54 protein-coding genes and 2 pseudogenes (2 of these 56 running past the window's edge) are annotated in these 55,068 nt (G+C 70.9%); 25 read left to right on the top strand and 31 right to left on the bottom strand.

The genetic code is table 11. The annotated features are described in order from the left end of the window. Nucleotides 1–344, top strand: partial view of a DUF4360 domain-containing protein gene (locus tag AB0K80_RS00985; protein WP_365664493.1) — the 3' portion only. The gene continues 310 nt to the left of window position 1, outside the view; 344 of the gene's 654 nt are visible here — the last part of the coding sequence; the start codon falls outside the window, past its left edge; its stop codon occupies nucleotides 342–344. Nucleotides 345–379: 35 nt separating this feature from the next. On the opposite strand, the gene AB0K80_RS00980 is transcribed toward AB0K80_RS00985, so the two are convergent. The 3 genes from AB0K80_RS00980 to AB0K80_RS00970 are packed head-to-tail and all read right to left on the bottom strand — an operon-like array spanning nucleotide 380 to nucleotide 3,513. Beyond that, the gene (locus AB0K80_RS00980; RefSeq protein WP_365664491.1) at nucleotides 380–1,288 is read right to left on the bottom strand and encodes a serine/arginine repetitive matrix protein 2; all 909 of its coding nucleotides are present in this window, start codon (nucleotides 1,286–1,288) and stop codon (nucleotides 380–382) included. Between the two features lie 7 nt (nucleotides 1,289–1,295). Next, nucleotides 1,296–1,694, bottom strand: coding sequence for a hypothetical protein (locus AB0K80_RS00975; protein WP_365664489.1), 399 nt, complete (start codon nucleotides 1,692–1,694; stop codon nucleotides 1,296–1,298). Then, nucleotides 1,681–3,513: a hypothetical protein gene (locus AB0K80_RS00970; RefSeq protein WP_365664488.1), complete on the bottom strand. Its 1,833-nt coding sequence runs from the start codon at nucleotides 3,511–3,513 to the stop codon at nucleotides 1,681–1,683. The genes AB0K80_RS00975 and AB0K80_RS00970 overlap by 14 nt, the downstream gene beginning before the upstream one ends. A gap of 96 nt (nucleotides 3,514–3,609) precedes the next feature. Here AB0K80_RS00970 and AB0K80_RS00965 point away from each other — a divergent pair, with 96 nt between their 5' ends. Together AB0K80_RS00965 and AB0K80_RS00960 are read left to right on the top strand one after the other, a co-directional pair. Next, entirely contained in the window at nucleotides 3,610–3,963 is a 354-nt protein-coding gene (locus tag AB0K80_RS00965) for a hypothetical protein (protein ID WP_365664486.1), read from the top strand. Nucleotides 3,964–4,176: 213 nt separating this feature from the next. Next, nucleotides 4,177–5,598, top strand: coding sequence for a non-reducing end alpha-L-arabinofuranosidase family hydrolase (locus tag AB0K80_RS00960; protein ID WP_365664484.1), 1,422 nt, complete (start codon nucleotides 4,177–4,179; stop codon nucleotides 5,596–5,598). 52 nt (nucleotides 5,599–5,650) lie between these two features. On the opposite strand, the gene AB0K80_RS00955 is transcribed toward AB0K80_RS00960, so the two are convergent. Beyond that, entirely contained in the window at nucleotides 5,651–5,839 is a 189-nt protein-coding gene (locus AB0K80_RS00955) for a DUF397 domain-containing protein (protein WP_365664482.1), read from the bottom strand. Continuing rightward, nucleotides 5,836–6,660, bottom strand: a complete 825-nt coding sequence (locus AB0K80_RS00950) for a Scr1 family TA system antitoxin-like transcriptional regulator (RefSeq protein ID WP_365664480.1) — start codon at nucleotides 6,658–6,660, stop codon at nucleotides 5,836–5,838. Before AB0K80_RS00950 ends, AB0K80_RS00955 begins: the two co-directional genes overlap by 4 nt. A 148-nt stretch (nucleotides 6,661–6,808) precedes the next feature. Between AB0K80_RS00950 and AB0K80_RS00945 the strand changes: the two genes are divergently transcribed. The 3 genes from AB0K80_RS00945 (at nucleotide 6,809) to AB0K80_RS00935 (ending at nucleotide 9,795) form a co-directional block, all read left to right on the top strand. Continuing rightward, entirely contained in the window at nucleotides 6,809–7,273 is a 465-nt protein-coding gene (locus tag AB0K80_RS00945; protein WP_365664478.1) for an ATP-binding protein, read from the top strand. A gap of 117 nt (nucleotides 7,274–7,390) precedes the next feature. Further along, nucleotides 7,391–8,377, top strand: a complete 987-nt coding sequence (locus tag AB0K80_RS00940) for an arabinan endo-1,5-alpha-L-arabinosidase (RefSeq protein WP_365664476.1) — start codon at nucleotides 7,391–7,393, stop codon at nucleotides 8,375–8,377. After that, nucleotides 8,359–9,795 (top strand): family 43 glycosylhydrolase, encoded by a 1,437-nt coding sequence (locus AB0K80_RS00935; protein ID WP_365664474.1) that lies wholly within the window; start codon nucleotides 8,359–8,361, stop codon nucleotides 9,793–9,795. Before AB0K80_RS00940 ends, AB0K80_RS00935 begins: the two co-directional genes overlap by 19 nt. Before the next feature lie 13 nt (nucleotides 9,796–9,808). Here the strand turns inward: AB0K80_RS00935 and AB0K80_RS00930 are convergent, their stop codons facing one another. The 8 genes from AB0K80_RS00930 to AB0K80_RS00895 form a co-directional block, all read right to left on the bottom strand. Next, the gene (locus AB0K80_RS00930) at nucleotides 9,809–11,578 is read right to left on the bottom strand and encodes a histidinol-phosphate transaminase (RefSeq protein WP_365664472.1); all 1,770 of its coding nucleotides are present in this window, start codon (nucleotides 11,576–11,578) and stop codon (nucleotides 9,809–9,811) included. 141 nt (nucleotides 11,579–11,719) lie between these two features. Continuing rightward, a complete protein-coding gene (locus tag AB0K80_RS00925; protein WP_365664471.1) occupies nucleotides 11,720–12,868 on the bottom strand; it encodes an aldose epimerase family protein in 1,149 nt (382 codons plus the stop codon). Between the two features lie 72 nt (nucleotides 12,869–12,940). Then, nucleotides 12,941–14,185 carry a multiple monosaccharide ABC transporter permease gene (gene mmsB / locus AB0K80_RS00920; RefSeq protein WP_365664469.1) on the bottom strand — a complete coding sequence of 415 codons (1,245 nt, stop codon included), beginning with the start codon at nucleotides 14,183–14,185 and terminating at the stop codon, nucleotides 12,941–12,943. After that, on the bottom strand, nucleotides 14,182–15,732 hold the full coding sequence (mmsA, locus tag AB0K80_RS00915) for a multiple monosaccharide ABC transporter ATP-binding protein (protein WP_365664467.1): 1,551 nt from the start codon (nucleotides 15,730–15,732) through the stop codon (nucleotides 14,182–14,184). Before mmsA ends, mmsB begins: the two co-directional genes overlap by 4 nt. A 47-nt stretch (nucleotides 15,733–15,779) precedes the next feature. Further along, nucleotides 15,780–16,892, bottom strand: a complete 1,113-nt coding sequence (gene chvE, locus AB0K80_RS00910) for a multiple monosaccharide ABC transporter substrate-binding protein (protein WP_365664465.1) — start codon at nucleotides 16,890–16,892, stop codon at nucleotides 15,780–15,782. 141 nt (nucleotides 16,893–17,033) lie between these two features. After that, entirely contained in the window at nucleotides 17,034–18,002 is a 969-nt protein-coding gene (locus AB0K80_RS00905; protein WP_365664463.1) for a hypothetical protein, read from the bottom strand. Nucleotides 18,003–18,142: 140 nt separating this feature from the next. Further along, nucleotides 18,143–19,147 carry an alcohol dehydrogenase catalytic domain-containing protein gene (locus AB0K80_RS00900; RefSeq protein WP_365664461.1) on the bottom strand — a complete coding sequence of 335 codons (1,005 nt, stop codon included), beginning with the start codon at nucleotides 19,145–19,147 and terminating at the stop codon, nucleotides 18,143–18,145. Next, nucleotides 19,144–20,307, bottom strand: a complete 1,164-nt coding sequence (locus AB0K80_RS00895) for a mandelate racemase/muconate lactonizing enzyme family protein (RefSeq protein WP_365664459.1) — start codon at nucleotides 20,305–20,307, stop codon at nucleotides 19,144–19,146. The genes AB0K80_RS00900 and AB0K80_RS00895 overlap by 4 nt, the downstream gene beginning before the upstream one ends. A gap of 648 nt (nucleotides 20,308–20,955) precedes the next feature. On the opposite strand from AB0K80_RS00895, the gene AB0K80_RS00890 reads away from it, so the two are divergent. Continuing rightward, nucleotides 20,956–21,588: a hypothetical protein gene (locus AB0K80_RS00890; protein WP_365664457.1), complete on the top strand. Its 633-nt coding sequence runs from the start codon at nucleotides 20,956–20,958 to the stop codon at nucleotides 21,586–21,588. Between the two features lie 147 nt (nucleotides 21,589–21,735). Next, on the top strand, nucleotides 21,736–22,881 hold the full coding sequence (locus AB0K80_RS00885) for a serine hydrolase domain-containing protein (RefSeq protein ID WP_365664455.1): 1,146 nt from the start codon (nucleotides 21,736–21,738) through the stop codon (nucleotides 22,879–22,881). A gap of 89 nt (nucleotides 22,882–22,970) precedes the next feature. On the opposite strand, the gene AB0K80_RS00880 is transcribed toward AB0K80_RS00885, so the two are convergent. Beyond that, nucleotides 22,971–23,993, bottom strand: coding sequence for an NADP-dependent oxidoreductase (locus tag AB0K80_RS00880; protein WP_365664453.1), 1,023 nt, complete (start codon nucleotides 23,991–23,993; stop codon nucleotides 22,971–22,973). 106 nt (nucleotides 23,994–24,099) lie between these two features. Here AB0K80_RS00880 and AB0K80_RS00875 point away from each other — a divergent pair, with 106 nt between their 5' ends. Genes AB0K80_RS00875 through AB0K80_RS00865 form a run of 3 tightly spaced genes read left to right on the top strand, consistent with a single transcriptional unit; the run spans nucleotide 24,100 to nucleotide 25,992 of the window. Then, the gene (locus AB0K80_RS00875; protein ID WP_365664451.1) at nucleotides 24,100–24,537 is read left to right on the top strand and encodes a MarR family transcriptional regulator; all 438 of its coding nucleotides are present in this window, start codon (nucleotides 24,100–24,102) and stop codon (nucleotides 24,535–24,537) included. A 46-nt stretch (nucleotides 24,538–24,583) separates the two neighbouring features. Further along, nucleotides 24,584–25,381, top strand: a complete 798-nt coding sequence (locus AB0K80_RS00870) for an EI24 domain-containing protein (RefSeq protein ID WP_365664449.1) — start codon at nucleotides 24,584–24,586, stop codon at nucleotides 25,379–25,381. Then, on the top strand, nucleotides 25,378–25,992 hold the full coding sequence (locus AB0K80_RS00865; RefSeq protein WP_365664447.1) for a LysE family transporter: 615 nt from the start codon (nucleotides 25,378–25,380) through the stop codon (nucleotides 25,990–25,992). The genes AB0K80_RS00870 and AB0K80_RS00865 overlap by 4 nt, the downstream gene beginning before the upstream one ends. Here the strand turns inward: AB0K80_RS00865 and AB0K80_RS00860 are convergent. Continuing rightward, nucleotides 25,964–27,209: pseudogene (locus tag AB0K80_RS00860) on the bottom strand (pyroglutamyl peptidase). The gene AB0K80_RS00865 and the pseudogene AB0K80_RS00860 sit on opposite strands and share 29 nt — an antisense overlap. An 82-nt stretch (nucleotides 27,210–27,291) precedes the next feature. Further along, on the bottom strand, nucleotides 27,292–28,242 hold the full coding sequence (locus tag AB0K80_RS00855; protein ID WP_365664445.1) for a LysR family transcriptional regulator: 951 nt from the start codon (nucleotides 28,240–28,242) through the stop codon (nucleotides 27,292–27,294). On the opposite strand from AB0K80_RS00855, the pseudogene AB0K80_RS00850 reads away from it, so the two are divergent. Both AB0K80_RS00850 and AB0K80_RS00845 read left to right on the top strand, forming a co-directional pair. After that, a pseudogene (locus tag AB0K80_RS00850) lies at nucleotides 28,241–28,729 on the top strand (NAD(P)-binding domain-containing protein); the annotation flags it as partial. The gene AB0K80_RS00855 and the pseudogene AB0K80_RS00850 overlap by 2 nt on opposite strands. Nucleotides 28,730–29,128: 399 nt before the next feature. Further along, nucleotides 29,129–29,515, top strand: coding sequence for a RidA family protein (locus AB0K80_RS00845; protein WP_365664936.1), 387 nt, complete (start codon nucleotides 29,129–29,131; stop codon nucleotides 29,513–29,515). A 55-nt stretch (nucleotides 29,516–29,570) separates the two neighbouring features. Here AB0K80_RS00845 and AB0K80_RS00840 read toward each other — a convergent pair whose 3' ends face one another. Beyond that, entirely contained in the window at nucleotides 29,571–30,434 is an 864-nt protein-coding gene (locus tag AB0K80_RS00840) for an alpha/beta hydrolase (protein ID WP_365664443.1), read from the bottom strand. Nucleotides 30,435–30,527: 93 nt separating this feature from the next. Between AB0K80_RS00840 and AB0K80_RS00835 the strand changes: the two genes are divergently transcribed. Continuing rightward, the gene (locus AB0K80_RS00835) at nucleotides 30,528–31,136 is read left to right on the top strand and encodes a TetR family transcriptional regulator (protein WP_365664442.1); all 609 of its coding nucleotides are present in this window, start codon (nucleotides 30,528–30,530) and stop codon (nucleotides 31,134–31,136) included. A 24-nt stretch (nucleotides 31,137–31,160) separates the two neighbouring features. On the opposite strand, the gene AB0K80_RS00830 is transcribed toward AB0K80_RS00835, so the two are convergent. From AB0K80_RS00830 to AB0K80_RS00820, 3 genes are all read right to left on the bottom strand, one after another. Continuing rightward, nucleotides 31,161–31,724: a dihydrofolate reductase family protein gene (locus AB0K80_RS00830; protein WP_365664440.1), complete on the bottom strand. Its 564-nt coding sequence runs from the start codon at nucleotides 31,722–31,724 to the stop codon at nucleotides 31,161–31,163. A gap of 285 nt (nucleotides 31,725–32,009) precedes the next feature. After that, complete coding sequence (locus AB0K80_RS00825) at nucleotides 32,010–32,981, bottom strand: aldose epimerase family protein (protein ID WP_365664438.1); 972 nt, start codon at nucleotides 32,979–32,981, stop codon at nucleotides 32,010–32,012. Nucleotides 32,982–32,996: 15 nt separating this feature from the next. Next, nucleotides 32,997–33,890 (bottom strand): SGNH/GDSL hydrolase family protein, encoded by an 894-nt coding sequence (locus AB0K80_RS00820; protein ID WP_365664436.1) that lies wholly within the window; start codon nucleotides 33,888–33,890, stop codon nucleotides 32,997–32,999. Nucleotides 33,891–34,147: 257 nt separating this feature from the next. Here AB0K80_RS00820 and AB0K80_RS00815 point away from each other — a divergent pair, with 257 nt between their 5' ends. Continuing rightward, nucleotides 34,148–34,642 (top strand): DUF3145 domain-containing protein, encoded by a 495-nt coding sequence (locus AB0K80_RS00815; RefSeq protein ID WP_365664434.1) that lies wholly within the window; start codon nucleotides 34,148–34,150, stop codon nucleotides 34,640–34,642. Nucleotides 34,643–34,711: 69 nt separating this feature from the next. Here AB0K80_RS00815 and fabF read toward each other — a convergent pair whose 3' ends face one another. The 5 genes from fabF to fasR form a co-directional block, all read right to left on the bottom strand. Continuing rightward, nucleotides 34,712–35,983, bottom strand: coding sequence for a beta-ketoacyl-ACP synthase II (fabF, locus tag AB0K80_RS00810; protein ID WP_365664432.1), 1,272 nt, complete (start codon nucleotides 35,981–35,983; stop codon nucleotides 34,712–34,714). A gap of 83 nt (nucleotides 35,984–36,066) precedes the next feature. Beyond that, nucleotides 36,067–36,315, bottom strand: coding sequence for an acyl carrier protein (locus tag AB0K80_RS00805; RefSeq protein WP_030341284.1), 249 nt, complete (start codon nucleotides 36,313–36,315; stop codon nucleotides 36,067–36,069). A gap of 103 nt (nucleotides 36,316–36,418) precedes the next feature. After that, on the bottom strand, nucleotides 36,419–37,420 hold the full coding sequence (locus AB0K80_RS00800) for a ketoacyl-ACP synthase III (protein ID WP_365664430.1): 1,002 nt from the start codon (nucleotides 37,418–37,420) through the stop codon (nucleotides 36,419–36,421). An 8-nt stretch (nucleotides 37,421–37,428) separates the two neighbouring features. Next, entirely contained in the window at nucleotides 37,429–38,355 is a 927-nt protein-coding gene (locus tag AB0K80_RS00795; protein WP_365664428.1) for an ACP S-malonyltransferase, read from the bottom strand. A gap of 89 nt (nucleotides 38,356–38,444) precedes the next feature. Continuing rightward, a complete protein-coding gene (gene fasR / locus AB0K80_RS00790) occupies nucleotides 38,445–39,650 on the bottom strand; it encodes a fatty acid biosynthesis transcriptional regulator FasR (protein ID WP_365664426.1) in 1,206 nt (401 codons plus the stop codon). Between the two features lie 61 nt (nucleotides 39,651–39,711). Between fasR and AB0K80_RS00785 the strand changes: the two genes are divergently transcribed. After that, on the top strand, nucleotides 39,712–40,362 hold the full coding sequence (locus AB0K80_RS00785) for a pirin family protein (protein WP_365664934.1): 651 nt from the start codon (nucleotides 39,712–39,714) through the stop codon (nucleotides 40,360–40,362). Here the strand turns inward: AB0K80_RS00785 and AB0K80_RS00780 are convergent. Then, nucleotides 40,359–41,174 carry a serine hydrolase domain-containing protein gene (locus AB0K80_RS00780; protein ID WP_365664424.1) on the bottom strand — a complete coding sequence of 272 codons (816 nt, stop codon included), beginning with the start codon at nucleotides 41,172–41,174 and terminating at the stop codon, nucleotides 40,359–40,361. The two genes, AB0K80_RS00785 and AB0K80_RS00780, sit on opposite strands and share 4 nt — an antisense overlap. Before the next feature lie 128 nt (nucleotides 41,175–41,302). Here AB0K80_RS00780 and AB0K80_RS00775 point away from each other — a divergent pair, with 128 nt between their 5' ends. Together AB0K80_RS00775 and AB0K80_RS00770 are read left to right on the top strand one after the other, a co-directional pair. Then, complete coding sequence (locus tag AB0K80_RS00775) at nucleotides 41,303–41,779, top strand: MerR family transcriptional regulator (RefSeq protein WP_365664422.1); 477 nt, start codon at nucleotides 41,303–41,305, stop codon at nucleotides 41,777–41,779. Beyond that, nucleotides 41,776–42,792 carry an aldo/keto reductase gene (locus AB0K80_RS00770; RefSeq protein ID WP_365664420.1) on the top strand — a complete coding sequence of 339 codons (1,017 nt, stop codon included), beginning with the start codon at nucleotides 41,776–41,778 and terminating at the stop codon, nucleotides 42,790–42,792. The genes AB0K80_RS00775 and AB0K80_RS00770 overlap by 4 nt, the downstream gene beginning before the upstream one ends. 1 nt (nucleotide 42,793) lies before the next feature. Here the strand turns inward: AB0K80_RS00770 and AB0K80_RS00765 are convergent, their stop codons facing one another. The 3 genes from AB0K80_RS00765 to AB0K80_RS00755 all read right to left on the bottom strand — a co-directional run bounded on the left by AB0K80_RS00765 (nucleotide 42,794) and on the right by AB0K80_RS00755 (nucleotide 45,668). Further along, nucleotides 42,794–43,654 carry a DUF4429 domain-containing protein gene (locus AB0K80_RS00765; RefSeq protein WP_365664932.1) on the bottom strand — a complete coding sequence of 287 codons (861 nt, stop codon included), beginning with the start codon at nucleotides 43,652–43,654 and terminating at the stop codon, nucleotides 42,794–42,796. A 58-nt stretch (nucleotides 43,655–43,712) separates the two neighbouring features. After that, nucleotides 43,713–44,933 (bottom strand): alpha/beta hydrolase, encoded by a 1,221-nt coding sequence (locus AB0K80_RS00760; RefSeq protein WP_365664418.1) that lies wholly within the window; start codon nucleotides 44,931–44,933, stop codon nucleotides 43,713–43,715. An 81-nt stretch (nucleotides 44,934–45,014) separates the two neighbouring features. Beyond that, nucleotides 45,015–45,668: a TetR family transcriptional regulator gene (locus AB0K80_RS00755; RefSeq protein WP_365664416.1), complete on the bottom strand. Its 654-nt coding sequence runs from the start codon at nucleotides 45,666–45,668 to the stop codon at nucleotides 45,015–45,017. Nucleotides 45,669–45,784: 116 nt separating this feature from the next. Here AB0K80_RS00755 and AB0K80_RS00750 point away from each other — a divergent pair, with 116 nt between their 5' ends. After that, complete coding sequence (locus AB0K80_RS00750; RefSeq protein ID WP_365664414.1) at nucleotides 45,785–47,404, top strand: MFS transporter; 1,620 nt, start codon at nucleotides 45,785–45,787, stop codon at nucleotides 47,402–47,404. A gap of 260 nt (nucleotides 47,405–47,664) precedes the next feature. After that, nucleotides 47,665–47,976: a small hydrophobic protein gene (locus tag AB0K80_RS00745; RefSeq protein ID WP_365664412.1), complete on the top strand. Its 312-nt coding sequence runs from the start codon at nucleotides 47,665–47,667 to the stop codon at nucleotides 47,974–47,976. Nucleotides 47,977–48,061: 85 nt separating this feature from the next. Here AB0K80_RS00745 and AB0K80_RS00740 read toward each other — a convergent pair whose 3' ends face one another. Next, a complete protein-coding gene (locus tag AB0K80_RS00740) occupies nucleotides 48,062–48,796 on the bottom strand; it encodes a potassium channel family protein (RefSeq protein WP_365664410.1) in 735 nt (244 codons plus the stop codon). Between the two features lie 80 nt (nucleotides 48,797–48,876). Then, nucleotides 48,877–51,624, bottom strand: a complete 2,748-nt coding sequence (aceE, locus tag AB0K80_RS00735; protein ID WP_365664408.1) for a pyruvate dehydrogenase (acetyl-transferring), homodimeric type — start codon at nucleotides 51,622–51,624, stop codon at nucleotides 48,877–48,879. Nucleotides 51,625–51,966: 342 nt separating this feature from the next. On the opposite strand from aceE, the gene AB0K80_RS00730 reads away from it, so the two are divergent. The 5 genes from AB0K80_RS00730 to AB0K80_RS00710 form a co-directional block, all read left to right on the top strand. Continuing rightward, nucleotides 51,967–52,404: a DUF3052 domain-containing protein gene (locus AB0K80_RS00730; protein WP_365664406.1), complete on the top strand. Its 438-nt coding sequence runs from the start codon at nucleotides 51,967–51,969 to the stop codon at nucleotides 52,402–52,404. A gap of 156 nt (nucleotides 52,405–52,560) precedes the next feature. Then, nucleotides 52,561–53,040 carry a peroxiredoxin gene (locus AB0K80_RS00725; RefSeq protein ID WP_365664404.1) on the top strand — a complete coding sequence of 160 codons (480 nt, stop codon included), beginning with the start codon at nucleotides 52,561–52,563 and terminating at the stop codon, nucleotides 53,038–53,040. A gap of 172 nt (nucleotides 53,041–53,212) precedes the next feature. After that, complete coding sequence (locus AB0K80_RS00720; RefSeq protein ID WP_365664402.1) at nucleotides 53,213–53,788, top strand: TerD family protein; 576 nt, start codon at nucleotides 53,213–53,215, stop codon at nucleotides 53,786–53,788. A gap of 103 nt (nucleotides 53,789–53,891) precedes the next feature. Further along, on the top strand, nucleotides 53,892–54,467 hold the full coding sequence (locus AB0K80_RS00715) for a TerD family protein (protein WP_365664400.1): 576 nt from the start codon (nucleotides 53,892–53,894) through the stop codon (nucleotides 54,465–54,467). Between the two features lie 49 nt (nucleotides 54,468–54,516). After that, on the top strand, nucleotides 54,517–55,068 hold the 5' portion of the coding sequence (locus AB0K80_RS00710; protein ID WP_365664398.1) for a DUF475 domain-containing protein. It continues 591 nt past the right edge of the window; only the first 552 of its 1,143 coding nucleotides appear in the window; it begins with the start codon at nucleotides 54,517–54,519; its stop codon lies off the right edge, out of view.

Here is a 55,068-nt window from a genome sequence, read left to right as displayed (position 1 = left end):
TCGCCAGCGCCGACTACCGCGGCTTCGCCGCCCTCCAGCCCGGCGCGAGCGCCACGCAGCGGGCCTCGTACTACTTCCAGGGCTCCTCGAACACGGCCTCCCGGAGCCACCCCTTCACCGGCCCCTACAACGACAACTGGCAGGCCACCGACACCACCGACTGGGCCCAACTGGTGTGGGCGCCCTGTGGAGTCCAGCGCAACTTCAACATCAACACGGAACTGCGGGTGAACGCCGGCACCCAGTCCGCCGACAAGGTCAGCTTCATGACGATGGACTCGACGGACGGGGACATCAGCACCGTCTACCACCTGGCGTGGAAGGAGTGCCCGAAGAAGTCCTGAGACCGCGGGAAGACCGAGACCGGCCTCCCCGTGACTCACTGCGCGAAATGAGCGAGGGCCACCTCAAGGATCTCCCGCTGCCGTGGCCAGTCCTCCTCCGGTCCTGCCGCCAGCACCGCGTACTGCGTGCCGTCCTCGGCCGTGAAGGCGCGGTCGACCGCCTGGCGGCGGGTGCCGTCGGGGCGGTCGTAGGCGTATACCAGTTCCGCCGCCTCGCCCGACTCCCGGGGCAGGTTCTGGAGGCTGATCTCCGTGTAGTTCTCGGTGGACTCGGCCAGGCTCCGGGAGGTCTCGCTCAGCGCCTGGTACGGCGCGAGGTCGCCTTCCGTGACGGTGAAGATCTGGATCAGGCTGCGGCCGTCGGGGGAGTTGTAGAAGACCCCGCCCTTCTTCTTCTCCTCCCGCTCCCAGCCGTCCGGGACGGCGATGGTGAAGCCCGCCGTGTCCCGCGCGATCCGGAATCCCGGTGGCGGTGCGGTGGGTGACGGTGTGCCGGCGGGATCCGGGCTGGACGGGCCGGGGGTCCGGGCCGCGCTGCCGACGCTGTCCGTCGGCGTCGCCCCCCGGTCGTCGTACCAGGTCGCGGTGCCCGACGGGCTGACCGCGGACGCCGCTTGGGGTCCGGGCTCGTTCCGGCCGTCGTCGCCCCGGGTCGCCAGCACCCCGCCGGCGATCCCGCCCGCGACCGCGGCGGCCGCAGCGGCGGCGACCAGTACCGTCGTACGCCGTGACCGGGGGGTGGGGGCAGGGGGAGGCGTCACCGGCCGGGTGATGTCGTACGGCCCGTAGGCCTCGTCCGGGTGCGCCGGACCCGTCGGCACCTGGGACGGCATCGGCGGTGGTGGTGCCGTCGGCCGGACCGGCGCCGCCGCGTCCCCCGCCGTCTCCCAGCGCTGTGTCTCGTCGTTCCAGCGAACCCCGCCGTCCCCCGATGTACCGTTCATGCCGGCGTCAGCCTCCCAGCAGTGCCGCGACGGCCTGTCCCACCGCCGCGCCGGAGGCGAGCAGACCGACGGCCGTGGCCGCGTCCTGCAGGGCGGTACGCAGTCGCGTCAGGCGTCCCTCGTCCGCACGGCCCGTGCTCTGGATGTCGTCCGCCGTCGCGTCGAGCTGGGCGGCCAGCTCCTCGGTCTGCGGTGTGGTGACCAGCCGGCCCAGGTCCTGCCGGAGCTCCTGCACCGCCTTCAGCAGGTGCTCCTGTGCGGGGTCGCGGGGCGGCTGCGCGCCCGGCTGGCTGATCACCGTGTTGTGGTTGCCGATGGAGATGGCCCCCTGTGCCGTACCGATGTGGACGCCTCCGTGGATGCCGCCCGGCCCGTCACCGGCCGGCGGCTGCTCACCCGTTGCCACTGTGCGTACCTCCCGAACTCCCCGGCTCCTGGTGGGTGACGACGTTGTGGTCCCCGATGGAGACCGCACCGCTCGCCGACTCGATCAGGACGCCACCGTTGCTGACGTTGATGATCTTCTGCTCGAACTCCTCGGTCCGCCAGCCCGCCTCGCGCAGGGCCCGGCGCACCCCGTTGGCCACCCGGTCCTGGATGGTCTTCAGGTAACGCTGGTGGTCCATCTCCTGGAACAGCGACGCCTCGTCGTCGGAACCCAGCTCCCGTACCGACACGGCCGGACCGTCCGGCAGCGCCTTGCCGTAGCCGCCGGCCACCAGGCGTCCCAGCAGCTTGAGGGTCCGCCACACGGTGATCACGGACTGGCCGGCCGAGTGGGGTACCCGGGACAGTGCCCACAGCGCCTTGCCGAGCGGGTTGCCGTGCAGGTAGTCGTGCGCCAGCCGGTCGGCGTCGCGGAACAGGGGGCGGACCGGGCGCAGGACGTGCGGCGCGATCTCCAGCATCAGCATGCCGCCCTGGGTGTGCACCCGGACGAAGACGGTGGTGACCAGCTCCTCCTCCCAGCCGCCGACCTGGACGCGCAGGAAGTGGCGCCGCAGCTCGCCGCCCGCCTCGACGGCACCCGCCCGCTCCGGCTCGAAGAGCCCGGGGCCGTAGGGGGCGTGCTGCCTGCTGGGCAGACCGTTCACCGGAAGGAAGACGCACTCGTCGATCTGCAGCTCCCGCAACCGGTCCCGCACGGCGGCCGCAGCCTGCGGGGTACGGGCGGTGGAGGGGACGCGCAGGGCTTCCAGGAGGGGCTTGATCGCGTCGATGATGGCCTGGTTGTCCAGCGGCCGCGGCTTGGTGAGGCCGTCCTCGCGGGGCCGCAGCTCGACCGAGAGGGACCAGGTGTCGTAGGGGACACCCGCGCCGCAGAACGGCCGGTCCGCCCGGTACATCACCAGCGGGGCGTGCTGCTCCACCCGGATGCGGTCCCGCAGGTGCTGGAAGCGGCTGCCCTCGGTGGTCCGCTCGGCCGGGTCGCCGGCGGCGTCCGGGAACCTGGCCCGGGACAGTTCACCGGCCAGCGCGCGGGAGACCTGGTGGCGTTCGGCGCCGACGGCCAGGGCCACCAGGAGCGGGAGGGCCAGCGTGATCCACGCCTGGAGGCGGGTGGTGTCGTACAGGCCGTCGCCGAAGACGAACCGGGGAATCACCAGCCAGTCCCAGAACGCCTGGGCGTCCTGCAGCAACTCCTGGTCATCGGTGCCGATCGCGTACAGGGTCAGCAGGGCCCAGAGCACGGACAGCCGCGCGTAGAAGCGCATGACCCATGCCGCGGCGCGGCGGTACCAGACGGGGGCCGGTTCCCGGCCGCGCACCCGGGCGGCCAGCGTCGTCAGCACCACCGGCATGAGGAACATCAGGCTCAGCCGGTGGGTGAGCGGCAGGCTGATGATCCACAGCAGCAGCACCGCGGCGGCCCAGCCCACGCCCAGGCGCTGGGCGCGCAGGGCGTGGGCCAGCACCCGGGCCGCGTCGCAGCCGTACGAGGGGGCGACGATGCGCTCCTCGTGGACGTAGAGCTCCTCGATGACCGTGTGGCGGTACGACTCGTCGAGGTAGGTACCGGCGCACAGCAGCCGCGTCGCCTCGCTGGCATGCGGCGGAGTGCGTCGGGTGGTGGCCGGTGACGCGGGCCGTCCGTCCGGCGGCTCCGGTTGCTGCGGCACCAGGATCTGCTGCGTCACTGTCTCGTCCCCCGAGGTGTTCTGCCGGGCCCGCTCCGCGAGTTGACGGACCGGCAGTTCAGCATAGGGGAGTGACGGGGTGGTCACCGAGTGAAAAGACATGGTCCCGCTGACCGAGCTGTCGATACGGTCGGGGTCCCGGCCGGCCGTATCGGCGGCTGCCCCGTCCGGAGAGCTCCTGCAATGACCAGCCCGCGAGCAACGACCACCCTGTGGCGCCCTGTCGGCCCCAAGGAACTGGAGCTGGTGCGCGAGCTGGACTGGCGCGCCTGGCCGCCCCGGCTGCCCGAGCAGCCGATCTTCTACCCGGTCCTCAACGAGGACTACGCCGTGAAGATCGCGCGGGACTGGAACGTCAAGCACGACGGCGCCGGCTTCGTCACCCGCTTCGAGGTCGAGTCCGCCTTCCTGCGCAGGTACCCGGTCCGGCAGGCGGGCGGACGGACGATCCTGGAGCTGTGGGTACCGGCCGGGGAGCTGGACGAGTTCAACGCGCACCTCGTCGGCCGGATCGAGCTGGTCCACGCGTTCCGCTGAGCCACAGCACGTGATGGGGCGGAACTTGAAACCGCGTCAGCCTGCGCAGGGTGGGGCTCGCGAGTTCTGTGAGAGGTATTGACGCCGTTCACCGGACCCCTCACCATCCAACTGCTCGACATCTCGACCCTTGTTCGGCATAGCGAACGTGTCGCCACAGCCTCTCCCCGGGGCCGGCCGGAAACCCGCTCACTCAAGGAAGACGAGGTCCCCATGCCCACACGTAGTTCCCGCCGCAGACATCCGTCTGCGGTGCTCGCCGCCGCGGTGACGGTCCTGGTCTCGTTGGCGGCGATGCTCGTCGCGACGCCGGCCCAGGCGGCCACCACCGGCGCCTTGCGCGGTGTCGGTTCCGGCCGCTGTCTCGATGTGCCGGGTGCCAGCCGGACCGACGGCACGTCCCTGCAGATCTGGGACTGCACAGGCGGGACCAACCAGCAGTGGACGCTGACGGACAGCAACCAGCTCACCGTGTACGGCAACAAGTGCCTGGATGTTCCGGGCCACGCCACCACGGCCGGTACCCGGGTGCAGATCTGGTCCTGTTCCGGCGGCGCGAACCAGCAGTGGCGGGTCAACTCCGACGGCACGATCGTCGGCGTGGAGTCCGGGCTGTGCCTGGACGTCAGCGGCGGCGCCACGGCCAACGGCACAGCGGTGCAGCTGTGGAACTGCAACGGCGGCAGCAACCAGAAGTGGACCGGCCTGTCCGCGCCGGGCGGCACGTGTGCTCTTCCGTCGACGTACCGGTGGAGCTCGACCGGCCCCCTGGCGCAGCCGGCGAACGGCTGGGTGGCGCTGAAGGACTTCACCACCGTGACGTACAACGGCCAGCACCTGGTCTACGCGACCGTCTCCGACGGATCGTCGTGGGGCGCGATGACGTTCCGGCCCTTCACGAACTGGTCGGACATGGCCTCGGCCGGCCAGACCAGGATCAGCGGGTCCGCGGTGGCACCCAAACTCTTCTACTTCGCGCCCAAGAAGATCTGGGTGCTGGTCTCGAACGGGTGGGGTACGGCCTGGCCCTTCACCTACCGCACGTCGAGCGACCCCACCAACCCCAACGGCTGGTCCGCGCCGCAGGAGCTGTTCACCGGCAGCCTCCCCACCGGCGGCCCGATCGACCCGACCGTGATCGCCGACGACCAGAACATGTACCTGTTCTTCGCCAATGACAAGGGCGGCATCTTCAAGTCGACCATGCCGATCGGGAACTTCCCGGGCAGCTTCGGCTCGTCGTACACGACGGTCATGACCGACACGGAGAAGAACCTGTTCGAGGCCCCGGAGGTCTACAAGGTCCAGGGCCAGAACCAGTACCTCATGATCGTCGAGGCGCGGGGCGCGACCGAGCAGCGCTTCTTCCGCTCGTTCACCGCCTCCAGCCTGAACGGCCCGTGGACCCCGCAGGCCGCCACCGAGAGCAACCCCTTCGCGGGCAAGGCCAACAGCGGTGCCACCTGGACCAACGACATCAGCCACGGTGACCTGGTCCGCACCAACCCCGACCAGACCATGACCATCGACCCCTGCAACCTGCAGTTCCTCTACCAGGGCAGGGACCCCAGCTCGAACGGCACCGACTACCTGAAGCTGCCGTACCGGCCGGGCCTGCTCACTCTGCAGCGCTGACCCGTTCCGGCCCACGGTGACCCGAGTGACCCCAGCCGCGCGTCGGCTGGGGTCACCGGCCGTTGGCGGCGTACCCCAGGAAGTCCGCCCAGGCCGTGGGGGAGAGGGTGAGCTGGGGGCCCGTCCGGTCCTTCGAGTCGCGGACGTGGACGGTGTCGGGGCGGGTGGCTATCTCGACGCAGTCCCCGTCCCCGCCGCTGCTGTAGCTGGACTTACGCCAGGCCAGGTCAGACGTGCTCATAGCTCTCCTCGCATCTGCTGCAACAGGCTCACGGAGTCTTCGAGGGTGAGAGCCTGTGACCGCATCCTGGCATAGCGCCGCTGGAGAACGCTGATCTCTTTCCGGTCGGGGATGAACAGGCCGCCTCGCTGCCCCTCGCAGTAGGCGAACCACTGGTTCTCCGGCGTCTCCAGCAGCTGCATCGGCCCGTCGAGCCCCGCATGTGTCTGCTGGACGGTCGGCATGATCTGGATCTCGACGTTCCGCAGCTTCGCGATCTCCAGCACGTGATCGATGAGCTCCCGCGTGACCTCCACCCCGCCTGTGCGCCGCCGGAACACGTGTTCCTCCAGGAGGAAGCTGAACGCCGTGTTCGGCCGCTCCCTCAGCAACCGTTGCCGTTCCGCCCGCGCCACCCACTGGGCCTCGATCTGCGCGTCGGTGAGAGGTGGCAGCTGGTTCGTGAACAGCGTCCGCGCGTACGCCTCCGTCTGCAACAGCCCCGGAACCAGGCGGCACTCGTACGTGTACAAGGTGATCGCCAGCGCCTCCAGACGAGCCCACCGCCGGAACCAGGCAGCCAGCCCGGACTGCCGCTCCAGCCGCCCTGCCGCCTTCTGGAGCACCCCGGTCATCCCCAGCGCCTCCTCCGCCCGCTCCACGAACACCGCATCCGGCATCCGCCGCCCCAACTCCACCGACGCAACCGTGTGTTTGGAGAAACGGACCTGCTCCGCGAACTCCTCCCTGCTCAGCCCGGCATGCTCCCGCAAGCCCTGGACCACCGCCCCGAACGTCCGCAGACTGTCGGACGACTCCGGTTCGCCGCCCGATCCCGCCATGACCCCGCCATCGACCACTGTCGGTCACCTCCCCCCGGCATGGTCACGCGTCGTCACCGGTACTGTCCAGTCCGTGACCGCGTACGCTGCCGCAGCGTACGCGCCGTGGACCTGGAGAAGCGGCCTGCCCACCGGTCACATTGGGCGCATGACAGCACCGACCGACCGCCGAAGCCCGGTTACCGTACGTGTGTTCACCCAGCGGCTCAGTTCCACCCCGCGCGGGGCCCGGCTCGCCCGGCGCCTCGCTGTCGCCCAGCTGCACGCTTGGGGGGTGCCGTACGGAACCGAGGTCGTCCACCGGGTCGAGGCGGTCGTGGCCGAGCTCGCCGCCAACGCCGTCACCCACGGGCGCGTGCCCGGGCGGGACTTCGAGCTGCGGCTCTCCCTCGTCGTCGGCAGCGTCCGTGTCGAGGTGACCGACACCCGGGCCGAATGCCGGCCACCGGACCCCCGTGACGTACGACCCTCGACCCCGCTTGACGTGCACGGCCGCGGCCTCGTCCTCGTGGACGCCCTCGCCGACCGCTGGGAGGTGCTGGACCGGGAGCCGCCCGGCAAGACCGTCCGTGCCGAAGTCGACGTGCCGCGGTGGCTGTCCCTCATCCGGTGACGAACTCGTGCGCGAACCATTGACGCGCAAGTGGTTCGATTCTACGGTCCGTTCGAACTTGCGAGCGTCGTTCGAGATTCCGGACGGCGCACACCCCCCACCGCAAGGAGAACCCGCATGAGCCGCATGCCCCGCACCCCACGCGTCAGGACCGCCCTTCTCGCCCTCCCCACCGCCGCCGTCCTCGCCCTGATCCCCACCACGGCGTCGGCCTACCCCAACCCCGGCCGCGTCACCGGCGACATCGTCACCCACGACCCGACGATGATCCGCACCTCCTCCGGGCAGTACCTGCTGTACGCCACCGGCGGCGGTATCGCCAACAAGACGTCCGGCGACCGCACGGCCTTCCGCAACGGCGCCGACGCGTTCTCCAGCCGGCCCGGCTGGTGGCGGACCTACTCCTCCGTCCCGGAGGCCTGGGCGCCGGACATCTCGTACCACGGCGGCAAGTACCTGATGTACTACTCGGTCTCCAAGTTCGGGTCGAACACCTCCGCCATCGGGCTGGCGACCTCCTCCACCGGGCTGCCGGGCTCCTGGACCGACCAGGGGACCGTCTACACCTCCGGCTCCTCCAGCGACTACAACGCCATCGACCCGAACCTCTTCGTCGACGACGACGGCACGTGGTGGCTGTCCTTCGGGAGCTGGTGGACCGGGATCAAGATGATCCAGATCAATCCGTCCACCGGGAAGCAGCTGTCCACCAACACCACCCGCTACTCCCTCGCCTCCCGCCCCACCGGGACCAAGGCCGTCGAAGCGCCCTTCATCGTCAAGCGCAACGGGTACTACTACCTCTTCGCCTCCTACGACACCTGCTGCAACGGCACCAGCTCCACCTACAAGGTCAAGGTGGGCCGCGCCACTCGCGTCACCGGGCCGTACACCGACAAGAACGGCGTCGCGCTGATGAACAACGGCGGGACGCCCGTGCTCGAGTCGCACGGCAGCGTCATCGGCCCCGGCGGGCAGTCGATCATGAAGGACTCCGACGGGGACGCGATCGTCTACCACTACTACGACGGCAACGCGGGCGGCACGCCCAAGCTCGGCATCAACCTTCTGAACTGGAGCAGCGGATGGCCCGTCGCCTACTGACCCTGCTCGCGGCCCTGCTGCTCGCCCTCACCCTCGGGCAGCCCTCCGCGAGCGCGGCCTCCTTCACCAACCCGGTGAAGTCGGTCAAGGGCGCCGACCCGTGGATCTCGTACCACGACGGAAACTACTACCTGGTGACGACCAGTTGGACCGATGTCATCACCATCCGCAAGTCGGCCACGCTGGCCGGGCTGGCCACCGCCCCCAGCGTCCAGGTGTGGAAGGGCGACGCGGCCTCGCGGTGCTGCAACATCTGGGCGCCGGAGCTGCACTACCTCAACGGGCGCTGGTACCTGTACTACGTCGCCGGGCAGAACGTGTCCGACTACAACCCGACGCAGCGCAGCCACGTCCTGCAGAGCGCGGGGTCCGACCCGATGGGGCCGTACACCTACAAGGGGCAGCTCAACTCCGCCTGGATGCTCGACCCCAGCGTGCTGAACGTGGGCGGCAGGCTGTACCTGCTGGGCAGCGCCAGCACCGGCGGCACGCAAAACCTCGTCATCGCGCCGATGTCCAACCCGTACACCGTCAGCGGCTCCTACTCGACGATCTCCACGCCCACCTACTCCTGGGAGCGGCAGGGCGGCACGGTCAACGAGGGGCCGGAAGTGCTCCAGCGGGGCGGCCGGACCTTCCTGATCTACTCCGCCAGCGGCTGCTGGACCCCGGACTACAAGCTCGGCCGGCTGGAACTCACCGGCTCCGACCCGCTGTCCGCGTCCTCCTGGACGAAGAAGTCCACGCCCGTCTTCCAGCGCAGTGACGCGGGCGGCGTGTACGGGCCCGGGCACAACGGCTTCTTCACCTCGCCGGACGGCAAGGAGAGCTGGATCGTCTACCACGCCAACGACAGCGCCAGCGACGGGTGCGACAACGGGCGTACGACCCGGGCGCAGAAGTTCACCTGGAACTCCGACGGCACCCCGGACTTCGGCACGCCCGTCCGGCTGGGATCCTCCCTCGCCGGGCCCTCCGGGGAGCCGGCCGCCGCCTCCACCACCTACACGCTCACCAACCGCAACAGCGGCAAGTGTCTGGAGGTGACCGGGGGTTCGACGGCCGACGGCGCCGACGTGGCGCAGTACGGCTGCACCGGCGGCAGCAACCAGCGCTGGCGGCTGGAGGACCTCGGCGACGACACCCACCGGCTCGTCAACGTCGCCACCGGCAAGGTGCTCGACACCGCCGACTGCTCGGCCGCCGACGGGGCCGACCTCAGGCAGTGGTCCTGGCTGAACAACACCTGCCAGCGGTTCCGGTTCCTGGCCACCGACAGCGGCTACGTCCGGGTCGTCAACCAGGCCACCGGCAAGGTGGCGGATGTCGCGGACTGCTCCACGGCCGACTCCGCCGACGTACGCCAGTGGACCTGGCTGAACAACACCTGCCAGCAGTGGCGGCTGAACCCGGCCTGATCACACCCCTCGCTCACCCCGCGGCCGCGGGCCAGTTCTGCTGCGGCTGCGGGGTGTTCCAGTTCTGCTGGGCGCCGGGCCAGCCGGTGGCCGGGGCCGTGGCCAGGCCCTGGGGGCCTGCCGCGGGTGCGGTCATGCCGCGGACCTGGGCCGCGGTGAGGCCGCCCCGGGCGGGGACGCCGGGCGGGGTGAGACCGGAGGCCGGGGCCTGGGCCACGGCCGGGACGGGCTGCGATGCCGGCGCAGACGCCGGGTACGGGGCCGGGGCCTGGGCCGCGGGAGCCAGGGGCTGGGCCGGTGCCGGAGCCGGTATGGACTGCGGCACCGACTGCGGCATCGGCTGGGGCGCGGGCTGCTGGACCGGCTGGGGCACCGGCTGCGCGACCGGCTGAGGCGCCGCAGGCACGGGCTGGGGCGCCGTCGGCACCGGCATCCCGCCGCCCGGGCCCGCCGGCGCGCTGGGCGCGGCGGACGCGGCGGCGGGGAGCGGCATGCCGGTGCCGGTGGCCGGGGCGGTGGCGAGGCCCGGGCCGCCGGCACCGGTGGCCTGAGCGGCCAGGCCCCGCATCCCGGCCCCGTTGGTCTCGCTCACCAGGCGGTCCACCGCCGCCGTACCCGAGCTGTAGCCGGTCCCTGGAGCGAGCTCGGGTACGGCGGCTCCCCTCCTGGACGTCCCGTAGAGCACCTGTTCCAGGCCGGACACCAGGCGACGTACGTCCACCTGGGGGCGCACCACGAGACGCAGGAAGCGGCTGGAGGAGCCGATCTTGTTGCCGCACTCGCGGACCAGGATCCGGTGCTCGGTGAGCAGCCGGTCCCGGACCACGGTGCCCTCGGCGCCCACGGGGAGGCGCACGAAGAGGAAGTTCCCCTGGGAGGGGTAGACGGTCAGGCCGGGCAGCGCGGAGAGCTGGCTGGCCATCTCCAGGCGGTCGCGGCGCACCTGCTGAAGGCTCTGCTGGTACTCGGTGCCGTGCTCCTTGAGCATGAAGACGACGTGCTCGGCGAAGGAGTTGAGGTTCCACTTGGGGAGCATGGCGCGGACCCGGCCCGCCAGGGCCGGGTTGGCCACCAGGTAGCCGAAGCGGACGCCGTGCAGGCCGAAGTTCTTGCCGAGGCTGCGCAGCACGATCACGTTGGGGCGGAGCATCGCCTCCTGGACGACGGACGGTTCGGCCTCCGCGTCGGCGAACTCCAGGAAGGACTCGTCGACGACGACCAGGTCCAGGTCGGCCATCGCGTCCATGAACTGCACCAGGGCCTGCTTGCGCAGGTAGCCGCCGTCGGGGTTGTTGGGGTTGCAGATGACGGCGACCCGGGTGCCGCGGGCCCGGATGAACTCGGCGTACTGCGCGAGGTCCAGGGCGAAGCCGCTGGACTCCTGCAGCGGGAACATGTCGACCCGCTTGCCGGTCTCCATCGGCTGGTCGGTCCAGCGGCCGAAGGTGGGGACGGGGACGGCGAGGGACTCGCGCACCAGGAGGTGGTCGATCCAGGTGATCAGCTCGGTGGAGCCGTTGCCCATCGCCACGCACTGCGGCGGCAGCTGCAGCAGGCTGCACAGCTCGGCCGTGATGGTGTCGGCGCTGGACGGGTAGTACGTGATGATGTCCCGCAGCCTGCCCGCCATCTCCTCGAACATCGCCGGGGTCGGGAAGTACGGGTTGCAGGGGATGCAGAAGTCCACGGGTCCGGCCCCGTCGCCGCCCTCGCGCGTCAGCGCCGCCATCGACGGGCTGTGCGCCGCGGTGCTGCGGAACAGCGACGTGACGTTGTCGGCCATGGAACCTCCGTATGAGGCGGGCCCGTGGGGGACTTCCGGGACCCGACGTTCAAGGGCGGTCCGCGCTCGGGAGCGCGGGCCGCCCTTTCATACGGAGCACTGCGTGCCACCGTTCAACTCATGTGACGAGTGCTCAGCCCGTCAGCAGCCGAACGAGTGGATCGTCGTCGTCCGGTACGTCTGCCCGGGCCGCAGCACGGTCGACGGGAACGACGGCTTGTTCGGCGAGTCCGGGAAGTGCTGCGTCTCCAGGCACAGGGCGTCGCCCTGGCGGTAGGTGTGGCCGGACGGGCCGGTCAGGGTGCCGTCGAGGAAGTTGCCGGAGTAGAACTGCAGGCCCGGCTCGTTCGTGGCGATCTTCAGGGTGCGGCCGGAGGCGGGGTCGCGCAGGGTGGCGACGTGCTCGGGCCGGGCCGTGATGCCCTTGTCGAGGACCCAGTTGTGGTCGAAGCCCTTGGCGGTGACCAGCTGCGGGTGGGCGATGCGGATGTCCCGGCCGATCCGCTTGGCCTTGCGGAAGTCGAAGGGGGTGCCGGCGACCTTGGCGAGCTCGCCGGTGGGGATCAGGCCCGAGTCGGTCGGGGTGTAGCGGGAGGCGGCGATCTGGAGCTCGTGGTCCTCGATGGTGCCGCTGCCCGCGCCGGCCAGGTTCCAGTAGACGTGGCTGGTGAGGTTGACGACGGTGGCCTTGTCGGTGGTGGCCGCGTAGTCGATGCGCCAGTCGCCGTGCCGGGTGAGCGTGTACGTCACCTTGGTCTTGAGCGTGCCCGGGTAGCCCATCTCCCCGTCGACGCTCGTGTAGTACAGGCGCAGGCCGACGTCCGAGCCCTTGACGAACGGCTCGACGTCCCAGACGCGCTTGTCGAAGCCCTTGGCGCCGCCGTGCAGGCTGTTGTCACCGTCGTTGACGGACAGCTGGTACTTCTTGCCGTCCAGGGTGAACTGGCCCTTGCCGATGCGGTTGCCGTACCGGCCGATCAGGGCGCCGAAGTACGGGCTCTTGGCGACGTAGTCCTCGAGGTTGTCGAAGCCCGCGGAGATGTTGGCGTACCGGCCGCGCCGGTCCGGGACCTCCAGGGACTGCACGATGCCGCCGTAGGAGAGGACCGTCAGGCGGGTGCCGCCGTTCTCCAGCGACCAGCTGTAGACCTTGGTGCCGTCGGCGAGCTTGCCGAAGAGCTTCTTCACCGGCTTCCTGCCTCCCGTGGCGTGCGCCGTGCCGCCGAGCGTGGTGGCGGCCATGCCCGCCGCCGCTGCTCCGGCGATGACCGTGCGTCTGTTCAGTTCCATGTGCGGCTCCACTTCGTTGGGAAACTGCGGGGAAAGAACCGGGGCCCCGCTTCCGGCGGGGCCCCGTCCCTCTTACGAACCGACCTTGCGCTTGTTCCACACGTCGAACCCGACCGCCGCCAGCAGCACCAGGCCCTTGATGACCTGCTGCCAGTCGGTGCCGATGCCGACGAGGTTCATACCGTTGTTCAGCACGCCCAGGACCAGGCCACCGATGATCGCGCCGAGCACGGTGCCGACACCGCCGCTCATCGACGCACCGCCGATGAACGAGGCCGCGATCGCCTCCAGCTCGAAGTTGAGGCCGGCCTTGGGAGAGGCCGCGTTGAAGCGGGCGGCGAAGACCAGACCCGCCAGGGCCGCGAGCATGCCCATGTTCAGGAAGACCAGGAAGGTGACCTTCTTGTCCTTCACACCCGACAGCTTGGCCGCGGGCAGGTTGCCGCCGATGGCGTAGATGTGGCGGCCGATGACGGCGTTGCGCATCACGTAGCCGAAGCCGACGAGCAGCACGCCGAGGATGAGCAGCACGATGGGGGCGCCCTTGTAGCTGGCCAGCAGCATCGTCAGCGTCAGCACGGCGGCGCCGATCGCGACGAGCTTGAGCAGGAACAGCTTGGTGGGCAGGACCTCCAGGTCGAACTCCTGCTGCCGCTTGCGGTCGCGGACCTCCTGGAAGATCACGAACGCGATCAGGGCGAAGCCCAGCAGCAGGGTGAGGTTGTGGTAGTTGGTGTTCGGGCCGACCTCGGGGAGGAAGCCGTTGGCGACCTTCTGCAGACCGTTCGGGAACGGGCCGAGCGTCTGGCCGTCGAGGAAGATCTCGGTCAGGCCGCGGAAGATCAGCATGCCCGCGAGGGTCACGATGAACGACGGTATGCCGCCGTAGGCGATGAAGAACCCTTGCACCGCGCCCGCGACGGCGCCCACCGCCAGGCACAGCAGCACCGCGAGCGGCCAGGGCATGTCGTTCCTGACCATGAACACCGCGGCCATGGACCCGACGAACGCGGTCAGCGAGCCGACCGACAGGTCGATGTGGCCCGCGATGATGACCAGCATCATGCCGATCGCCAGGATCAGGATGTAGCTGTTCTGCAGCACCAGGTTGGAGACGTTGCGCGGCAGCAGCAGGTCGCCGCTGGTCCACACGGCGAACAGGGCCACGATCAGGCCGAGCGCGATCAGCATGCCGTACTGCCGCATGTTGCGGCGCATGCCGTCCAGCATCAGCTGCAGCAGGCCGTCGCCGGTGGCCGCCCCGCCCTTGCCGGGCGGCGCGGGGGCCGGCGTCTTGGCGGTCACATCGGTGCTCATCGGGTTACCTCTTTGTCCTTCGTCATCTGACGCATCAGCGATTCCTGGGAGGCCTCGGCCCGCGAGAACTCACCGGTCAGCCGCCCCGCGGCCATCGTGTAGATGCGGTCGCACATACCGAGCAGCTCCGGCAGCTCGGAGGAGATGAAGACGACCGCCTTGCCCTGGGCGGCCAGCTGGTCGATGACCGTGTAGATCTCGTACTTGGCACCGACGTCGATGCCGCGGGTCGGCTCGTCCAGGATCAGCACGTCCGGACCCGCGAAGATCCACTTGCTGAGGACGACCTTCTGCTGGTTGCCGCCGGACAGCTTGCCCACCGGCTCGAAGACGGTGGGCGCCTTGATGTTCATGGACTTGCGGAAGCCCTCGGCGACCTGCCGCTCCCCGTGCTCGTCGATCACCCCCCGCTTGGCGACCTTCTTCAGCGCGGTCAGCGAGATGTTCCGGTTGATGGTGTCGATCAGGTTCAGGCCGTAGTGCTTGCGGTCCTCGGTGACGTAGGCGATCCCGGCCTTCACCGCCTCCGGAACGGTCTTGGTCCGGATCTCCTTGCCGTCCTTGAGCACCGTGCCGCCCGCGTACCGGCCGTACGTCCGCCCGAAGACGCTCATCGCGAGCTCGGTGCGGCCGGCGCCCATCAGGCCCGCGATGCCGACGATCTCCCCGCGCCGCACGTGCAGCGACACGTCGTCGACGACCTTGCGCTGCTGGTCGATCGGGTGGTGCACGGTCCAGTTGCGGATCTCCAGCGCCGGGGCCGCGCCCTCCTCGGGCTCATGCGGGGTGCGCTCCGGGAAGCGGTTCTCCAGGTCGCGGCCGACCATGCCGGAGATGATCCGGTCCTCGGTGGTCTCCGGGGCCTTCACATCGAGGGTCTCGATGGTGCGGCCGTCGCGCAGGATCGTCACCGAGTCGGCGACCTTGCGGATCTCGTTGAGCTTGTGGGAGATGATGATCGAGGTGATGCCCTGCCTCTTCAGCTCCAGGATCAGGTCCAGGAGCTTGCCGCTGTCCTCGTCGTTCAGCGCGGCCGTCGGCTCGTCGAGGATGAGCAGCTTGACCTTCTTGGACAGGGCTTTGGCGATCTCCACCAGCTGCTGCTTGCCCACGCCGATGTCGGCGACGCGGGTGTCCGGGTGGTCGGTGAGACCGACCCGGCGCAGCAGCTCGGTGGCGTGCTTGAGCGTCTCGGTCCAGCTGATGATCCCCCGGCTCGCGTGCTCGTTGCCGAGGAAGATGTTCTCCGCGATGGACAGGTACGGGATCAGTGCCAGTTCCTGGTGGATGATCACGATGCCGCGCTCTTCGCTGGCCCGGATGTCCTTGAACTGGCAGACCTCTCCCTCGAAGAGGATCTCGCCCTCGTAGGTGCCGTGCGGGTGGACGCCGGAGAGGACCTTCATCAGGGTCGACTTGCCGGCGCCGTTCTCTCCGCAGATGGCGTGGACCTCGCCCTGCTGGACGGTCAGGGTGACGTCCGACAGCGCCTTGACGCCGGGAAAGGTCTTGACGATCGAGCGCATTTCCAGGACGGGTCCCGCCATGGTCGTGCCTTCCAGTCGGTGGTGAATCGTCGGTCGGTTGGCGGCGGTTACTTCAGGTCGCTTTCCTTGATGTAGCCGGAGTCGACGACGACCTTCTGGTAGTTCTCCTTGTCGACGGCGACCGGCTCGAGCAGGTACGCCGGGACGACCTTGGACCCGTTGTTGTAGGTCTTGGTGTCGTTGACCTCGGGCTTCTTGCCGTTGAGGACCGCGTCGACCATGTTGGAGGCGACCTTGGCGAGCTCGCGGGTGTCCTTGTAGACGGTCATCGACTGCTCGCCGGCGATGATCGACTTCACCGAGGCGACCTCGGCGTCCTGGCCGGTGACGACCGGCAGCGGCTTGGACTTGGAGCCGTAGTCGTCCGACTTCAGCGCGGACAGGATGCCGATGGAGATGCCGTCGTAGGGCGAGAGCACCGCGTCGACCCGGTCGGTCTTGTAGGACGAGGTCAGGATGTCGTCCATGCGCTTCTGGGCGGTGCCGCCGTCCCAGCGCAGGGTGGTGACCTGGTTGAGCTTGGTCTGCCCGGACTTGACGACCAGCTGCTTCTTGTCGATGTACGGCTGCAGGACCTTCATCGCGCCGCCGAAGAAGTAGCGCGTGTTGTTGTCGTCGTTCGAGCCGGCGAACAGCTCGATGTTGAACGGGCCCTTCTTCGAGCCGTCCTTCAGGCCGAGCTTCTCGACGATGTAGGTGGCCTGGAGCTCGCCGACCTTCTCGTTGTCGAAGGAGGCGTAGTAGTCGACGTTCGGGGTGCCCAGGATCAGGCGGTCGTAGGAGATGACCGGGATGTTGGCGTCCTTGGCCTGCTGCAGGACGTTGTTCATCGACTTGTTGTCGATGGCCGCGATGATCAGCGCCTTGACGCCCTGGGTGATCAGGTTCTCGACCTGGGAGACCTGCTGGTCGGGGTCGTCCTCGCCGTAGACGAGCTTGGTCTTGTAGCCCTTGGACTGCAGGTCCTTGACCACGTTGTTGCCGTCGGCGATCCAGCGCTCGGAGGACTTCGTCGGCATCGCGATGCCGATGGTGCCGCCCTTGGCGTCCCCGCCCTCGTCCTTGCTGCCGCCCTCGCTGTTCTGGCCGCAGGCGGACAGGGTGAGGGCGAGGGAGGCGGCTCCGGCTATGGCGGCGAGTGCGGCTCTGCGGTTACGCATGATCATCATCCTTGATGTGTGTGCAGGGCTCGGTCTGAGGTACGCAGTCCGCTCCGGTGGGTCGGGCCGGGGAGACCGAGAAGAGATGTGTGGGATTGTGCGCGGCTGTGTCGTCTTCTGTGAAGCCGAGTTTCCGGAACGTTATGACGGAATTTCGAAACGTTGCAGAGCGCCGGGCAGACGCGACCCGAGCGGTGCCATGTCACCGTCCGCCCCGTGCCGCGCCAGCAGGTCCAGGGCGAGCCGGCCGCGCCGCACCCGCTCCTTGGCCGTGGCCAGGGTCAGCTCCCGCATGTGGGTGCCGTACGGGTAGATCCCCGGGGCCTTGGACAGGCCGAACTTCAGGTAGAGCGGTGCGCCGCGCCGGATCAGCTCGGCGACCTCGTACATCCGCACGTACCCGCCGAGATCGTCGGGGGCCTCGATGTACATGTCCATGGGAGCGCCGGACACCCGGCGGATCTCGGTGAGGTGATCGAGCGTCAGATCGCTGGGCACGTTGACGGAGTCGGCGCCCAGCCGCTCGTAGACGGCGTAACTCGCCGGGTTCACGGGCCCGATGAGCGCCGAGACCTTCAGCGTGGTGTCGGCCGGGATGATGCCGGCCGCCCGCGCCCGGTGCAGCGTCCACAGCACGCCCTCGTCGGCCACCAGCAGGCACTTGACGCCCAGCTCCGTGGCCCGCACGGCGTCCTCCACGCAGCCGGCCACGGCGTCGTGGCCGCGGGCTCTCAGCCCCGCCCCGCGCGAGTCGGTACGGGTCGAGCCGCCGATGTCCCAGGTGCCGCGCGGGCCGGTGAACAGGCACAGCTCGATGTCACGCTCGGCGGTCGCCTCGACCATCTCGGTGATCTCGGCGTCGGTGAGCATCCACACGCCGCTGCCCTGGCTGATCCGGTGGATCGGCACATCGAGCCGCGAGGCCTCCTTCAGGACCACCGCCAGCGCCTCGGGACCCTCACACGAGGGGATCTCGGTGCGCCAGCGGCCGCCGCCGGGGAAGGAGTGCGGCGAGGCGTCGGCGGGGTCGAGGGCGGGCGCGCCCAGGCCGAGCGCGGCGAGCGCCTGCTCACCGGGCCTGCGGGCTGCCGGGACGGAAGCGTCGGTCACAGGAAAGTCCTTCGGTTCGATATGTCGGACGAGGTTCGCGGCTCAAGGCGTGGGGGGCGCGGGGCTGGGGCGTACGCCGGTACGGCTCTGGGTGTACGCCGGTACGGAGGCCGTCAGGTTGCCCCCGTACCGGCGCACGTCTAGGGGCGGAGCAGCACCTTGCCCACCTTCGGATCGCCGGACCCCACCAGCTCGATGGCCTGCGAGAACTCGGCGAGCGGCAGCTCGTGCGTCACCAGCGGCAGCGGATCGAGCAACCCGGCGGCGAACACGCGCACCGTGTGCGCCCAGGCGTCCGGCGGGGCGCCGAAGACGGCGTGCACCTCCAGCTGCCGTACCACCAGATCCGTCGGGTCGAGCCCGTCGGCGCCCGGCGCCGGGATGCCGGTCAGCACCAGCCGGCCGCCGCGCCGCAGCAGGGCCGCGGAGAGGCGGGCCGCGTCGGCCGACCCGGCCGTCTCGATCACCACGTCGACGTCGTCCGGCAGCGGCTCGTCCTTGGTGCGGAAGTCGCTCGCGCCGTACTGCCGCGCCAGCGCCTCCCGGTCCCGGCGGGTGCCGACGACCAGCAGCTCCAGCGGGGAGATCGCCTTCAGGAACTGCACCGCGAACATCCCGAGGGTGCCGGTGCCCACCACGGCGACCTTCTCGCCCGGCCGGGCGCCGGCCTTCAGGGCGGCGGCCGCGATGCACGCGGCCGGCTCCAGCAGCGCCGCCGCCGTCAGGTCGGCGTCGTCGGGCAGCACGTGCAGCAGCCGCGCCGGGAGGGTCAGCGTGGGCGCCATCGCGCCCGGCTGGGTGAACCCGGTCTCCTCGTACCCGGCGCCGCACAGCGTGGTCTCGCCCGCGTGGCAGCGGTCGCAGACCTGGCAGTTGCGGAAGCCCTCACCGACGACCTTCCGGCCGACCAGCGACTCGGTGACCCCGGCGCCGACCCGCTCGACCGTCCCGGACCACTCGTGGCCGGGGGTGAGCGGGTAGCGGACGTAGCCCTCGGGCCGGTTGCCCTGGAACACCTCGCGGTCGCTGCCGCAGATCCCGCTCGCGTGCACCCGGACCAGCGCCTCGCCCGGACCGGGGTCGCGAGGCGTGTGCTCGGCCAGGTGGAAGGCGCCCGGGGCGTCGACGACGACGGCGTGGCTCACTGGGCGTCCTTCGGGTTCCGCTTCTCCCATCCCTCGGCCCACAGGTCGAAGTGGGCCCGCTGCTGCGGGAACTCGGCGGCGGCGTCCACGTCCAGCTCGACGCCGAGGCCGGGGGCGTCGGAGATGTGGAAGCAGCCGTCCTCCGGGTCGACCTGCGGGGCGCCCTTGATCACCTTCTTGATCTCGGCGTCCGCGAAGTCGTTGAAGTGCTCCAGGATCTTGAAGTTCGGGGAGGTGAAGCCGACCTGGAGGGAGGCGGCGGTCAGCACGGACCCGCCCACGTTGTGCGGGGCGACCAGCATGTAGTGGGTCTCGGCGGTCGCGGCGAGCTTGCGCGTCTCCCAGATGCCGCCGATGTGGCCGACGTCCGGCTGGATGATGTCCGCGGCCTGGTTCTCGAACAGCTCGCGGAACTCGATGCGGTCGTGGATGCGCTCGCCCGTGGCGACCGGCATGTCCACCTTCTCGGCGACCTTCTTCAGCGCCTTGAGGTTCTCCGGCGGAACCGGCTCCTCCAGCCAGGCCGGCTTGAACGGCGCCATCTCCTTGGCCAGGCGGACCGCGGTGGCGGGGGAGAAGCGGCCGTGCATCTCCAGCATCAGCTCGGCCTCGGGGCCGATCGCGTCCCGCACCGCCTCGATCAGGGACACGGCGTACAGCGTCTGCTCGTGGTCCAGCTCGAAGTGCCCGGTGCCGAAGGGGTCGATCTTCAGCGCCCGGTACCCGCGCTCCATGACCTGCTGCGCGGCCTTGTGGTAGGCCTCCGGGGTGCGCTCGGTGGTGTACCAGCCGTTGGCGTACGCCTTGACCTTGTCGGTGACCTTGCCGCCCAGCAGCTGCCAGACGGGGACGCCGAGGGCCTTGCCCTTGATGTCCCAGCAGGCCATCTCGATCACGGCGATGCCGGACATGACGATCTCACCGGCGCGGCCGTAGTCGCCGTACTTCATCCGCTTGACGAGGTCCTCGACGGCGAAGGGATCCGAGCCGAGGATGTGGTTCACCTCGGCTTCCTTCAGATAACCGAGGAGGGCGTCGGTGTGTCCCAGCATCCGGGTCTCGCCGACTCCGGTGATCCCCTCGTCGGTGTGCACCTGTACGTAGGTCAGGTTGCGCCACGGCGTCCCCACCACGTGCGTGCTGATTCCGGTGATGCGCACGGCAGTTGCCCCTTGTGTCGTCGACTCTCTCGCGGATTCGAGTGTGTTCGAAATTTCGGAACACGTTCGAAATGCTGGCGTGACAGTAAGGACGCGGTGGTGCGAGTGTCAATGGGTCGCGCGCATATCGGTTTCGATACTTTCGAAAGAGGGCGAACGGCCGGGTCCCTACAGAACCTTCACAGCCGGATCTAGGAACGTGACCTGGGCGGAACTTAATCTTCCCGCGTCATGGACTACTGCCACCCGTGCCGACGGCACCTCAACGGCGCCCTCACCTGCCCGGGGTGCGGCACCCCAGCGGAAGCGCTGCGCGCGTACGGGGGCGACGTGCCTCCGGGGTACGGGGGGTACGGGGCCGACTACGGGTACGGCGGCCCTGGCGAGTACGGGGAGCCCGGCGCGCACGACGGCCGAGGCGGGCACGGGGAGCCCGGGGTTTACGGCGGTCCTGGTGAGCACGCGCAGCCCGGGGCATACGGCGGTCTTGGTGAGCGCGTGGAATCCGGCGCGCACGACGGCCGAGGAGGGCACGCGGAGGCCGGGGCCTACGGCGGTCCTGGTGAGCACGCGGAGACCGGGGCCCACGGTGGGCCCGGTGAGCCCGGCCTGTTGTTCGATGGCCCGGGGGAGCGCGGTGACCTCGGTGTGCGTGACGACCGCCGGGCTGGCGATGACCACCCCGCCGGCCGGGTGGATTCCGGTGCCCACGGCGACGAGGGCGACGACCACGACGACGAGGATGACGTGCCGGCGGCGGGGCGGGGCGGCGCGAGCCGCCGTGACCGCAAGGCCGCAGCGCACCGCCGCAGGCGGCGCCGGACCCTGCTGATAGCCGCCGGTTTCGTGCTGGCCGCCGGCGGACTGAGCCTCGCCGAGCTCGGTATGGACGCGCCCGGCTCCTCCCGGCAGCCCTCGGCGGCCGGGGGCGAGTCGGCGGACGGCGCGGCGTCGCCGGAGCCCGGGGCGAGCGGACAGCCCCTGGACGACAGCGGCCCCGGGGCCGGTACGGCGTCCCGCTCCGGCTCCCCGAAGCCCTCCGGCTCCCGGTCGGCCTCCCCGTCCCCCACGGAGAAGGAGTCCCGCACCCCCGAGGACGCCACCAGCGCGCCCGCCGAGTCGTCGGCCCCCGGCACCTCCCACAACCGCCCGACCCCGGGCCCCACGGCGACCCCTCCGGCGGAGACCCCGAGACCGACCGCGGCCCCGACGACATCGGCTCCCGCCCCCGACCCGAAGCCGTCCGAGACCTGCAACCGCTTCCTGTGGTGGTGCACCTAGCGTCTGTCGTTCGGATCAGTCCGGCCCGACCGGACGGCCGACGTGTCCCTGGTGCGGTTGAGTCGAACCGGTACACCTCGCCGTACCGATCCAGGAAGCGCGGGCATTGATCACAGTGGCACACAGCGGTTCAGGTGAGGAGAGCGGATGACGCAGGAGATCCACGGCACCGTGGCAGACGGCTTCGAGGAGGTGCGCGCCCGGTTCGCCGCGTTCGTCGCCGGGGAACGCCCCGACTACGAGGGCCAGCTGTGCGCCTACGTGCACGGCCGCAAGGTCGTCGACCTGTGGGCGGGCCCCGGCCCCGACGCCCTGTACGGCGTGTTCTCGTCCACGAAGGGGGCCGCCTACCTGGTCGTCGCCCTGCTCGTCCAGGACGGCACGCTGGAGCTGGACCGCAAGGTGACGTACTACTGGCCGGAGTTCGCCGCCGAGGGCAAGGGCGCGCTGACCCTGCGGGACCTGCTGGCCCACCGGGCCGGTCTGGTCGGGCTCGACGCCGGGTTCTCCCCGGAGGAGCTGGCGGACGACCGGGCGATCGCCGAGCGCCTCGCCGACCAGAAGCCGTTCTGGCGCCCGGGCACGGCCTTCGGCTACCACGCCCTGGTCATGGGCGCGCTCGTCGGCGAGGTCGTCCGCCGGGCCACGGGCCGTACGGTGCAGGAGCTGTACGAGGACCGGGTGCGGGTGCCGTACGGGCTCGACTTCCACCTGGGCCTGCCCGAGGCCGACGAGCCCCGCTTCCGCTCCGTGCAGCCGATGCTGCCGACGCCGGAGCAGCAGGCCGAGCTGGACGCCCAGCCGGCGGAGCGGCACTCGCTGGCCGCGATCGCCTACAACGCCCACGTGCCGGACACCGGGGCGCTGGAGGACCACCCCAACTCCCGTACGGTGCGCGCCAAGGGCCCGGCCTCGGCGGGCGGGGTGGCCTCCGCGCGGGGGCTGGCGCGGATGTACGCGGCGGCGATCAGCGAGGTGGACGACCGGGCGCCGCTGCTGAAGCCGGACATGATCGCCGAGGTCGGCCAGATCCACTCCGTCGGCTACGACCTGGTCTCCCGCGCCCACCGCGCGTTCGCCCTCGGCTTCCAGGCCACCGCGGACGTCGCGTACCCGTTCCTCGGCGCCGGCACGTTCGGCCACAGCGGCGCGGGCGGCTCCCAGGCCTTCGCCGACCCGCGCAGCGGCCTCGCGTACGGCTACACCCGGCGCCGCATCGCCTACCCGGGCGGCGCGGCCGAGGAGAACGAGCGGTTCGTACGGGCGATCCACGCGGCGGCCCTGCGCGGCTGACCCGATGCGTGAAGGCCGCACCCCACGTCCAAGGGTGCGGCCTCCGCCGTACGCAACGACGCTCTCAGGCAGGCGTCACGGTGCCGTGGTCACAGCTTGACGATCATCTTTCCGGTGTTGTCGCCGCGCAGCACCCCGAGGAACGCCTCGAGGTTGTTCTCGATGCCCTCGACGACGGTCTCCCGGTACTTCAGCTGACCGGAGCGCACCCAGGCGCCGACCTCCTCCACGAACTGCGGCTGGAGGTCGTAGTGGTCGCCGACCAGGAAGCCCTCGATGCGGCCGCGGGTCTGGATGAGGCGGGCGAGGTTCTTCGGGCCCGGCGCGGGCTCGGTGTTGTTGTAGACGGAGATCATGCCGCAGATCGCGATGCGGCCGCCCTGGTTGAGGGAGCCGATGGCGGCCTCCAGGTGGTCGCCGCCGACGTTGTCGAAGTACACGTCGATCCCGTCGGGAGCGGCGGCGCGCAGCTGCTCGCTCACGGGCCCGTCCTTGTAGTTGAAGGCGGCGTCGAAGCCGTACTCATCGACGAGCAGCTTGACCTTCTCCGGCGACCCGGCGGACCCGATGACCCGCGAAGCGCCCTTGAGCTTGGCGATCTGCCCCACCTGGGAGCCGACGGCGCCGGCCGCGCCGGACACGAACACCGCGTCGCCCTCCTTGAAGGCGGCGGTGCGCAGCAGGCCCGCGTAGGCGGTCAGCCCGGTCATGCCCAGCACGCCGAGGTACGTCGACAGCGGCGCGGCCTCGGGGCCGACCTTGACGGCGTTCTTGGCGTCCACGGCGGCGTACTCGCGCCAGCCGAAGAAGTGCAGCACGTGGTCACCGGGCTTCAGGCCCTCGGCGTGGGAGGCGACGACTTCGCCGACGGCCCCGCCCTGCATGACCTTGCCCAGCTCGAAGGGGGCCACGTACGACTTGGCGGCGCTCATCCGGCCGCGCATGTACGGGTCGACGGAGAGGTACAGGTTCCGCACCAGCACCTGGCCCTCGCCCGGGGTCGGCACGTCGGCCTCGACGAGGGCGAAGTCCTCGGGCTTCGGCCAGCCGACGGGCCGGCTCAGCAGGTGCCACTCGCGGCTGACGGAGGGGAGGGAGGGGGTGTCGGTCATGGGAGCGCCTTTCCTCTCGTGCTCGGGGACGGAAATGCTTCAGTACCTGAAACAACCATGCCTCTGAATATTTCAGGTTGTCAAACAACCGGGTACCCTGGACGCCATGACCACACCACCCGCCACCCGCCGTCCCGACGCCCTGACCCTGGAGGTCGTCGAGCTGATCGGTGAGGTCGTGGCCCGGTTCCACGCGGACTACGAGGAGGCGGCCGCCGAGCACGCGCTGACCGGGGCGCAGGCGCGCCTGCTGAGCCTGCTGTCGCTGGAGCCGCTGCCGATGCGCCGGCTCGCCCAGCGCCTGAAGTGCGAGCCGTCCAACGTCACGGGCATCGTGGACCGCCTGGAGGCCCGTGGCCTGGTGGAGCGCCGCCCCGACCCCGCCGACCGGCGGGTGAAGCTGGCGGCGGCCACCGCCGAGGGCCGGACGGTGGCGCGCTCCCTGCGCGAGTCCCTGCGCTTCGCCCGCGAGCCGCTGGCCGGGCTCTCCGACGACGAGCGCATCGCCCTGCGGGACGCGCTGCGGCGGATGCTGGGCGCCTGAGCCGGCTGTTCGAGCCCCGGCGAACACGACCGATAAGGTTCCGCCTATGCGCGATCTCGGGGCGGGCTTCTCCTACCTTCTCAAGGGCCAGCGGTGGGTGGCCCGGCACGGCAAGCAGTACGGCTTCGGGCTCCTGCCGGGCCTGATCACGCTCGTGCTGTACGCGGCGGCGCTCACCGCGCTGGCGCTGTGGGGCGAGGACGCCGTCGCCTGGGCGACCCCGTTCGCCGACGACTGGTCGAGCCCCTGGGCCGGCCTGTTCCGCGGCTTCCTCACCGTCGTGCTGTTCGCCCTCGCCCTGCTGCTGTCCGTCCTGACGTTCACCGCGGTCACCCTGCTCGTCGGGCAGCCGTTCTACGAGAGCCTCTCCGAGCAGGTCGACCGGGACGTCTCCCCGGACGGCACCGCCCCCGAGTCCGGCCTGCCGCTCTGGCGCGAGCTGTGGATCTCCGCCCGCGACAGCCTCCGGATCGTGGTCCGGGCCGCCGTGTGGGGCGCATTGCTGTTCGCCGCCGGGTTCATCCCGGTCGCCGGGCAGACGGTCGTCCCGGTGCTCGGCTTCTTCGTGACCGGCTTCTTCCTCACCGAGGAACTCACCGCCGTGGCCCTGCAGCGCCGCGGTGTCGAACTGCGCGACCGCCTCGCCCTGCTGCGCTCCCGCAAGATGCTGGTCTGGGGCTTCGGCACGCCCCTGGGCCTGGCCTTCCTGGTGCCGTTCGTCGCGGTGTTCCTGATGCCGGGCGCGGTCGCGGGCGCCACCCTGATGGCCCGTCACCTGCTCGGCGAGGAGACCGCCGGCGACGACCGTGACGCCGCCGCGCCCGAAGGGGAGGTCGCCCGTTGACCGAGGTGCTCGCCGTCGCCGTCATCACCGTCCTGGCCGTCATCGCCCCCGGCGCCGACTTCGCGATGATCGTCCGCAACAGCTACCTGTACGGCCGCCGCACCGGCCTGCTCGGCGCGGCCGGGGTCGCCGCCGGCGTCCTGGTGCACGTGACGTACACGATGCTCGGCGTCGGCCTGCTCATCGCGTCGTCCACCGCCCTCTTCACGGTCATCAAGCTGGTCGGCGCCGCCTACCTCGTGTACGTCGGCGTGCGCACCTTCCGCGCCCGCGGCGAGGTCGAGGTCGACCTGGACGACAAGACGGAGCTCACCCCGCTCGCGGCGCTGCGCACCGGCTTCCTGACCAACGTCCTCAACCCGAAGACGACCCTGTTCGTCGTCTCCACCTTCGCCCAGGTCGTCAGCCCCGGCACGCCGGTGTACCAGCAGGCGGGCTACGGGCTGTTCATGTCGCTGGCCCACCTGCTGTGGTTCGCCGTCGTCGCCGTGTTCTTCTCGCACGAGAGGATGCGCACCCTGATGCTGCGCGGCCAGAAGGTCCTCAACAAGCTCATCGGCTCCGTGCTGGCCGGCCTCGGCGTCAGCCTCGCGTTCGCTCCGTCGCACTGACCGCCACGGCGAGGATCGCCCGCACCTGGGCGATGATGTCCAGCCGGTTCCGCACGAACTCCGGGTCGGTGACCTCGGTGGTGTTCCCGGCGCCGAACTGGAGCACCGGTGTGTGCACATGCCCGCCCGGCAGCGTGCCGCGCAGCCCGAGCCGGTCGCGCAGCAGGGTCGCCCGGTAGGCGATCTCGTTGGACAGGTAGTCCCCGCCGCCCCCGGCCCGGGCCGTCGAACCGGGCGTCGGCCCGTCCGGCCGTACGACGGGCTCGGTGCCGCCCGCCGGGATCTCGGTCACGGTCGTGTTGTCGTACACCGGGAAGCGCCCGGTGTGCGCGGCGACGATCTCCCGGTACGGCAGGGTGGTCGCCGTCCACTGCGGCTGGGAGGCCGGGTCGGTGACCGGGACCGTCCCGGTCCGGCCAATGTTCTCGTTGTCCGGGAAGCCGCCCCGCCAGGCCCCGTTGGTCCGCTCGACGTCGAACCGCCCGATCCGCCCCTGGCTCACCGTCGCGAACAGGTCCACCTCCGGCAGGCGGGGCCGCAGCGCCCGCTCCACCGCCCCCTCGGTGAAGTCCCGCCAGCGCACCGGGAACACGGCCGTCTCCACCCGGGCCGGGCCGTCGGTGGTCTCGATCACCGTGCCGTCGAGGGCCAGCGCGGTCGCGCCCGACGGGTTGGAGATCCGGATGTCCCGGTCCAGGGTGAACGGGTCGAAGCCGGTCACCAGGACCCGCTTCAGCCCCTTGCCGCGCGGGTGGCGGAGGTCGGCCTGGCCGCGCGAGGTGCGCTCCAGTTCGTCGAGCAGCCGGGCCCGTTCCCGGTCGCCCAGCCCGAACTCGGGCTCCCAGGTCCGCAGTTGCCTCGTCATCCCGAGCCGCGCCCAGTACAGCGGCCGGTCGTCGTCCCGGCTCAGATCCCCGCCCGCGGGGCCGCGCCCCTGCGCCCGCTCGACGGCCCGCCGCCACAGCGCCGATCCCTCGCGTACGACGATCCGGCGGGCGTCGGCGGAGGAGCGCGCCGTGCCGAGAACGCGGGCGAAGTGCGGTGCCACGGTGTCGAATCCGGAGCGGCGCAGGATCTCCTGGGGCACGGCCCGGTCGAGCCGCTGTTCCTCCACGGTCGGCTGCCCGGCGGCCGCCGGAGCCGCCGTGGCCGGGGGCCGCGAACCCGGCCACCAGGACGAGTCCGAGTAATCCGGTCCGAACACGCAGGGATATCACGGGAGTTCAGCCTTCCGTCGGCGGCGTGGGCAACGCGCGCAGTATCACGCGACGGACGGGGCGCACGCCATGGTGCGTCAGCTCAGGGGATCGTCGCCGCGGCCTCCCGCAGCGCGGTCAGGAAGGCCGCGGCGGCCGGTGTGAGCGACCGCCCCCGCACCGTCGCCGCGTACACCGCCCGGGCCGGGCCGCCCTCGTCGAGGACCCGCAGCAGCCGGATGTCCGTGCGCAGCGATCCGGCGGCCAGCGCCGGCACCAGGGTCACGCCGAGCCCGGCCGCGACGTACCCCTGCTTGGCGGTCCACTCGCCGACGACATGCGCGACACGCGGCCGGAAGCCCTGCCGCAGGGCCGCGTCGAGCAGGGTGCCCTCGGGGCGCGGGCTGCCCGCGATCCAGTCCGCGTCGGCCAGCTCCCCGAGCCGGACGGGCTCTTGCCGTGCCGCCAGGGGATGACCGGCGGGGACGGCGACGTACAGGGACTCGTCGAGGAGGTGGTGCAGCCGGTACGTCTCCAGCGGGGCGCGGCCCGTGGTCGAGACGACCGCGAGGTCCAGGTGCCCGGCGGCCAGGCGGTCCAGCAGGGCCGGGGTCAGGCCCTCCTCGCGGGTGACGCGGACGCGGGGATGGCGGGCGCGGAAGGCGGCCAGGGCCTGCGGCACGAGCGCCGCGTCGGCGGTGGCGAAGGCGCCGAACCGGAGCCGGCCGCCGGCTGCCTCCCGCAGCGCGGCCAGGTCGCGCCGGGCGCCGCGCAGCGCGGCGGCGACCGCTTCGGCGTGCGGGACCAGGATCCGCCCGGCCTCCGTCAGCCGCACCCCGCGCGGCAGCCGGTCGAAGAGCGGTCCGCCGCCGAGCGCGGCCTCCAGGGAGGAGATCTGCCGGGACACCGCGGACTGGGTCCAGCCCAGCGTCCGGGCGGCGACCGTGAACGAGCCGTGCCGGGCGACCTCCAGGAAGACCCGCAGCCACACGCTGGAGAGCTCCGGAAGGCCGTCTTCTTCTTCTGCGGGTGCTTGCGCATGCTGGTTCGGCATGGCTGCCATGCTAGACATTCGCTTGTCGCATGAGAGGGCGCTGCGTAGCGTCGACGGCATGGAGAAGATCGCCTTTCTGGGCCTCGGGCACATGGGCGCCCCCATGGCCCGCCGGCTCCTGGCCGCCGGACATCCGCTGACCGCCTGGAACCGGACGGCGGCCCGGGCCGAGCCGCTGGCCGCCGCGGGCGCCGTGCGGGCCGCGTCCCCGGCCGAGGCCGTACGGGACGCCGACGTGGTGATCACGATGCTGTCCGGCCCGGACGCGCTCGGCGCGGTCGTGGACGCGGTGGCACCCGTGCTGCGGCCCGGCATGTCCTGGGTGGAGATGTCCACCGTCGGCCCGGACGCCGTACGGGAGCTGGCCGCGCGGCTCGGCCCGGGGGTCCGGCTGGTCGACGCACCGGTCATGGGCAGCACGGACCGGGCCGCCACCGGGCGCCTGGGCATCCTGGCCGGCGGTGACACGGCCGGTGTCGCGCACATCCTGGCCCACCTCGGTGAGGTCACCCCGACCGGACCGGCCGGCTCCGGGGCCGCGCTCAAGCTCGTGGTCAACGCGGCCGTGCTCGGCGGCGTCGCGGTCGTCGCCGAGGCCCAGCGCCTGGCCGACGCCCTCGGCCTGGACGACGACACCACCCGGACCGCCCTTGCCCACAGTCCGCTCGACGGAGCCCTCGCCCGGGCCCAGGCCGACGGCGTGCACTTCGCCACCTCCCTCGCCGTCAAGGACCTCGACCTGGCCACCCGGGCGGCACCGCTGCCCGCCCTGCGGGCCGTGTCGGACCAGTACCGCAGGGCCGCCGGCGACCCGGCCGTCGCGCACGCCGACATCGCCCGGGCCGCCGCCGCGATCCGCACCTCCGAAGACTCCCCGAGGACAGGTATGCAGGTCACCCTGGACAACCCCGCCTCCGCGCCCCAGCCGCTGAGCCCCTACTACTCCCAGGTCGCCCGCGTCGGAAACGCCGACGGCAGCGCCCTGCTGTTCCTCTCCGGGCAGATCGCCGAGGGCGCCACCCTCGCCGAGCAGACCCGGGGCGTCTTCGAGACCGTCGCCGCCCTGCTGAAGGCCCACGGCGCCACCCTGGCCGACGTCGTCAGCATCCGTACGTACCTGACCGACATCTCCCGGCTGGAGGAGTACGGCGCCGTGCGGCGGCAGTACCTGACCGGCACCCCTCCCACCAGCATGACCTTCGAGGTACCCCGGCTCTTCCGGCCCGAGGCCCTCGTCGAGGTCGAGGTCGTGGCCGCCGTACCGGCGCGGTGAGGGACGGCGTGGTACCCCGGGCTGTGTGGCCCTGGCCGGAGCGGCAGAGGTTCCCTCAGGTGGACGGGGCCGTGAGGGCGGCGACCTCTCCCAGGAGCCGGGCCGCCGGTGCGGGGTCGATCAGCCACCTGAGGTGACTGCCCTCCAGGGTGCGCACGTCGTACGGGTTGTCCGGGGTCAGCGTGTCGCCCTCGCGGATCAGCCGGTCCTGGAGGGCGAGCGGCAGACTCGCGTCGCCGGCCAGGCGCACATAGGTCTTCGGGATGGTGCCCCAGGTCGCCGCCTGCGCCCGGTCGGCGCACGTACCGACGTCCAGGTTCTCGTCGGGCTGGAAGGTGTTGAGGAAGGCCAGGAACTCCTGGTCGGTGCCGTCGGCGAGGAAGGCCGCCTTCAGTGCCGCCAGGGCTGCCGGGTCCGAGGTGCGGAAGTTGACCCGCAGCAGCCCGAGGTCGGCCGGGTTCCCGGCCATGGCCAGACCCAGCGACGCGGCGTCGACCGTGGCCATCTCCGGCTCGGCGTAGTAGTCGGCCACATCGAGGTCCACCGGGCACCAGGCCGCGACGTAGACGACGCGGTCGATCAGGTCCGGCCGCGCGTTGGCCGCGGCGGTGGCCGTGATACCGCCACGACTGTGCGCGACGAGGATCACCGGCCCGTGCTCACGCGCCCGTTCCAGTAATCCGATCAGGTGCGCGGCGTTGTCGGCCAGCGTGACACCCCTGATCGAGCCGGGCTCGGTGGCGAGACCCGCGAGGTCCTGCGGAGCCTGGTAGGCGCGCGGGTAGCCGGCCCCGAAGCCGTGGCCCGGCAGGTCTACGGCGACCGAACGGTGCCCCAGCAGGCCGAGCTCGGCCTGCAGCGGAGCGAAGGAGAAGGAGTTCGCGAAAGCTCCGTGGACCAGCACGAACGTCGGCTGCATCTGTCTGCCCGCTCTCTGAGCGCCCTTAGCACTCTGCCCGTAGTACTCTGTCCGTAGTGGTCGCAACGTAGTACTACAACTGGAGTGGTGTCAATGGTGAGGCGGAACGAACAGCGGCGCGCGGCTCTCGTCGACGCCGCCATCGAGGTCCTGGCCAGGGACGGCGCACGCGGCCTGACGTTCCGGGCGGTGGACGCCGAGGCCGCCGTGCCCGCCGGCACCGCCTCGAACTACTTCGCCAACCGCGACGAGCTGCTCACCCAGGCCGGTGCCCGCGTCTACGAGCGGCTCCAGCCGGACGAGGCCACCCTCGCCCGGCAGCGGACGGCCGGCCGCGACCTGGAGACGTACACCGAGCTGATGCGGGAACTGGTCGGCCGCGTGGCCTCGTTCCGCACCGGCTACCTGGCCTTCCTCGAACTGCGGCTGGAGGCGACCCGCCGTCCCGCCCTGCGCACGGTGCTCACCGAGCGGGTCCGCGCCGACATGGACGCCAACGTGGCCTACCACGAGGCCTCCGGCCTCCCCGGCGACGCCATGGCCGTCAGGTTGCTCATGCTCACGTTGAACTGGCTGATCGTCGAGCAGCTCACCCTGCCCGACCTGCTCTCGCAGGAGGAGCGCGACCAACTGGTCGCGGCTGCGGTGGAGCGCATCGTGGGCGCCGGCGAGGACCGTGGCGGCCCCGCGCCGGCGAGCTGAGGCGGCGGCGCTCCAGGGCGCGGCCTACCGCGTCACGCGATAGCGGAGGTACACCATTCCCGAGTCGAAGGTGCGGGTCTCGGCGAGGGCGAGGTCCACCCGGCGCTCGTCCCGCGGGAAGAACGGGGTGCCCCCGCCGACCAGTACCGGGTAGACCACGGCCCGGTACTCGTCGATCAGGCCGGCCGCGGCCGCCTGCGCGGCGAGCGTCGCACCGCCGATCGCGATGTCGCCCTCGCCGGGCTCGGCCCGCCACCGCTCGATCTCCTCCGCCAGGGAGCCGGAAGCCAGGCGGGCCTGGCCCCGCACGGCCGGCAGCGTGGTGGAGAACACCACCTTCGGCAGCGGGTTCCACAGGGCGGCCCACTCGAGCTCGGCCTCGTCCAGCGAGTGGTCCTGGTCGGCGGTCTCCCAGTACAGCATCGTCTCGTACAGCCGTCGTCCCAGCAGGTGGACGCCGACGTTGCGGATCTCGTCGATCCAGAAGCGGAAGACCTCCGCGTCCGGTGCCGTCCAGTCGAAGCGGCCGTCCGGCCCGACGATGTAGCCGTCCAGCGACACGTTCATCGAGTAGGTCACGCTGCGCATCGAAAAGCCTCCTCGGGGCCGGGTTCGACTGTAGGACCGCCGGACACCGCAGAACTCATCGCGACGCGCCGGATCGGGGGGGCGTGCAGCTGTAGCTGGCACCCGGCGAGCCGGACGAGATGACCAACTCGTGGGTGTTTGTGAAGGGTTCGTACGGGATCCAGGCGGGGCGCTCGATCGCGGACCGCTGGATCAGCGTGACGATTACCGTCGGATCCGGGAGAAGTCCCCCTGACGGCCCCGGTCCGGCACCTGACCCCGGGCCGGGGCCCGTCGGGGCCCGGCCTACCGTACGGAGAATGCGTACACCGTCTCCGACCGGAACACCTCACCCGGCCGCAGCACCGTGCTCGGGAAGGCGGGCCGGTTCGGGGAGTCGGGGAAGTGCTGCGTCTCCAGCGCGATGCCGTCGCCGGGGGAGAAGGGCTCGCCCAGGTGGTCCGCCGTGTACAGCTGCATCCCCGGCTCCGTCGTCGCCACCGTCAGCACCCGCCCGGAGGCCGGCTCGTACAGCTCGGCGACCTCCTCGGGGCGGTCCGTCACCCCCTTGTCGAACACGAAGTTGTGGTCGTAGCCGGAGCCCACCGCGCGGGACGTACGGAAGTCGAAACGGGTGCCGGAGACGTCCTCCAGCACCCCCGTCGGGATCAGGTCCGCGTCGACCGGCGTGTAGCGCGAGGCGGCGATCCGCAGCTCATGCCCGCCCGCGCTGCCGGAGCCGGCCAGGTTGACGTAGCCGTGGTTGGTCAGGTTCACCACCGTCGGGGCGTCCGTGACCGCCTGGTACGCGATCCGCAGCGCGCCCGCCTCGTCCAGCGTGTAGGTCACCGCGACCTCCAGCCGCCCCGGGTAGCCCTCCTCGCCGTCCGGGCTGACCAGCGTCAGCCGCACCCCGTGCGCCACCGGGGCCGCGTCCCACACCCGCTTGTCGAAGCCGCGCTCCCCGCCGTGCAGCGCGTTCGGCCCGTTGTTCCGCGCGAGCGTGTACGTGCGCCCGTCCAGCGTGAAGCGGCCCCGCGCGATCCGGTTGGCGTACCGCCCGATGAGCGCACCGAGGTAGGGACCCGGATGGGTCAGGTAGCCGTCGAGGTCCTCGAACCCCAGCACCACGTTCCCGGCCCGGCCCCGCCGGTCCGGCACCTCGACGCACTGCACGATCCCGCCGTAGGTCAGGATCCGCACCCGTATACCGGCCCGCTCCAGCGTCCAGCGATGGACCGGGGTGCCGTCGGGAAGTGTGCCGAAGAGTTCGTTCATGTGCGGAACTCTAAGTCAGCCGGTCTTCGCGGTGACCGTCCGGTACGCGATCTCCGCCAGCCTGGCCTGGCCGTTCACGCTGGGGTGGAACCAGTCCCACTGGCTCAGCTGCCCGGTGCCGAAGCGGTAGGCGTACACCGCCCCGCCGTCGTACCGGCACCGCCGGTCCTTGGCGCAGACCTCCCCGAGCACCCTGTTGTAGTCCTCCACCCGCCTGTGCACGGTGTCCCTGCGCAGCGTCGCCGCCGCGTCCAGGGCGTCCGCGTCCCCCAGCATCGACGGGCAGATGCCGAGCTTCCACACCTGCTTGCCGAGCGGGTTGGTCCGGCCCTGCGACCACAGCCGCTTCAGGTTCGGCACGCTCGCCACGTACACCTGCGTCTCGGGCAGGGCCGCGCGCAGGGTCCGCAGCGCCTCCTGGAAGTCGGCCCGGAAGGCGTCGACCGAGGTCATCTGGGCCGTGGTGTCCCGGCAGGCGTCGTTCGCCCCCACCATCACCGTCACCAGCTGCGGCCGGCGCGTCACCGCCCGGGCCATCTGCCCCGGCAGGTCCGCCATCCGCGCCCCCGACACGGCGTAGTTCCAGCTCCGCCCGGCCGCCCCGGCCCGCCCCAGCAGCCGTACGGCCAGACTGTCGACCTCCTTGCTGCTGCCCGTCGCCCAGGACACCTCCGGGCAGTCCGACAGCACCGAGCAGGCGTCGAAGCCGGTGGTGATGGAGTCGCCGACGGCGGCCACAGAGCTGGGGCTGGTGTCCCACAGGGGGGTCGGCTTCGGGGACGGGCTCGCCTTCCGCGACGCGGAGGGCCCGGCGGAGTCGCCGCCCGCGGCATCGCACCCGGCGACCCCCAGCACGGCCGCGACCGCCACGGCGAGAACGGCCCGTGCGCGCTGCCGTCGTGTCAGCATCCCCTGGGTCCCCTCCCTCGCGCGGCCGTCACTGTGACCAACCCATACCAGCACCCGAGGGTTCCCGCCCGGCCAGGTGGAACGCCTCACACCCGTACAAGCGTCCCCCTGGGTGAATGGCAGGCGTTTCCCGGCCCCGGGACCGACGGTACGTCACACTCCTTGCCCCGCCGCACGGTAGCCTCGCCATCAACGTGGCCCGCCCGGCCGCGGCCGTTCCGCCCGTTTCCCCGATGTCCCGCTGCCCGGAGGTCCCGGTGACGACACGTGGAGTCCTGTACGTGCACTCCGCGCCGCGCGCGCTGTGCCCGCACGTCGAGTGGGCCATCGCCGGGGTGCTCGGCACACGCGTCAGCCTGGACTGGATCCGCCAGCCCGCCGCCCCGGGCACCTGGCGTTCGGAGTTCTCCTGGCAGGGCGAGGCCGGCACCGCCTCCAAACTGGCCTCCGCGCTCCGCGGCTGGCACCTGATCCGCTTCGAGGTCACCGCCGAGCCCTGCGCCACCGCCGAGGGCGAACGCTACAGCTGCACGCCCGAGCTCGGCATCTTCCACGCCGTCACCGGCATCCACGGCGACATCCTCATCCCCGAGGACCGGCTGCGCGCCGCCCTCCAGCGCTCCCAGCGCGGCGAGACGGACCTGGAGTCGGAGATCTCCAAGCTCCTCGGCAAGCCCTGGGACGACGAACTGGAACCCTTCCGGTACGCGGGAGAGGGCGCCCCCGTGCGCTGGCTCCACCAGGTGGTCTGAGACCTCACCGGCACACGTGAAGGGCCCCCACCGGACGGTGGGGGCCCTTCACGTACGTACGGCCGCCGGTCAGACGGTCCGGAACGCCAGCACCACGTTGTGCCCGCCGAACCCGAACGAGTCGTTCAGCGCGGCGATACGCCCCTCGACGGGCAGCTTGCGGGCCTCGCCCCGGACGATGTCCGCGTTGGCCTCGGCCTCGGGGTCGATGTTCTCCACGTTGATCGTCGGCGGAGCCACCCGGTGGTACAGGGCGAGCACGGTCGCCACCGTCTCGACGCCACCGGCACCACCGAGCAGGTGCCCGGTCATCGACTTGGTCGCGGACACCGCGATGTGGTCGGTGTGGTCGCCGAACACCTTCCGCAGCGCCTTGAGCTCCGCGATGTCACCGGCCGGCGTCGACGTGGCGTGCGCGTTGACGTGCACGATCTCCGCCGGGTCCAGGTCGTTGCGCTCCAGCAGGTTCTGCAGGGCGTGCTGGATGCCGCGCCCCTCCGGCTCCGGCTGCACGATGTCGTGGCTGTCGGCGGAGATGCCCTGCCCGACCGCCTCGGCGTACACCCGCGCCCCGCGCCGGGCGGCGTGCTCGGCGGACTCCAGGACGATCACGCCGGCGCCCTCACCGAGGACGAAACCGTCCCGGGCGATGTCGTAGGGCCGCGAAGCGCCCTGCGGGTTCTCGTTGTTCTTGGACATCGCCATCATGTTGCCGAACGCGGCGATGGGCAGCGGGTGGATCGCCGCCTCCGTGCCACCCGCGACGACGACGTCGGCGCGGCCGGTGCGGATCATCTCGATGGCGTAGCCGATGGCCTCCGCGCCGGACGCGCAGGCGGAGACCGGGGTGTGCACGCCCGCGCGGGCGCCCACGGCCAGACCGACGTTCGCCGACGGGCTGTTGGGCATCAGCATGGGCACGGTGTGCGGGGAGACGCGGCGGACGCCCTTCTCCTTCAGCACGTCGTACTGGTCCAGCAGGGTCGTCACGCCGCCGATGCCGGAGGCGATGACCGCGCCCAGCCGGTCGGGGTCGACGTCGGCGCCCTCACCGGCCTTGGCGTCGAAACCGGCGTCCTTCCAGGCCTCCTGCGCCGCGACCAGCGCGAACTGCGCAGAGCGGTCCAGGCGGCGGGCCTGCGGTCGCGGGATGACCTCGGTCGGCTCCACGGCGACCGGGGCCGCGATACGGACCGCCTGCTCGGCGGCCCACTCCTGCTCCAGGGGCTTGACGCCGGAACGTCCGGCGACCAGGCCCTCCCAGGTAGAGGCCGCGTCGCCACCCAGCGGTGTGGTTGCGCCGATACCGGTGACGACCACGGTGCGATTGGTCGAGCTCACGGGAAATCTTTCTCCAACGGATACGAGGATCAGCGGCGCCACCGCCGGGTGGCGGGGCCGGAGGACCGGCCCTGGCAGGGCCTTTAGGCCTGGTGCTTGAGGATGTAGTCGGTCGCGTCGCCGACGGTCTTGAGGTTCTTGACGTCCTCGTCCGGGATCTTGACGTCGAAGCGCTCCTCGGCGGCGACGACGACCTCGACCATGGACAGCGAGTCGACGTCCAGGTCGTCGGTGAAGGACTTGTCCAGCTGGACGTCCTCAACCGGGATGCCGGCGATCTCGTTCACGATCTCGGCGAGACCGGCGACGATCTCTTCCTGAGTGGCGGCCATGGTGGCGCTCCTTCGTAGATGTTCCAGAGGGTTGGGCGGCCCGCCGCGTCAGCGGCGAGACTTTGCTGTGCCGTACCGGACCGCATGATCCGGCACGGAGTGCCTAGGGGAGAGTAACGACAGTCGCGGCGTAGACGAGACCCGCCCCGAAGCCGATGACGAGCGCGGTGTCGCCGCTCTTCGCCTCGCCGGTCGCCAGGAGCCGCTCCATCGCGAGCGGGATCGAGGCGGCCGAGGTGTTGCCGGTGGTGCGGATGTCACGGGCGACCGTGACGTGCTCCGGCAGTTTCAGGGTCTTCACCATCGAGTCGATGATCCGCACGTTGGCCTGGTGCGGGATGAAGACGTCCAGGTCGTCCGAGGAGATCCCGGCCGCGTCCAGCGCCTGCTGGGCGACCTTCGCCATCTCGAACACGGCCCAGCGGAAGACCGCCTGGCCCTCCTGCGTGATCGCGGGGAACTTCGCGACCGTCCCGTCGCGGTAGTCCGTCCACGGCACGGTCTGCGTGATGGTCTCGGACTTGTCGCCCTCCGACCCCCACACGGTGGGACCGATGGCCGGCTCCTCGGACGGGCCGACCACAACCGCGCCCGCGCCGTCGCCGAACAGGAAGGCCGTGGCCCGGTCCTCCAGGTCGGTCAGGTCGCTCAGCCGCTCCACGCCGATGACGAGCACGTACTCCGCGGAGCCCTCGACGACCATGCCCTTGGCGAGGGTGAGTCCGTAGCCGAAGCCGGCGCAGCCCGCCGAGATGTCGAACGCGGCGGCCCTGGCGGTGCCGAGCTTGTCGGCGATCTCGGTGGCCACGGCCGGCGTCTGCTTGAAGTGCGAGACCGTGGAGACGATCACGGCACCGATCTGCTCGGCGGAGATGCCCGCGTCCGCGATGGCCTTGCCGGCGGCCTCGATGGACATCGCGGCGACCGTCTCGTCCGCCGAGGCCCAGTGCCGGGTCTCGATGCCGGAGCGCGACCGGATCCACTCGTCGGACGAGTCGATCCTCTCGAGGATCACCTCGTTGGGCACGACCCGGGTCGGGCGGTAGCCGCCCACGCCCAGGATGCGGGCGTACGGGGCGCCCTTGCTGGGCTTGATCTTCGCCATGGGGGCTCCTAAGAGGCGCTGTGCTCGGCGATGAGCGCGCGAGCCGCGTCGAGGTCGGCGGGGGTCTTCAGGGCCAGCGTCTTCACCCCGGGCAGGGCGCGCTTGGCGAGCCCGGTGAGGGTGCCGCCCGGACAGACCTCCAGCAGCGCGGTGACGCCGAGCTCCTTGAACGTCTCCATGCACAGGTCCCAGCGGACCGGGTTGGCGACCTGTCCGACCAGGCGCTCGAGCACCTCGGTGCCGGAGGCGACGGACCGGCCGTCCTTGTTGGAGACGTAGGCGACCTTCGGGTCGGCGGGCGCCAGGCCGGCCGCGGCCTGCGCCAGCTTGTCGACCGCGGGCGCCATGTGGTGCGTGTGGAAGGCACCGGCGACCTGGAGCTTGACGACCTTGCGCACGCCCTCGGGCTTGTCCGCCTCCAGCGCGGCGATCTGCTCCTTGGTGCCGGCCGCGACGATCTGGCCCGCGCCGTTGATGTTCGCCGGGGTCAGGCCCAGCTTCTCCAGGTGCGGGACGGTCACCTCCGGGTCGCCGCCGAGCAGCGCGGCCATGCCGGTCTCGGTGATCGCGGCGGCCTCGGCCATGGCCAGGCCCCGCTTGCGCACCAGGGTCAGCGCGGCGGTGTCGTCGAGGACACCGGCGAAGGCGGCGGCGGTGATCTCGCCGACGCTGTGCCCCGCGACCGCCCCCGGGGCGATCTCGGTGATGTCACCGAGTGCCGAGGCGGACAGGATCCCGGCCGCCACGAGCAGCGGCTGGGCCACGGCGGTGTCGCGGATGGTGTCCGCGTCGGCCTGTGTGCCGTAGTGGGCGAGGTCGAGTCCGATGGCGTCCGACCAGGCGGCGACGCGGTCGGCGGCACCGGGCAGCTGGAGCCATTCAGTCAGGAAGCCGGGCGTCTGGGCGCCCTGGCCGGGAGCGACGAGTACGAGCACTCTCACACTCTCTCTTGGGGACGGCCACGGCCGCCCGTGGGGACTAGGACGAAGAACACGAAGGGGTTTTGTGGGGCCCCGACAAAACCCTAGAGCTGAGGATCTCCATCGGCCAGACGCCCCAGGATCAGCGCGATGCGCAGGGTGAACGCCGAGCGTACATCGGACGGCGACCAGCCGGTGACGTCAGTCACACGTCGAAGCCGGTAGCGCACGGTGTTGGGATGCACGAACAGCATGCGGGCGGCGCCCTCCAGGCTGCTGGCCTGCTCCAGATACACGCTGAGCGTCTCCAGCAGCGCGGCCCCGGCCTCCTCCAGCGGTCTGTAGATCTCCTCCACCAACTGCTCGCGGGCCGAGGGGTCCCCGGCGATGGCTCGTTCCGGAAGCAGGTCGTCCGCCAGGACCGGGCGGGGCGCGTCCTGCCAGGCGGAACACGCCTTCAGGCCGGCGGCGGCGGCCTGCGCGGACCGGGTCGCGGCCAGCAGGTCCGGCACCACCGGGCCCGCCACGACCGGCCCCGCCGCGAACGGCCCGATCAGCGACTTCGCCACGGCCAGCGGGTTGTCGCTGCCGCCCGCGATGACCACCAGCCGGTCCCCGAGCACCCCGGTCAGCACCTGGAGCTTGGCGTGCCGGGCGGCCCGGCGGATCGCCTCGACGGTCAGTTCGGAGTCCCCGTCCGGAGCGGTGCCCAGCACCACACACACATGCTCGGGCGAGTTCCACCCCAGGGCGGCGGCCCGCGACACGGCGCCCTCGTCGGCCTCCCCGCTCAGCACGGCGTTCACCACCAGCGACTCCAGCCGCGCGTCCCAGGCACCGCGTGCCTCGGCGGCCTGGGCGTAGACCTGGGCGGTGGCGAAGGCGATCTCCCGGGCGTACACGAGCAGGGCCTCGCGCAGCACGGACTCGTCGCCGGGCGCCGCCACCTCGTCGATGGCCGACTCCATGACCTCGATGGTGGTGCGCACCATCTCCACGGTCTGCCGCAGCGTGATCGCCCGGGTCAGCTCGCGCGGCGCGGTGCCGAAGACGTCGGTGGAGATGGCCTGCGGGGCGTCCGGGTGCCGGAACCACTCGGTGAAGGCGGCGATACCGGCCTGTGCGACCAGCCCGATCCAGGAACGGTTCTCCGGGGGCATCGCCCGGTACCAGGGCAGCGTCTCGTCCATCCGCGCGATGGCCTGCGCGGCGAGCGATCCGGAGGACTTCTCCAGCCGCTTCAGCGTCGCGGAGTGCGGATGGACGTCGTGGGCCGCGGCTTCGTTCTTGCTGGGTTCTGGTTCGGGCACGGGACAAGACTGCCTTATCGGGACGGCGGTGCGCGCCGCCGGGTCTACGGTGGACCACGTGATGGACGTACGGCGCGCGGACGAGCGCTACCGGGGCGGTGATCCGGCGGCCGGCATCGAGACCTGGCACGCCTTCTCCTTCGGCCCCCACTACGACCCGGACAACCTCCGCTTCGGGGCGGTCATCGCCTGCAACGAGGAGCACCTGGCGCCCGGCGCCGGCTTCGACGAGCACCCGCACAGCCACACCGAGATCGTGACCTGGGTCGTCGAGGGGGAGCTCACCCACCGCGACTCCACCGGCCACGAGTCGGTGGTGCGGCCCGGCGACGTGCAGCGCCTGAGCGCCGCGGCCGGCGTCCGGCACGTCGAACGCAACGACGGCCCGGCGCCGCTGACCTTCCTGCAGATGTGGCTGGCCCCCCGCGACCCCGGCGGCGAGCCGTGCTACGAGGTCGTCCGCGGCATCGCCGACTCCACCCCGTACGCCCTGCCCGAGGCGGGCGCGGTGCTGCACGTGCGGCGCCTGGCGGCGGGGGAGCGGACGGCGGTGCCGGACGGGGCGTACGTGTACGCCCACGTCGTGCGCGGGGAAGTACGCCTGGACGGCGAGCGGTTGGGGCCGGGCGACGCGGCCCGGGTCACGGACGCGAAGGACCTGCAGGCGCAGGCCGTGACGCGGGCCGAGCTGCTGCTGTGGGAGATGTCCTAGAGCTCCGCGAGCACCGCGTCCGTGAACGCCGGCCACGCCTCGATCGCCCAGGGCCCGAACGCCCGGTCCGTCAGCGCCACGCACGCGGCCCGCGCGTCCGGGTCGATCCACAGGAGCGTACCCGACTGCCCGAAATGCCCGAAGGTGCGCGGTGAGGAGGACGCGCCCGTCCAGTGCGGCGACTTGGCGCCGCGGATCTCGAAGCCGAGTCCCCAGTCGTTCGGGTTCTGGTGCCCGTAGCCGGGCAGGACGCCCTTGGTGCCCGGGTACTGCACGGTCATCGCCGCGGCGACGGTCCGCGGGTCCAGCAGCCGCGGCGCCTGCACCTCGGCCGCGAACCGCAGCAGGTCCTCGACGGTGGACACCCCGTCCTTGGCGGGGGAGCCCTCCAGCGTCGTGGACGTCATGCCCAGCGGCTCCAGCACCGCCTGCCGCAGGTACTCCGGGAACGGGATGTCCGTCGCCTTCGCGAGGTGGTCGCCCAGCTGCTCGAACCCGGCGTTGGAGTACAGCCGCCGCTCGCCGGGCGGGGCCGTCACCTTGTGCTCGTCGAAGGCCAGCCCCGAGGTGTGCGCGAGCAGGTGCCGTACGGTCGCGCCCTCGGGCCCGGCCGGCTCGTCCAGCTCGACGGCGCCCTCCTCGTAGGCGACGAGCACCGCGTAGGCCGCGAGGGGCTTGGTGACCGAGGCCAGCGGGAAGCGCCGGCCGACCGGGCCGTGGGTGCCCAGGACCGTGCCGTCCGCCCGTACGACACCCGCCGCAGCGGTGGGAACCGGCCAGTTCTCGATCAGTGCGAGGCTCTTCAGCGACATGCTGCCGAGCCTATGTGCTCCCGGGGACAGGTCCAGCAAGGGGTGGGGCCCGGGCCGGCCGGCATCCTGCCGATTTCTTACCGTCGGCGCTTGCTTGGAGTGCGCTCCAAGGTCCTAGCGTTGAGGCCATGACGGTGACGGAGCCCGAGACCACCACGACGACTGCCAGGACCGACACCTGCGCCGGCCCCCGGCCGCAGAACCGCCGCCCGGACGGCCAGGACAAGTACACGATCAGCGAGGTCGCCGCCCTCACCGGCCTGACGGCGCACACCCTGCGCTGGTACGAGCGCATCGGGCTGATGCCGCACATCGACCGCTCCCACACCGGGCAGCGGCGCTACACCAACCGCGACCTCGACTGGCTCGACCTGGTCGGCAAGCTCCGGCTGACCGGCATGCCGGTCGCGGACATGGTCCGGTACGCGGAACTCGTGCGCGAGGGCGACCACACCTACCACGAGCGGTTCGAGCTGCTGAAGGCGACCCGGGAGGACGTGCTGGCGAGAATCGCCGAACTCCAGGGCACGCTCGCCGTGCTCGACCGCAAGATCAGTTTCTACGCGGACGCCGGGCGTGCCCTGGCGTCGGAGAGGTCCCGATGACGGACGGCAAGATCCCGACGGCGAAGCTCGGCAACGACGGCCCGGAGGTGGGCATCCAGGGCCTCGGCTGCATGGGCATGAGCTTCGCCTACGGCCCCGCGGACGCGGACGCCTCACGGGCCACCCTGGAACGGGCGCTGGAACTCGGCGTCACCCTGTACGACACGGCGGACGCCTACGGCTCGGGGGAGAACGAGCGGTTCCTCTCCCCGTTCTTCAAGGCGCACCGCGACGAGGTCGTCATCGCCACCAAGTTCGCCCTGTCGATCCCCGAGGACGACCCGACGAAGCGGATCATCCGCAACGACCCGCCCTACATCCGCCGGGCCGTCGAGGCGAGCCTGAAGCGCCTCGACGTCGAGGTGATCGACCTCTACTACATGCACCGGCGCGACGAGAACGTGCCGATCGAGGAGAGCGTCGGCACGATGGCCGACCTGGTCCGCGAGGGCAAGGTCAAACACCTGGGCCTGAGCGAGGTCACGGCCGACGAGCTGCGCGCCGCGCACGCCGTCCACCCCATCGCCGCCGTGCAGTCGGAGTGGTCGCTGTTCAGCCGGGACATCGAGGCGAAGGTCGTCCCCGCGGTCCGTGACCTGGGCGTGGCGCTCGTGCCGTACTCACCGCTCGGCCGGGGCTTCCTGACGGGCTCCTTCGTCAACGCCGAGACGGACCTGACGGCCGATGACTTCCGCCGCCATCAGCCCCGCTTCACCGGCGAGAACGCGGCCGCCAACGCGGCCCTGCTGGAGCGGGTCCGCGCCGTCGCCGAGCACCACGGCGCGTCCCCGGGCCAGATCGCCCTGGCATGGGTCCAGCAGCAGGCACGGGTCCACGACCTGCCGGTGATCCCGATCCCGGGCACCCGCAAACCGGCCCGAGTGGAGGAGAACGTGGCCGCGACGGGCATCACGCTGACGGAAGAGGACCTGGCCCTGCTGGAGCCGATAGCGCAGCAGGTGGCGGGCGACCGCTACGCGGACATGCGGTTCACCTCGGCCGGCCGCGAGTAGGTCAGAGTTCCGCCAGCAACTCCGCCTTCTTCACCGAGAACTCCTCGTCCGTCACCAGCCCGGCCTGGTGCAGCTCCCCGAGATGACGGATGCGCTCGGCGATGTCGGCGGGGTCGCGGCGGGGCGCCGCCGCCGGGACCGCGGCCACCGGGCCGCGGTCCCGTACGGCCGCCAGGACCGCCGCCGCGAACGGCAGCGACTCGTGCACCGGCCCGTACCCCAGCCCGAACACGACAGCAGCCGGATCCTGGTCCGGCTGCACGCGCGGCGCGGCGTCCGCGTCTCGCCGCAGCACCCGCAGATGTCCCTCGAACATCTCGGGGGAGCGCCACTCCACCCCGCTGAGGTCGGTGACCGCGAAACGCTGGTCGCCGGCCTTCCACTTCGCCGACGACGCCCCGGTCCAGAACCACCGGAAGGCCACCGACGTCCCGTCGAAGGACGCCTTGCCGTCGTACGCCTTGAACGACAGCGGCCCCTTCGGCGCCTGAACCAGGAAGCGTTCGGCCGGCCCCGACGCGGTCAGCCGCGCGCGCAGTTCGTCGGCGTAGTACTCGGCGAGCACCTCCCGCTCGGCGGGCAGCACCAGCCGGTACGGGTCGCAGGCCTCCTTCAGCTGCCCGGCCGCCGCCTCCATCAACGGGTCGGCGCCCGGCCGCGGCTCGGCCCGCAGGACGACGGTCCCCCGCTTGCCCGGCGTGAGCGTCACCCCGGCGATCGCCTCCAGCGGAACACGTCTCTCCCCGAGCGCCTGGAAGAGCTTGGGTGTTCGCATCCCCCCTTCGTAGCGGATGAGCACGGAGTCGGAGTCGAACTCCCAGGCGGCATGAAATCCGGCCAGTACGTCACCCATGCGGCTCATCGTATGCGGCACGTGCTTTTCCGTCCCCTCCCCGCGCACACCGCAGTTTCTCCCGCCTCTACGCGCGTCCGGCCGTCGGCGTGCCGGACAAACCGGCGTGGCAGACGTCGTCCTCGCGCGCGCAGTGCACCGCGTCGTACGCGCCGACCCCGATCTCGGCGAAGTTCGCCAGGCTCTGCGTGCCGGGCACGAAGTAGCCGCTGTGCCCCTCGGCGCCCCGCGCCGACAGCACCCGCGCCCCGAACCCGGAGGACACCGGGTCGGCCCCGTGGCCGAACCCGCCGAGTTCCAGGTACGGCACGTCCTGGATCCAGTCGTCGGCGTCCCGCATGGCCCACACATGGGCGCCGGTGCGCAGGTGGGAGGCCTTCTCGACGCGCATGCCGGGGCTGCCGGCCACCGCGATGTCGGCCACCCGGCCCGGCAGGGCGCGCGCGGCGAGCCCGCACACCACGGAGCCGTAGCTGTGGCAGAACAGCGAGACGGGGGCCGTGCCGGGCAGTCCGCGCAGCATCGCGTTGAGGCGGACGGCACCGACCTCGGCCCGCATCGCCGTGGCCGCGTCCATGCCGAGCCCGCTGGGTGCCGTGTAGTCGGCCCAGGCGATCACGGCCGTCCGGGTCGCCGGGCTCGCGGCGCGCTCGGCGGCGTACAGGGCCTCGGCCATGCCGACCGGCGCCGAGTAGCGGCGGTAGGTGCGCTGGAAGGTCAGCAGGTCGGTGTCGACGCCGGGCACGACCACGGAGACCCGTTCGGCCCTGCCCAGGTCGCCGAACACCTCGGCGATCCGGCCCGACCCGTCCGGGTCGAAGGCGAGGATGTGGCGGCCGGGGCGCATCAGCGCCGCGAAGCGGTGCATACGGCGGCCCGCCTGCTGCTGCCCGGCCGGGGTGAGGCTGGTGTCACGCATCCGCTTGAGCTCGACCTTGCGGGCCTGGCCGAGCGCGATCCGGTTGGCGCGGTAGCGCAGCTCGACCGGGGCGCCGTTCATGTTGCCGACCGCGAGCGGGTAGCGGCGGGCGAGAAAGGCGCGCTGGCTGTCGGTCAGGGAGGCGAAGAACCGGGTCAGCCGGGCGGGGTCGGTGTCCGGGTCCGGCAGCCGGTGCCCGTCGATACGGCCGTGCTGCCAGGCACTGAGCGAGGCCTGGAGCGGTGTCGCGCTGCGCTGGGTGCGCAGCGCGGTCCAGCCGGTGGTCGCCAGCATCACGAACACCACGGCCAGGGCGAGGAGCGCGCGCCAGACGTTCAGCTGCGGGGAGGAGGTGTCGAAGGAAGTCACTGAAAGGACACACTAGGAGAACGAGAGGGTCTCGCGTTAACCAAGTGACGGGGATCACGTTTCGTGTGAGGTGATCGGGGTTCAGTTCGGACGCCAGTCCTCCGCCAGCGCCGGGCCCACCTGGTCGAGGTGGGCGGTCAGCAGCGCGCGCATCGCCTCGAGGCTGAAGTCGTCCCCGGTGGACCACATCCGTTCCGTGACACGGATCACCCCGCCGAAGCAGGCGACCAGGATCCGCGGGCGCGGATCGGCGTCCACGTCCAGGCCCTCCCGGTCGGCGATGATGCGGGCGAGCTGCTCCTCCAGCTCCGCCGAGCGCCGCAGATGGGCGGCGAGCAGCGCGGGAGTCGACTCGATCACCCGGTACACGCGCATGTGCAGCTCGATCGGCACCAGCCGCTCGACGGCCTCGTTGATGGCGTCCCAGCTGCCCAGCACGGCCTGGCGCAGCGCCTGAAGCGGGCCTTCGCCGGGCGGGCGGGCCCGTACGGCCGCGACGATCTGCGACTCCGCGAGCCGCGGGACGAAGAAGGCCACCTCCTCCTTGCTGGCGAAGTAGCGGAAGAAGGTGCGCTGCGAGACGTCGACCGCCTGGGCGATGTCGTCGACGGTGGTCTCCTCGTAGCCGCGCGTGGCGAACAGTTCGAGGGCGGCCCGCAGCAGGGCGTCCCGGGTGCGCTGTTTCTTGCGTTCGCGCAGGCCCAGGACCCTGTGCTCGCCGTCCGCCGTCTTCAAAGGTTTCCTCTCCTCCGCACTGTTTCCCCAGTTCAGGCTATAGGGGGATGTCGTGTCAGTAACCGACTAGTGAATTGGTTTGTCAATTGTCAGCGGCTGTCACTAGCCTCGAACACATGACTAGTCAGACCACCATCGACTCGGCGGGCCCGGGGGACGGGGCCCCGGCCGCCTCGTCGGAGGCGACGCCGGCCAAGGGCATGCGCGGCCACCCCTGGCTCACCCTGATAACCGTCGCCGTGGGGGTCATGATGGTGGCCCTCGACGGCACCATCGTGGCCATCGCCAACCCGGCCATCCAGAAGGACCTCGGCGCCACCTTCGCCGAGGTCCAGTGGATCACCAACGGCTACTTCCTCGCTCTCGCGGTCTCCCTGATCACCGCGGGCAAACTCGGCGACCGCTTCGGCCACCGGCAGACCTTCCTCATCGGCGTCGTCGGCTTCGCCGCCGCCTCGGGCGCCATCGGCCTGTCCGGCAGCATCGCGCTGGTCGTCACCTTCCGGGTCCTGCAGGGCCTGTTCGGCGCGCTGCTGATGCCGGCCGCGCTCGGCCTGCTGCGGGCCACCTTCCCCGCCGAGAAGCTCAACATGGCCATCGGCATCTGGGGCATGGTCATCGGCGCCTCCACCGCGGGCGGCCCGATCCTCGGCGGTGTCCTGGTCGAGCACGTCAACTGGCAGTCGGTGTTCTTCATCAACGTGCCGGTCGGCATCCTCGCCGTCGTCCTCGGCGTGCTGATCCTGCTCGACCACCGCGCCGAGAACGCCCCGCGCTCCTTCGACCTCCTGGGCATCGCCCTGCTGTCCGGCGCGATGTTCTGCCTCGTCTGGGCGATCATCAAGGCTCCCGACTGGAGCTGGGGCGACGGGAAGACCTGGACGTTCATCGGTGCCTCGGCGGTGGGCTTCGCCCTCTTCGCCTTCTGGGAGACGAAGGTGAAGGAGCCCCTGGTCCCGCTCGGGCTGTTCCGTTCCATCCCGCTCTCCGCCGGTGTGGTGCTGATGGTTCTCATGGCCATCGCCTTCATGGGCGGCCTGTTCTTCGTGACGTTCTACCTGCAGAACGTGCACGGCATGGGCCCGGTCGACGCCGGCCTGCACCTGCTGCCGCTCACCGGCATGATGATCGTCGGCTCCCCGCTCGCGGGCGCGCTGATCACCAAGCTCGGTCCCCGTGTCCCGCTGGCCGGCGGCATGGCGCTCACCGCGATCGCCATGTACGGCATGTCCACGTTGCAGACGGACACCGGCAGCGGCGTCATGTCCGTCTGGTTCGCCCTGCTCGGCCTCGGCCTCGCGCCCGTCATGGTCGGCGCCACCGAGGTCATCGTCGGCAACGCGCCCATGGAGCTGTCCGGTGTCGCCGGCGGTCTCCAGCAGGCGGCGATGCAGATCGGCGGCAGCCTCGGTACGGCCGTGCTGGGTGCCGTGATGGCCTCCAAGGTCGACAACGACCTCGCGGGCAACTGGAAGGACGCGGGGCTTCCGCCGCTGACGCCCGAGCAGCAGCACCAGGCCGCCGAGGCGGTCCAGGTCGGTGTCGCGCCGGTGGCCAAGGGCACGCCCGAGGCGATCGCCGCGAAGATCACCGAGGTGGCGCACGACACCTTCATCTCCGGCATGAGCCTGGCCTCGCTCGTCGCGGCGGGGGTCGCCGCCGTGGCCGTGCTCGTCGCGTTCCTCACCAAGCGCGGGGAGAACGCCGAGGCGGGCGCGGGCGTCGGGCACATCTGACGCCCCGTCCGGTCGGCGGACCCGTTCGCCCATCAGGGTGAACAAGGCGGCCGATCCCTCCCCTCCGGCGGCGCCGCAGGTCACAGTGGGTCACGTCCTCCGCAGGGCATGGGAGGACGGTCGCTGCGGCGCGCTGCTGGAGGGGGGCAGCGCGCAGGCAGCGCCCTCTCCGCAAAGCGGCAGGCTTAAGGACCTCAGCGGGGGTACTCGCCACCCGAACCCCGAACGAACCCAACTCGACACGGGGTTCAAGGGAGTTGATGATGGCGAGCTTCGGACACGGAACGCGCAGGCACCCCCGCTCACGTGGCCGGACGTGGTCACGGACCGGGCCGGATCGCGCGACGCTCGGAATCATCGGAGTCATCTGCGCGGTCGCCGGATTCTTCGTGCTGGGGATCATCCTCGGCCCTGTGGCGATCGTCTGCGGCTGGCTCGCCATGGGCCGCAGCTGGGCGGGCTCCCGCCCGGTGACGGCCGTGGTCGCCCTGGTTCTGGGCGCCATCGACACGCTCCTGGCCGTCATCTGGCTCGCAGGGGCGACCACTCCGGGCAACGGACTGCTGTTCTGACCCGGGCAGGCAGGTGACGGGCCTCCGGCGGTGCGGCCGGGGGCCCGCCTTCCGTCCGGCCGGCCCAGCCCCGCGGGCAGTCGGGCTACTCGACCCGCTCGGACTTCAGCGCCGCCACCTCCGCGCGCAACGCCCGCACCTCCTCGGCCAGTTCCCGGATCGCCTGGGTCTGCCGCCGCTCCTCCATGTCGTCCTTCTCGAACCGCGCGATGAACCACGCCGCGATGTTCGCGGTCACCACACCGAGCAGCGCGATCCCGGACAGCATCAGCCCGACCGCCAGCATCCGCCCGAGCCCGGTCGTCGGCGCGTGGTCCCCGTACCCCACCGTCGTCATCGTGGTGAACGACCACCACACCGCGTCACCCAGCGTCCGGATGTTCCCCTCCGGTGAGTCCCGCTCCACCGACAGCACCGCCAGCGACCCGAACATCAGCAGCCCGACCACCGACCCGGCGACATACGTCGTGAGCCGGATCTGCGACGCCATCCGTGCCCGCTGCCCGACCAGCAGCAGCGTCGACACCAGCCGCAGCAGCCGCAGCGGCTGCACCAGCGGCAGCACCACGGCCGCCAGGTCGAGCCAGTGCGTCCTAACGAAGTCCAGGTGCCGCTCGGCGAGGACGAGCCGGGCGAGGTAGTCGAGGGCGAAAGCCCCCCACACGACCCACTCCACCGCCGTGCACACCTCGACGACGTCCCGGCCCGCGTCGGGCCGGACGATCGGCACGGCGTAGGCGACGGCGAAGGCCAGGGCCAGGCCGAAGAGCGGCCGCTGTGTGTGGTGTTCCCAACGGGCTTGGGCCGACTGCTGCTGCATGGCCGAATCGTAGGAAACGTGAAGGGGTGGTGCAGCCGGCGCGTTCGGGCCGGTGCACCACCCCTTGACAGCGGCGTGTGCTACGCGTCGCCGCCCGCCACGCCCGGGTCGGCCGCCGACACGTCGAGCAGCTGGTAGCGGTCGATGGCCTGCTTGAGGACCGACCGGTCGATCTTGCCCTCCCGGGCCAGCTCGGTGAGCACCGCCACCACGATCGACTGCGCGTCGATGTGGAAGAACCGGCGGGCCGCGCCCCGGGTGTCGGCGAAGCCGAAACCGTCCGCGCCGAGCGACTGGTACGTCCCCGGCACCCAGCGCGCGATCTGGTCCGGAACCGACCGCATCCAGTCGGAGACAGCCACGAACGGTCCCTGCGCGCCGGCCAGCTTCCGCGTCACGTACGGCACCCGCTGCTCCTCCTCGGGATGCAGCAGGTTGTGCTCCTCGCAGGCCACCGCGTCGCGCCGCAGCTCGTTCCAGGAGGTCGCGGACCACACGTCGGCCTTCACGTTCCACTCCTCGGCGAGGATGCGCTGCGCCTCGATCGCCCAGGGCAGGGCCACGCCGGACGCCATGATCTGCGCCGGGATGGAGCCCGCCGTGCCCTCGCTGAAGCGGTAGATGCCCTTGAGGATGCCCTCGACGTCCACGTTCTCCGGCTCGGCCGGGTGCTGGATCGGCTCGTTGTAGACGGTCAGGTAGTAGAAGACGTCCTCGCCGTGCGGGTGCTCCTCCGAGCTGCCGTACATCCGGCGCAGACCGTCCTTGACGATGTGCGCGATCTCGAAGCCGAACGCCGGGTCGTACGCCACGCACCCGGGGTTCGTCGAGGCCAGCAGCTGGGAGTGGCCGTCCGCGTGCTGGAGGCCCTCACCGGTCAGGGTCGTACGTCCCGCGGTCGCGCCCAGCACGAAACCGCGCGCCAGCTGGTCGGCCATCTGCCAGAACTGGTCGCCGGTGCGCTGGAAACCGAACATCGAGTAGAAGACGTAGACCGGGATCAGCGGTTCGCCGTGCGTGGCGTAGGCCGAGCCCGCCGCGATCAGGGAGGCCGTGCAGCCCGCCTCCGAGATGCCGTCGTGCAGCATCTGGCCCTGCGGCGACTCCTTGTAGGCGAGCAGCAGGTCGCGGTCGACCGCCTCGTACTGCTGGCCCAACGGGTTGTAGATCTTCGCGCTCGGGAAGAACGAGTCCATGCCGAAGGTGCGGTACTCGTCCGGCGCGATCAGCACGAACCGCTTGCCGATCTCCTTGTCCCGCATGAGGTCCTTGAGGAGACGGACAAAGGCCATGGTCGTCGCGATGGACTGCTGACCGGAGCCCTTCTTCACGGTCGCGTACGTCTTGTCGTCGGGGAGGGCCAGCGGCTTGGACCGCACCACCCGGGTGGGCACGTACCCGCCGAGGCTCCTGCGGCGGTCGTGCATGTACTGGATCTCCTCCGAGTCCCGGCCCGGGTGGTAGTACGGCGGCAGGCCGGACTCCAGCTCCTTGTCGGAGATCGGCAGGTGCAGACGGTCCCGGAAGCGCTTGAGGTCGTCGACCGTCAGCTTCTTCATCTGGTGGGTGGCGTTGCGGCCCTCGAAGTTCGGGCCCAGCGTCCAGCCCTTGATCGTCTTGGCCAGGATGACCGTCGGCTGGCCCTTGTGCTCCACGGCCGCCTTGTACGCCGCGTAGATCTTGCGGTGGTCGTGACCGCCACGGCCCAGGTGCAGGATCTGGTCGTCGGTCATGTTCTCGACCATCGCGCGCAGCCGGTGGTCGTCGCCGAAGAAGTGCTCGCGGATGTAGGCCCCGGACTCGGTGGCGTACGTCTGGAACTGCCCGTCCGGCGTGGTGTTCATCTTGTTGACCAGGATGCCGTCCCGGTCCTGCGCGAGCAGCGGGTCCCAGGAGCGGTCCCAGATCAGCTTGATCACGTTCCAGCCGGCGCCCCGGAAGACCGACTCCAGCTCCTGGATGACCTTGCCGTTGCCGCGCACCGGGCCGTCGAGCCGCTGGAGGTTGCAGTTGACCACGAAGGTCAGGTTGTCCAGCCCCTCGCGGGCGGCGAGGGTGAGCTGGCCGAGCGACTCCGGCTCGTCCATCTCGCCGTCGCCGAGGAAGGCCCACACGTGCGACTTCGAGGTGTCGGCGATCCCGCGCGCGTGCATGTAGCGGTTCATCCGCGCCTGGTAGATCGCGCCGATCGGGCCCAGGCCCATCGACACCGTCGGGAACTCCCAGAAGTCCGGCATCAGCCGCGGGTGCGGGTAGCTGGAGAGCCCGTACGGCGACTTGGACTTCTCCTGGCGGAAGCCGTCCAGGTGCTGCTCGGTCAGCCGGTCCAGCAGGAACGCGCGGGCGTAGATGCCCGGCGAGGCGTGCCCCTGGAAGAAGACCTGGTCGCCGCCGTCGCCCTCGTCCTTGCCGCGGAAGAAGTGGTTGAAGCCCACGTCGTAGAGCGAGGCGGAGGAGGCGAAGGTGGCGATGTGGCCGCCGACGCCGATGCCCGGGCGCTGGGCCCGGGACACCATCACGGCCGCGTTCCAGCGGGTCGCGTTGAGGATCTTGCGCTCGATCTCCTCGTTGCCCGGGAAGAACGGCTCGCTCTTGGTGGGGATGGTGTTGACGTAGTCCGTGCTGCGCATCTCGGGCACGGCCACGCGCTTCTCGCGGGCCCGCTCGATCAGCCGCAGCATCAGGTAGCGGGCCCGCTCCCGGCCGCGCTGGTCCACGGCGGCGTCGAGGGAGTCGAGCCACTCCTGGGTCTCTTCGGGATCGAAGTCAGGAACCTGACTCGGAAGGCCGCCAATGATGATCGGGTTGCGATCGGATGCGGAAGCCACGCTGTTCCTTACCTGTCTAGAGCCGCTGTTCGGGTGTGCCTGCACCGTTCCCCATCGTGTACCTCGGGGCGGCAAACGTCACCTCTACTGGGCGGTAACCAGGGCCGGTGGCCCACAGACGATTCCCAAACGTGCAAAGAGGGCAGAAAGGTGTGGTGTGCGTCACCTCGGCCCATGATGGGTGTGCAGGGAGTTGCGGTGACACGGCCTGGATCGTCACCGTTTCGGCGGTCTGAACGGCCGGGTACTTGCGCGATCCGTCCCGCCCGTGTGGACTACGGCCAATGCTTCGCGCACGCGCGTGGCTGAGATATTTCCCAAGACATGATCAGGAGGCAACCCGTGAGCGCGACCGCGGACCACGCGGAGGAGCGGACGAACCCTGCCGCCAGGCTGGGGTTCCAGCCCGGGCAGGTGGTCCAGGAGATCGGCTACGACGACGACGTGGACCAGGAACTCCGCGAGGCCATCGAGGAAGCCATCGAGGGCGACCTTGTGGACGAGGACTACGACGACGTGGCCGACGCCGTTGTGCTGTGGTTCCGTGACGACGACGGCGACCTGACGGATGCGCTGGTGGATGCCACCACGTACATCGAAGAGGGCGGCGCGATCCTGCTCCTCACGCCGAAGACCGGCCGTGCGGGGTATGTGGAGCCGAGCGACATCTCGGAGGCCGCCACGACGGCCGGCCTGACGGCGTCCAAGAGCGTCAGCGTGGGCAAGGACTGGAGCGGCAGCCGGCTGGCGACGCCCAAGGCGGCGAAGTCCAAGCGCTAGAGATCCCTTCGAGCGCCGGAGATCCGCAGATCCACGCAGACGGACCAGGTTCGACACACCAGTCGTACGGATGGGCGGGCTGACTCAGGTCGGCCCGCCCGTCGGCATGTGGAGGCCCCTGCGTAGGGTGTTCTCGCCCGAACAACCTCCGAAGGGATGAACAGGACCATGGCCAACCAGGTCGTCCAGGTCGGCGAGAAGGCTCCCGACTTCGAGCTCAAGGACAACCACGGAGCGACCGTCAGGCTCTCCGACTTCCGCGGTCGGCAGAACGTGGTGCTGCTCTTCTACCCCTTCGCCTTCACCGGCGTGTGCACCGGCGAGCTGTGCGAGCTGCGCGACAACCTGCCGCGCTTCTCCGACCGCGACACCCAGGTGCTCGCCGTCTCCAACGACTCCATCCACACCCTGCGCGTCTTCGCCGAGCAGGAGGGCCTGGAGTACCCGCTGCTGAGCGACTTCTGGCCGCACGGCAACGTCTCGCGCGCCTACGGCGTCTTCGACGAGGACAAGGGTTGCGCCGTGCGCGGGACCTTCATCATCGACAAGGAGGGCGTGGTGCGGTGGACCGTCGTCAACGGCCTGCCGGACGCGCGCGACCTGAACGCGTACGTGAAGGCACTCGACACCCTCTGAGGCGGCCGTCGCGCGCGGCCGGCCCCGCGGGGCGCGGCCGGAAAGGGCCGACACCCTGTGATTCTCCGGCTCCAGGGCCTGCGGGGGGCGGGAACCCGTCACTAGGATCGACTCGTTGTCACGACATCCAGCACTACGGGGCATCCCGCCCCTGGACACCAATGGAGGACTCGTGGGAGTCAGCCTCAGCAAGGGCGGCAACGTATCGCTGACCAAGGAGGCCCCCGGCCTGACCGCGGTCATCGTCGGTCTGGGGTGGGACGTCCGCACCACGACCGGCACCGACTTCGACCTGGATGCCAGCGCGCTGCTGCTGAACAACTCCGGCAAGGTCGCCAGCGACCAGCACTTCGTCTTCTTCAACAACCTCAAGAGCCCGGACGGCTCCGTCGAGCACACCGGTGACAACCTCACCGGTGAGGGCGAGGGCGACGACGAGCAGATCAAGGTCAACCTCGCGGCGGTCCCGGCCGACGTCGACAAGATCGTCTTCCCGGTCTCCATCTACGACGCCGAGAACCGCCAGCAGTCCTTCGGCCAGGTCCGCAACGCGTTCATCCGCGTCGTGAACCAGGCCGGCGGACAGGAGATCGCCCGCTACGACCTGAGCGAGGACGCCTCCACCGAGACCGCCATGGTCTTCGGTGAGCTGTACCGGCACGGCGCGGAGTGGAAGTTCCGCGCCATCGGCCAGGGCTACGCCTCGGGTCTGCGCGGCATCGCGCAGGACTTCGGCGTGAACGTCTGAGTCGTTCGTCTGCCAAAGGTCTCTGTCCGGCGTCGCACGGTTTACGTGCGGCGCCGGACGCGCAGGACAGCCAGTAAGCATCACCTCGGGGAGGGACCAGATCATGGGCGTCACGCTCGCCAAGGGAGGCAACGTCTCCCTGTCCAAGGCCGCACCGAACCTCACGCAGGTGATGATCGGGCTCGGCTGGGACGCGCGCTCCACCACCGGAGCCCCCTTCGACCTCGACGCCAGCGCCCTGCTGTGCAGCGGCGGGCGGGTGCTCGGGGACGAGTGGTTCATCTTCTACAACCAGCTCACCAGCCCGGACGGCTCGGTGCAGCACACCGGCGACAACCTGACCGGCGAGGGCGAAGGCGACGACGAGTCGATCCTGGTCGACCTGTCCAAGGTGCCGCCCCAGGTTGACAAGATCGTCTTCCCGGTCTCCATCCACCTGGCCGACGAGCGCGGCCAGACCTTCGGCCAGGTCAGCAACGCCTTCATCCGCGTGGTCAACCAGGCCGACGGCCAGGAACTCGCCCGCTACGACCTGAGCGAGGACGCCTCCACCGAGACCGCGATGATCTTCGGCGAGGTCTACCGGTACCAGGGCGAATGGAAGTTCAGGGCGGTCGGTCAGGGGTACGCGTCGGGGCTGCGGGGCATCGCTCTAGACTTCGGAGTCAATGTTTCGTAAAGCCGGGTACGGCGCGGGGGAGCCCCGTACACACACGATTGGGTAGCCAGTGGTTCTGAAAACCTTCGGGTGGTCGTTCGCGGTCACCGCGCTCGGCCTGGTCGCAGCGGTCCTGTACGGGGGGTGGACCGCCTTCGGCATCGTGGCGATCCTCTCCGTTCTCGAGATCTCGCTGTCCTTCGACAACGCGGTGGTCAACGCCGGAATCCTGAAGAAGATGAATGCCTTCTGGCAGAAGATCTTCCTCACGGTCGGTGTGCTGATCGCCGTCTTCGGCATGCGCCTGGTCTTCCCGGTCGTGATCGTGGCCATCAGCGCCAAGCTCGGGCCGATCGAGGCCGTCGATCTCGCGCTGACCAACAAGGACCGTTACCAGGAGCTCGTCACCGACGCCCACCCGGCGATCGCGGCGTTCGGCGGCATGTTCCTGTTGATGATCTTCCTGGACTTCATCTTCGAGGACCGGGACATCAAGTGGCTGAGCTGGCTGGAGCGGCCGCTGGCCAAGCTCGGCAAGGTCGACATGCTGTCGGTCTGCATCGCCCTGATCGTCCTGCTGATCACCTCGATGACCTTCGCGACCCACGCGCACCTGCACGCC

The sequence above is a fragment of the Streptomyces sp. NPDC052682 genome, from assembly GCF_040678435.1.
Taxonomy (GTDB): Bacteria; Actinomycetota; Actinomycetes; order Streptomycetales; family Streptomycetaceae; genus Streptomyces.
The sequence above is the reverse complement of the archived record's forward strand: the minus strand, read 5'-3'. Positions and strand labels throughout refer to the sequence as shown.

Bases quoted from the DNA above. Each gene is read 5' to 3' on its own strand.
- AB0K80_RS00870 (WP_365664449.1), top strand. From the start codon at position 24,584: ATGCGCGATCTCGGGGCGGGCTTCTCCTACCTTCTCAAGGGCCAGCGG.
- mmsB (WP_365664469.1), bottom strand. From the start codon at position 14,185: ATGAGCACCGATGTGACCGCCAAGACGCCGGCCCCCGCGCCGCCCGGC.
- AB0K80_RS00825 (WP_365664438.1), bottom strand. From the start codon at position 32,981: ATGAACGAACTCTTCGGCACACTTCCCGACGGCACCCCGGTCCATCGC.
- AB0K80_RS00805 (WP_030341284.1), bottom strand. From the start codon at position 36,315: ATGGCCGCCACTCAGGAAGAGATCGTCGCCGGTCTCGCCGAGATCGTG.
- AB0K80_RS00820 (WP_365664436.1), bottom strand. From the start codon at position 33,890: ATGCTGACACGACGGCAGCGCGCACGGGCCGTTCTCGCCGTGGCGGTC.
- AB0K80_RS00725 (WP_365664404.1), top strand. From the start codon at position 52,561: ATGAACAGGACCATGGCCAACCAGGTCGTCCAGGTCGGCGAGAAGGCT.
- AB0K80_RS00785 (WP_365664934.1), top strand. From the start codon at position 39,712: ATGGACGTACGGCGCGCGGACGAGCGCTACCGGGGCGGTGATCCGGCG.
- AB0K80_RS00945 (WP_365664478.1), top strand. From the start codon at position 6,809: ATGACAGCACCGACCGACCGCCGAAGCCCGGTTACCGTACGTGTGTTC.
- AB0K80_RS00840 (WP_365664443.1), bottom strand. From the start codon at position 30,434: ATGCAGCCGACGTTCGTGCTGGTCCACGGAGCTTTCGCGAACTCCTTC.
- AB0K80_RS00950 (WP_365664480.1), bottom strand. From the start codon at position 6,660: ATGGCGGGATCGGGCGGCGAACCGGAGTCGTCCGACAGTCTGCGGACG.
- AB0K80_RS00955 (WP_365664482.1), bottom strand. From the start codon at position 5,839: ATGAGCACGTCTGACCTGGCCTGGCGTAAGTCCAGCTACAGCAGCGGC.
- AB0K80_RS00800 (WP_365664430.1), bottom strand. From the start codon at position 37,420: ATGGCGAAGATCAAGCCCAGCAAGGGCGCCCCGTACGCCCGCATCCTG.
- AB0K80_RS00965 (WP_365664486.1), top strand. From the start codon at position 3,610: ATGACCAGCCCGCGAGCAACGACCACCCTGTGGCGCCCTGTCGGCCCC.
- AB0K80_RS00740 (WP_365664410.1), bottom strand. From the start codon at position 48,796: ATGCAGCAGCAGTCGGCCCAAGCCCGTTGGGAACACCACACACAGCGG.
- AB0K80_RS00855 (WP_365664445.1), bottom strand. From the start codon at position 28,242: ATGCCGAACCAGCATGCGCAAGCACCCGCAGAAGAAGAAGACGGCCTT.
- AB0K80_RS00835 (WP_365664442.1), top strand. From the start codon at position 30,528: ATGGTGAGGCGGAACGAACAGCGGCGCGCGGCTCTCGTCGACGCCGCC.
- AB0K80_RS00845 (WP_365664936.1), top strand. From the start codon at position 29,129: ATGCAGGTCACCCTGGACAACCCCGCCTCCGCGCCCCAGCCGCTGAGC.
- AB0K80_RS00880 (WP_365664453.1), bottom strand. From the start codon at position 23,993: ATGACCGACACCCCCTCCCTCCCCTCCGTCAGCCGCGAGTGGCACCTG.
- AB0K80_RS00930 (WP_365664472.1), bottom strand. From the start codon at position 11,578: ATGGCCGACAACGTCACGTCGCTGTTCCGCAGCACCGCGGCGCACAGC.
- AB0K80_RS00830 (WP_365664440.1), bottom strand. From the start codon at position 31,724: ATGCGCAGCGTGACCTACTCGATGAACGTGTCGCTGGACGGCTACATC.
- AB0K80_RS00770 (WP_365664420.1), top strand. From the start codon at position 41,776: ATGACGGACGGCAAGATCCCGACGGCGAAGCTCGGCAACGACGGCCCG.
- AB0K80_RS00745 (WP_365664412.1), top strand. From the start codon at position 47,665: ATGATGGCGAGCTTCGGACACGGAACGCGCAGGCACCCCCGCTCACGT.
- AB0K80_RS00765 (WP_365664932.1), bottom strand. From the start codon at position 43,654: ATGAGCCGCATGGGTGACGTACTGGCCGGATTTCATGCCGCCTGGGAG.
- AB0K80_RS00980 (WP_365664491.1), bottom strand. From the start codon at position 1,288: ATGAACGGTACATCGGGGGACGGCGGGGTTCGCTGGAACGACGAGACA.
- mmsA (WP_365664467.1), bottom strand. From the start codon at position 15,732: ATGGCGGGACCCGTCCTGGAAATGCGCTCGATCGTCAAGACCTTTCCC.
- AB0K80_RS00875 (WP_365664451.1), top strand. From the start codon at position 24,100: ATGACCACACCACCCGCCACCCGCCGTCCCGACGCCCTGACCCTGGAG.
- AB0K80_RS00750 (WP_365664414.1), top strand. From the start codon at position 45,785: ATGACTAGTCAGACCACCATCGACTCGGCGGGCCCGGGGGACGGGGCC.
- chvE (WP_365664465.1), bottom strand. From the start codon at position 16,892: ATGCGTAACCGCAGAGCCGCACTCGCCGCCATAGCCGGAGCCGCCTCC.
- AB0K80_RS00885 (WP_365664455.1), top strand. From the start codon at position 21,736: ATGACGCAGGAGATCCACGGCACCGTGGCAGACGGCTTCGAGGAGGTG.
- AB0K80_RS00780 (WP_365664424.1), bottom strand. From the start codon at position 41,174: ATGTCGCTGAAGAGCCTCGCACTGATCGAGAACTGGCCGGTTCCCACC.
- AB0K80_RS00715 (WP_365664400.1), top strand. From the start codon at position 53,892: ATGGGCGTCACGCTCGCCAAGGGAGGCAACGTCTCCCTGTCCAAGGCC.
- AB0K80_RS00940 (WP_365664476.1), top strand. From the start codon at position 7,391: ATGAGCCGCATGCCCCGCACCCCACGCGTCAGGACCGCCCTTCTCGCC.
- AB0K80_RS00775 (WP_365664422.1), top strand. From the start codon at position 41,303: ATGACGGTGACGGAGCCCGAGACCACCACGACGACTGCCAGGACCGAC.
- AB0K80_RS00925 (WP_365664471.1), bottom strand. From the start codon at position 12,868: ATGGAACTGAACAGACGCACGGTCATCGCCGGAGCAGCGGCGGCGGGC.
- AB0K80_RS00960 (WP_365664484.1), top strand. From the start codon at position 4,177: ATGCCCACACGTAGTTCCCGCCGCAGACATCCGTCTGCGGTGCTCGCC.
- AB0K80_RS00935 (WP_365664474.1), top strand. From the start codon at position 8,359: ATGGCCCGTCGCCTACTGACCCTGCTCGCGGCCCTGCTGCTCGCCCTC.